Raw genomic sequence first — 55648 nt, forward strand, 5'->3', positions numbered from 1 at the left:
GGTCGAAATCACTACGTCTATCCCAGGATCCGCAATCCAGACACGCAACTGATCGGCGATCTCGCCGCGCTCATCGCGGATGATGCTGCGATCAGCGACCCTGTGCCCTGCCCCTTCGATACGATCAACAAGTGTCTGGCCGGATTTGTCCTCGTCCAGCGACCGCGTGTCCGAGACGGTCAGCACGGCGATACGGACCGGAATGAAGTCTTTGGTCTCATCAATGCGCGACATGTTTCCTCAGGCCCTTTCCAAGATGGCAAGCCGGATCGCGAGGGCTGCGAAAATCCCTCCTGTCACCCAGCCCATGATGCGCGAAGCGCGCGGGTTCGCGATTAGCATCCGCCCCGCACCACCGGCAAAAATTCCCACTAGCCCGTTCACCACAAATCCGCCCAACGCAATGATGGACCCGAAAATCAGGAACTGCAGCAGGATCGAACCCGCCGCCGGATTCACGAACTGCGGAATAAAAGCCAGAACAAACAGAATTACTTTGGGGTTGGTCAGGTTCACCACCAGCCCGTCCCGGAATGCCAATTGGGTGGGACCGGAGGGAGTATCCGCAGAAACCGCCCCATTCCGAAACGCCCCCCAGGCGAGATACAGCAGATAAGCAACGCCCATCCAGCGGATCACATCGAACAGCCAGGGCATCGTCGCCACGGCCGCTCCTAGACCGAGACCCGCTACCAGAACGTGAACCATCGATCCGGCGGAAATACCTGCGCTGGCGGCGATTGCAGGCCGCGCCCCGGACCGCAGCCCCTGCCCAAAGCAGAACATCATGTCCGCCCCGGGGGTCAGATTCAGGGCAATTGCCGCCGGGATAAACGCCAGCAGCGTAACTGTTTCAATCACGTGGTGACCTCGAACCAATTTACTGTGGGGCCAAGATTGGCGATCTGCGTCACGCCGATTGCGCCTCGGTAGCCCCAACTGTCATGGATATGGCCACAAAGGGCAAATTGCGGCTGCAACCGCTCAATTGCATCACGGACTGCCACCGAACCCACCGCATCACCCGTCGATGTAAGATCGCCGTGACCCTTGGGCGGAGAATGCGCGATCAGGATGTCAGCTCCTTCGCAACGATCCAGCAACTCAGCCGCTTCAGGGTCCGACAGATCGCAGGACCACTCACCGAATGGCGTCACTGGCACGCCGTAACCAAGGCCAAACAGACGCAGCCCATCCACGGTCATGCCTGTCCCGTGTAAAACATGCACGCCTTCCGGCGCAGCGTCGGTCAGTTCACCTGCACTTTCGGCATTGCCCGGAACCAGAACCAGCGGCGCATTGACGCCGCACAGCATCGCCATCGCGTCATCCAGCCCTTGCCGCATGTTGCAATAATCTCCGGCTCCGATAACCAGATCGGCCTCATCGCTGGCTGCAACAACGTCTGCGGCACGGTTGCGCGCCATATGAAGGTCCGAGAATGCGAGGATTTTCATGCCTTGCCCTCCAGCCTTGCTTTGAGTTCCAGCAAATCGGCCCATGCCTGCCGCTTCATCTGTGGCTGTCGCAGCAGATATGCTGGATGGAACATCGGGATAACCGGCAAGTCCATCGCCTGACCCCACTGACCCCGAAGCCGTGTGATCCCCCGTTTGCCCAGAACAGCCTGACAGCTGATATTGCCCATCACCACCAAAACCTCGGGTTTGGCCAAGGCCACGTGCCGTTCGAGTAACGGCTTCAACATGCCAATCTCTTCGGGCTTGGGATCCCGGTTCTGCGGCGGACGCCAAGGCAGGACGTTGGTGATATAGACGTTTTCGGTTCGGTTTAGATCAATTGCCGCCAGCATCCGGTCCAACAACTGACCGGCGCGTCCGACAAAGGGCTTGCCCTCGCGGTCTTCATCGCGCCCCGGAGCCTCTCCGATAATCATCACCCTCGCACCCGGGGTGCCGTCGGCAAAGACCAACTGCCGCGCACCGCGCTTCAACTCGCAATGATCAAACGCGTCCATAGCCGCCTGCAACTGATCGAGCGTCCCTGCAGCCTGTGCCGCAGATTTCGCAACCGCAACCGGATCAAGCTGCTTGGGTTTTTCTGGTGCGGACTGGGCCTTTGCGGGTTTCTTGGCTTTGGGCGCGGAATCCGGCAACGCATAGCGATCCACCGGTGCATCACCGATCGCATCCGTCGCACCCAGTTCGATCTGCCATTCCAGCAGGGCGCGGGCAGTATGATAGTCCAAAGCCGATTCCATAACCCTCAATCTAACCACCTTTTGAAGGAGGGAAAGCGAATAGGCCTTGATTGGTCGGTCCGTCGCACCGACCATTGGCGTATTCATGTTGTTTGTATTGCGATTCTTTCTCATCAGTTTGCTGCTGACCATGCTCAGTGGCCCGGCCTCTGCGCAGTTTCAGGACCGATACGGGCAGTGCCGTGCCGGTCAGTTCAAATGCGGCAGTACCTGCTGTTCGGGCGGCCAAAGATGCAGCTTTGACGGGAACTGCATTCCGCTGGGCGGCACCTATTGCGGTGGCGGCAGAACCTGCGGCCCATTCGAGCGCTGCGTGGCGGGCGGCACCCGGTGCGCCCCAGCCGGGCAAAATAAGTGCAGATCGCGTCTGGATTGCCCCGGCGGTAGCATCTGCAACGCGCGCGGGGAATGCGAGAAGATAACGCCCGACATTCAGGAACTGCCTTCTCTAACGTGTGACGACGGTCGCATTTGCGGATCCGGATCGTCTTGCCTGCCGGGTGGCGGATGTACACGCCCTGGCTGGTATCTTTGCGAAAAAACCGGGTCTCAGTGCCGTCAGGGATTCAAATGTTCAAAAAACCAGGGATGTGTTCCTGTTAAGGCCATCGACTGCGGATACGGCAAGTGGTGCAAGCCCGGCGAACAGTGTCTGCCCGAAGGCGGGTGCGAGAAACTGCCAGAAGGATCTGATCCTTAGGTTGCCTTGGGCTGCGTGGCTTCTTATAAGCGGCGCGATTGTCAGACAGGAGCCCGCCAATGCGTTTCGCCCATCGTCACCTTCTTGGCATCGAACACCTGTCGCAATCCGATATCACTGCCATTCTCGATCTGGCCGAGAAATATGTCGACATGAACCGCCAGTCGACCAAGCATTCCGACGTGCTGTCAGGGCTGACGCAAATCAACATGTTCTTCGAGAACTCAACCCGCACGCAGGCCAGTTTCGAAATCGCAGGCAAGCGGCTGGGTGCGGACGTGATGAATATGGCGATGCAGGCCAGCTCGATCAAAAAGGGCGAGACGCTGATCGACACAGCGATGACGCTGAATGCGATGCACCCCGATTTGTTGGTGGTGCGCCATCCGCATTCCGGCGCGGTTGACCTGCTGGCGCAGAAGGTGAATTGCGCGGTGCTGAATGCCGGCGATGGCAAGCACGAACACCCGACGCAAGCTCTGCTGGACGCGCTGACCATTCGCCGCGCCAAGGGTCGCCTGCACCGGCTGAACATTGCGATCTGCGGCGATGTCGCTCATTCCCGCGTTGCCCGGTCAAACCTGATCCTGCTGGGCAAAATGGAAAACCGCATTCGCCTGATCGGGCCGCCGACATTGGTTCCGTCGCAATTCGCAGATTTTGGGGCCGAAATTTACGACGACATGAATGAAGGTCTAAAGGACGTCGACGTCGTCATGATGCTGCGCCTCCAGAAAGAGCGGATGGACGGCGGCTTTATCCCGTCGGAGCGGGAATACTACCACCGCTATGGCCTCGACGCTGCGAAACTGGCACAGGCCAAACCCGACGCCATCGTCATGCACCCCGGTCCGATGAATCGCGGGGTCGAGATTGACGGAACACTGGCAGACGACATCAACCGGTCCGTTATTCAGGAACAGGTCGAAATGGGCGTCGCCGTTCGTATGGCCGCAATGGAACTGCTGGCCCGCAACCTTGGTGAGGCCGCATGAGTGATCTGAACGTCGCCCCACATGAACACGGCGTCCTGCGCTTATTTCAACTCGGCATGCGCCCGGAAGAGGCAAAGTTCCTGCACGAACCCGGGGCGGCAGACCAGATTCTGGGTGTCGAGGGTCTGGATCTGACCCAGATCGACGTATTTCCTGTCTCGGACCTCGAGGAACTGGGTCTTTTTGGCTATCTCAACGAAGGGTGCGGCGTCCCTAAAGATCAGCTGGACCGGGCAGCGCTGGAAAGCATTGAAGGCTGGGTCATGGTCGTGCGCAGTGCTGCGTTTCAGGGACGTGCCGCCACTTTGCGACCGGACCCCAAAGTGCACCTGATTGGCCTTTACACTGAAGAGGCGACAAACTGGACCGGTGGAGCAATTAAAGCAGAAAGCGCGAAACCGTTCTCGGCCCCGCAAACCCCGCCAAAGGAAGACAAACCCGGCCGTATTGGGTCGGCCATGCTGGCAGTGGTGGCGCTGGTGGTCATCGGAGGCATCCTGTGGCTGATCCTGTGACCTTCACCCCCGACAAAGGCGCTTATATCCGCACGAATACATGGCTGGCCGCCGGGGCCATGGCTGTCGCGATGATCGTGCTGTGGCTGGTCGGCAACCCCTACGTCTGGACCGGGGCGCCCGCGGGTCTTGCTGCGGTCGCCTTTCGCGCATGGTACCTGGCCTCAGAAGAACTGACCACCACATGGCAGATGACGAAAACCTCCCTAACCGGCCCCGGCCCGCGCAATGTGGCGCTGAACCAGATAGAGGCGGTCAACCTCATGGGCAGTTTTGTCCAGATCGTCACCAAGGGTGGCGACAAGCATCTGATCAAGTATCAGGCTGACCCCGCAGCCACCAAAGCCGCCATCGAAAGGGCAATGGGATGAACAACACTATTTTCACCAACGCCCGCCTGATCGACCCGGAAACCGGCACCGACAGCCCTGGCTGGCTACATGTAACCGATGGTAGGATTACTGCGCGCGGCGAAGGGGTTGCTCCGGCGTCTGCGGCGCAGGTCGTCGATTGTGGTGGGCAATGCCTTGCCCCCGGTATCGTCGATATCGGCGTCAAGGTCTGTGAACCGGGTGAGCGGCACAAGGAAAGCTATAAGTCCGCCGGTCTGGCCGCCGCCGCCGGTGGCGTGACCACGATCGTGACGCGCCCCGATACCAGCCCTGCCATCGACACGCCGGAAAGTCTGGAGTTCGTCACACGCCGGGCTCAGGCCGACACGCCGGTCAACGTCCTTCCAATGGCCGCGTTGACCAAAGGTCGCGAAGGGCGCGAGATGACTGAGGTCGGGTTCCTGCAGGATGCGGGTGCCGTGGCCTTCACCGATTGTGATCATTTGATCGCAAACACCAAGGTGTTTTCCCGCGCCCTGACCTATGCCCGGGCCTGCGGAGTGCTTGTCATCGCTCACCCGCAAGAGCCCATCCTCAGCAATGGTGCCGCAGCCACCAGTGGTAAATTCGCCGTGTTACGCGGCCTGCCCGCTGTTTCGCCAATGGCCGAGCGGATGGGACTGGACCGCGACATCGCCTTGCTTGAGATGACCGGGGCCACCTATCACGCTGACCAAATCACCACTGCCCGCGCCCTGCCCGCGCTTGAGCGCGCAAAACGCAACGGTCTGGACATCACCGCAGGTACGTCAATCCACCACCTGACCCTGAATGAGCTGGACGTGGCCGACTATCGCACCTTCTTCAAGGTCAAACCGCCGCTGCGCTCCGAGGATGACCGGCAAGCGGTGATCGAAGCGGTGCGGACCGGCCTGATTGATACGATCAGCTCCATGCACACGCCTCAGGATGAGGAAAGCAAACGCCTGCCGTTTGAAGAGGCGGCCTCTGGCGCGGTGGCGCTGGAAACACTGCTACCCGCGGCCTTGCGTCTGTATCATGCCGGGCAGCTGGACCTGCCGACACTGTTCCGCGCAATGGCCCTGAACCCGGCAAAACGACTAGGGCTGGACAGTGGTCGTCTGTCCGAAGGCGCGCCTGCGGATCTGGTGCTGTTTGACCCGGATGTGCCCTTTGTGCTGGACCGGTTCTCGCTGAAATCGAAATCGCAGAACACACCGTTTGACGGCCAGCGGATGCAGGGTAAGGTCACCGCAACTTTCGTTGCAGGCCAAGAAGTTTACCGGAGACCCTGATGCCCGTCATTGACAGTACAACGACCCAGCTGATCCTGTGGGCGGCACTTGGATATCTGATGGGGTCGATCCCGTTTGGCATGGTCCTGGCCAAGGTGATGGGCTTGGGCAATCTGCGCAACATCGGTTCGGGCAATATCGGCGCAACCAATGTTTTGCGGACAGGCAACAAGACCGCCGCTGCCCTGACCCTGATCTTCGACGCCGCAAAAGGCGGGGTTGCCGTTCTGGTGGCGCGCGCACTGGCGGGCGAGGATGCTGCGCAGATTGCCGCGCTGGCAGCACTTTTGGGCCATTGCTTTCCGGTTTGGCTGGGATTTAAGGGCGGCAAAGGGGTCGCCACGTTTCTGGGGATCTGGCTGGCGTTAGACTGGCGCGTCGGTGTAGCCTGTTGTTTGACTTGGTTGGTTGCTGCTGCAATCTGGCGCATCTCATCCCTTGCGGCACTTGCAGCGGCGGCAACGTCCACTATCTGGGCCCTTCTGCTGACAGGTTCGCAAACGCTGCTACTGGCTGGCGTCCTGACCCTGTTGGTCTATTGGCGCCACAGCGCGAATATTGCCCGCATCAAATCCGGCACTGAACCAAAAATCGGGCAGTCTTGAGCGCCCCGAACGCCTTCCTGACCGCCTTTTTTGCTATCCCCAAGGGATCGTCGGCCGGGCGTGCCCATGGCAGGCGGTATATCGTCAGTCGAACGGAATTTTCAGACGGCAAGTCTCAGAAACTTGTCGCACGCGCATTGGACGGCAGCGACTACATCAGCCTGAACCTTTATCTGACCAAACGCGGATCTCTTCTTCGCCCCTGCGAAATGCCCACGGAAAAAGTCACCGAATTCGTTTTGGATCTGGCGCCCGATCCCTAAGGCCTACCCTGCATTTGTGAACAGTGCCTCTTCGCCCCTGCACATTCACAATTGATTGCTTTGAACGTGATAGGCCGCCTGCCCACTTGGGTTCCGTGACGACCAATTGCGGGTCTCACGGACAAAAAAACTCTTGGGTTGTCTGGGCGCAATTTTCTGCGTCACGTGGCGGCCCCTTCACGAAAGGTGAAAACAATGAACAAGTTCAAATCTCTAATCGGCGGCGTCGCGCTGTCTGTTGCCATCGCAAGCTCGGCTCTGGCTGCTGGTGTTGAGCTGAACGCAAGCTCGACCGGTCTGGCCATGCAGGGCTATGATCCGGTTGCCTACTTCACCGCTGGCGAGCCGACCAAAGGCGATTATCGCATCACCACACTGCACAACGACGCGATGTACCGCTTTGCCAACGAAGAAAACAAAGCAGCGTTCGAAGAAAATCCCGAGGCCTACCTGCCTGCATATGGCGGCTACTGCGCATTCGGCGCTGCGATGGGCTTCAAGTTTGACGGTGACCCGACCTATTGGAAGATCGTTGACAACAAGCTGTACCTGAACCTGTCGCAAGACATCCAGCAGCGCTGGGAAGGTGACATCCCTGGTTTTGTCGAACAAGCCAGCGCCAATTGGGAAACCATCGCGGATAAAACACCGGCGGAACTGCAGCAATAATTTGCAGACATTCCCCAATAAAAGCGGCGGCAGAGAACTCTGCCGCCGCTTTTCGTTTCAAGATCAAACACCAACGAGCCGGGTTCGGCCGGTCTTACGGCTCAAGAACCGTGCTGCCTGTGGTCTGACGCGCTTCAAGCACCCGATGCGCCTCGGCCACCTGATCCAACGGGAACCGCTGGTCGATGTGGATTTTGACCTCGCCGCCTTCAACCTTGCCGAACAGTCGCCGTGCCATTGCCTGACAGACAGAAGGGTCGGCGATATGGGTAAACAGGGTCGGGCGGGTGATTTTCAATGAACCTTTCTTGCCCAGAATTCCGATGTCCATCAACGGGACTGGCCCCGACGCATTGCCGAATGAGATCATCATTCCCAGGGGTTTCAGGCAGTCCAGCGAGCCATTGAACGTGTCCGCACCGATGGAATCCATGACCACGTCCACGCCCTTGCCGCCAGTGATTTCGGCCACACGTTCGGCAAAGTTCTCGGTACGGTAATTGATGCAATGCGCAGCCCCATTGAACTGCGCGAGGCTGCATTTTTCGTCTGTTCCGGCTGTTCCGATCAGAGTGATGCCCTCGGACTTGGCCCATTGGCAGGCAATCAGACCAACGCCACCGGCGGCCGCGTGAAACAGAACCGTGTCACCCCGTTTCAAAGGCGTTGTCCGGTGAAACAGATACTCGACCGTCATCCCCTTGAGCATCATCGCCGCAGCCGCGTCAAAAGAAATCCCTTCGGACAACGGACACACCTGCGCCGCTGGCATTACGCGCGCCTCGCAATAGGCCCCGGCGGGAGCTGCGGCATAGGCCGCGCGCTGGCCCGGTTTCAGATGGGTAACACCTTCGCCAACGGCTTCAATCACACCTGCCGCTTCCATGCCCAGCGCGTGCGGTAAATCCATCGGGTACAACCCGGTGCGCTGATAGACATCAATGAAGTTCAACCCACAGGCCCGGTGGCGGATGCGAACCTCGCCGGGTCCGGGATCGCCCAAGGGCCGATCTTCGATCTTTAGAACTTCGGGGCCGCCGTGTTCGTGAATGACGACGGTTCTTGCCGTTTGCTGCATGCTGACCTCCTGTTGCCTGACGCCAAGCTAACACGCCTGCGAAACAGGGCAATTGGAAGGTTTTTGCCGCCACGCAACCACAGCGCGAAAAACTGTGCTATACTGGGGTCTGAGCGTTGCCGGCTGGTCCGGCCAAAGGCAACCACCGCCGGATTCAACCCGTTGCGCACTGGCAAAGGGAGGGGATCAAGATGGCCAAAACAATAGGAAATCCGATCAGTTGGGCCGCCCGAAACATCGGCGCGACCGGCGATCATATTACCGAAAGCGTGCACCACATCGGCAGCGCGGACACCCGGCATCTGCCGCAGGTGCAAACACTGACGATGCAGGACCTGAAGGCCTGTTTGCAGGCCGGGTACAATGATTTTCTGGAAACACGGGCGGATGCCATTTTCATCATACTGGTTTACCCGATTGCAGGTCTGCTGATGTTCGGGTTTGGCCTTAATCGCAACATGGTGCCCCTTCTGGCACCGCTGATCATGGGTTTCGCACTAGTCGGTCCGATAGCAGCCGTGGGCCTTTACGAAATCAGCCGCAAACGCGAGCAAGGCGGCGAGGTGCATTGGCTGGACGCCTTGGGCGTCTTCCGGTCCCCGTCCTTCGGAGCAATTCTGGCCTTGGGGTTCTATCTGGTCATGCTGCTGCTGATTTGGCTGATGGTCGCGCAGAGCATCTATGTGCATACGCTTGGGCCTGATCTGCCCACCTCACTCGGGGCTTTCGTGACTCAGGTGTTCACCACGGGCGCAGGCTGGTCCATGATCATTTTCGGCAATGCGATCGGGTTTCTATTCGCGCTCGTTGCATTGGCCATGAGCGTCGTCAGCTTTCCATTGCTGTTGGACCGTCCTGTCGGACTGCCGGTGGCGGTCGTGACGTCGGTCCGGGTGTTGCGGCATAACCCCGGTGTCATTTTGGCATGGGGTTTCATCGTAGCGGCCCTGTTGATCATCGGAGCCATCCCGATGCTGCTGGGGCTGATCGTTGTCATGCCAGTCCTGGGCCACGCAACCTGGCATCTTTACCGCCGCGCAGTGGTCTGATCGGAAAAAGCGCGGGATCTACCCGCGCCAGGGTTTTAACCAGCAACCTTGAGGACAATCTTGCCGATGTGGCCCGAGCTTTCCATCCGCGCATGGGCGGCTGCCGCCTCCGCCAAATCGAACTCACTGTCCATGACGGGGGCTACCTTCCCAGCTTCCAGAAATGGCCAGACAGCCTCGCGCAAATCCTGCGCAATCTTCGCCTTTGCCAGATCACTTTGAGGGCGCAAAGTACTGCCAGTCAGGGTCAGGCGTTTGACCATCATCATCGCAAAGTTCAACTCGATCTTCGGACCTTGCAGGAAAGCGATCTGAACCAGACGCCCATCCTCGGCCAGAGCTTTGACGTTGCGCGGGATATAGTCGCCGCCAACCATGTCGAGGATCAGGTTCGCCCCACCCTCAGCCCGCATGACGCCCACGAAGTCCTCATCTCGGTAATTGATCGCCTTCTCGGCCCCGAGCTTCACACAGGCCTCGCATTTCTCAGCAGACCCGGCCGTTGCAAATACCCGCGCGCCGAACGCATTCGCCAGCTGGATCGCTGTTGTGCCAATGCCGCTGGATCCGCCATGCACCAGAAAACGCTCACCTGCCTTCAGACCGCCGCGCGTGAAAACGTTGGACCACACAGTAAAGAAGGTTTCGGGCAGGCACGCGGCCTCTTTCATCCCCATTCCCGAAGGAACTGGCAGACAGTGCGCAGCGGGTGTGGCCACATATTCCGCATATCCGCCACCGGGCAGCAAAGCACAGACCTGATCGCCGATGGCCAGACCCTCGACCCCGGCACCAACGGCAACAACCTCGCCCGATGCCTCAAGCCCCGGCAAATCGCTGGCACCCTGAGGCGGATCATAGGCCCCGGCACGCTGCAGCGCATCCGGGCGGTTCACACCCGCATAGGCCACTTTCAGGATCACCTGCCCGGCTTGTGGTTTGGGAACCGGGCGTTCCGTCAGTTGCAGAACATCCGGGCCACCGGGTTTGGTGATTTCGACAGCGCGCATCATCTGGGTCATGGGCAAATCTCCTTTGCCCAATGCCTAGCAGGCAATTTCTGGAAGGCCCAGACGCTTACTTGCGCGGGTTCAGCATCCCCGGCAAATCGGCCCGCATTTTCATGGGCGGCTTCACCTGACCGGCCAGCCAGTTTGGAACCGCCAGAAACGGCTTGAACAGCGGGTTACCATTCACCTGCGCTTTGATCTTTTCGATCTGCATGACGTTGTCTATCCGCCGATCCAGAAACTCCCATGTTTTCTGGTGATCGGGGGAATCGTCGCCCAGCCAGAACAGCAGGGTCGAGGAATAGACACCCGACAATGTCGCCCGTTTGGTGTACCAGTTCACATCGTCCGATGTATCTCCCAGCGTGTCCCAGATCAGATCACAGGTTTGCCACAGCGCTTTTGCCCCATCGGCTGCATGCGTGGGCAGGGAAAACAACGTCATGCCCCGTCGTACCAGTTCCTTGTCCGGAACGGCCTCAAGCCGGAAGCGAACCGCGGCAGCGATTCGGTCTCGGAACTTCAGCTCGCTCAGGTCCGTGGATTTAAGGCGGTCTTCCATCGCCGCGTCACCGCGCGCATGGAACGCAAGCGCCAGATCAACTGCGCCGCGGGGGCAGATCGCGCGCGCCAGAGTGTCATCCATATCGCAATCCAATATAGCCGCGCGAAAGCTGGCTTCGGACCAGCCGTCAAACGGCACATGGATCAAGACTGCGTCCAAAAGCTGCTGTTTTGCATCTTCAAAAGTGGTGGTCATGGCGGTTCTCCGGTTCTCAGAGCCAGTACTAGACAAGATAGAGGCGCTTTGCTATACGGCCAACTCCTGCAATTTCCTTGCAACTCTATCTAGAAAGGTGGTGACAACCACATGCAGGTTAGTGTTCGCGACAATAACGTCGATCAGGCGCTTCGTGCCCTGAAGAAAAAGCTGCAGCGCGAAGGCGTGTTCCGTGAAATGAAGCTTAAGCAACATTTCGAGAAACCGTCCGAGAAAAAAGCGCGCGAGAAGGCTGAAGCGATCCGTCGTGCCCGTAAACTGGCACGTAAGAAAGCACAGCGCGAAGGTTTGCTCTAAAACCTCGCTCGTCCAGCTTTGGATGACACTATTTGACGACCCCCGAGGCATCGCCCGGGGGTTTGTCGTTTCTAGGGTCGGATGATTTACGCCGACTCGGACCGCCCACGCGCGACAAGCTGCCATTTCCCTCTCAGCAACATTTTGCCCGGCATTTTGCAGCGCAGCGAATCCCGTGGCGGTAGCACTGACCTGCCAAAACTCGCCTCTGAACACGCCATCCCTGTCAACGCAGCATCGAGCCTTTGTAACTGGCGCCGTCTACCACGACAAAAAACCAATCGGAGGCAAAAATGTCGACTGCAAGTAGTATCGAACAAGAAATGCTGGCGCTGATTAACCAAGAGCGCACATCCCGCGGGCTGGACCCCCTACAGCTTGAAACGCGCCTGAACGACTCGTCCGAGGATCACAGTGAATGGATGCTGGAAACGGACAGGTTCAGCCACACCGGCTCGGGTGGTTCCAGCGCCACACAGCGGATGGAAATGGCCGGTTTCGATTTCTCGGGCAACTGGCGGTCAGGTGAAAACATCGCCTGGCAATCAGAACGCGGCGCACCTGGTATCAGCGATGATGTCGCGCAGCTTCATCAGAACCTGATGAACAGCCCCGGTCACCGTGCGAACATTCTGAACCCCGACTTCAAATACATCGGGATCGGCATTGAAACCGGCGACATGCAGGGTTTCGACGCTGTGATGGTGACGCAGAACTTTGCTGCCACCCAGGGTGAGGTCATGCTGGACAACGGATCCACTACGCCGCCGGCTCCGACACCACCGGTTGAAGAAACCCCGCAGCCCGAAAAGCCCGTGGCCGAAGTACCTGATCCCGAGGTTGCCGAGCCAGAGGAACCCGTAGCCGAAGTACCTGACCCCGAAGTTACAGAGCCCGAGGAACCGGTGGCCGAAGTACCTGATCCCGAAGTCACCGAGCCCGAGGAACCGGTGGCCGAGGTACCTGACCCCGAAGTCACCGAGCCCGAGGAACCGGTGGCCGAGGTACCTGACCCCGAAGTCACCGAGCCAGAGGAACCGGTGGCCGAGGTACCTGATCCCGAAGTCACCGAGCCAGAGGAACCGGTGGCCGAGGTACCGGAGCCAGAAGTCACCGAGCCCGAGGAACCGGTGGCCGAGGTACCGGAGCCAGAAACGCCCGGAACGGAAGAACCCGAAGAATTTGCATGTTTCGATGTGCAGGAGTTCCTGGCCGAGATCCGGGCATTCGTCCAATCGATTCAGGCGCAGTTCGACCAGTTTGATTGGAACGAAACGGACTATGCCGATGCGGAACCCGAAACCGACGATTTCGATATGGTGATGACCGGCGGTGACGATCCTGCGGACGATGTTGAGACATGCTCTGACATGACCGGAGACAATTCAGGTGATGTCTTTGTGTTCAACTATTATGATTTCGACTGCATGATGGACGCCGCTTAACGGGTCCCAGGGTGCGGGGCGGGGGCGACCCTGCCTCGCACCAATTTCTACTTCAATAGTTCAATAAATCTTTGGGACATACAGATCGTCCGGCAGAACCCGGCGTTCGTATTCCGGGTTGTACTTTCGATCCGGCAGGTCGACTTTTTCCTGCGGCACATCCGAATACGGGATCTTGGTCAGCAGGTGTTCGATACAATTCAGGCGTTCGCGCTTTTTGTCATTGCCTTCGACGATGTACCAGGGCGCTTCGGGTATGTTCGTGCGGAACAACATATCCTCTTTGGCCTTGGTGTAGGATTCCCACCGAATGCGCGATTCCAGATCCATCGGCGACAGCTTCCACTGCTTCATCGGATCGTGAATGCGCATCAGGAATCGCAACTGCTGTTCCTCGTCGGTGATCGAGAACCAATATTTCAGCAGGATGATCCCCGACCGTACCAGCATCCGTTCGAATTCGGGAACGTCCTGAAAGAACTGTTCGACCTGATCTTCGCTGGCAAAACCCATGACCCGTTCGACACCGGCCCTGTTATACCAGGACCGGTCGAACAGAACGATTTCGCCAGCTGCGGGCAGGTGCGGCACGTAGCGTTGGAAATACCACTGGCTTTGTTCCCTGCGACTCGGTGCAGGCAACGCAACCACACGCGCAACACGCGGGTTCAGGCGCTGGGTAATCCGCTTGATTACCCCCCCTTTACCGGCACTGTCGCGACCTTCGAACAGGATGCACACTTTGGCGCCGGTATGTTGAACCCAATCCTGAACCCTGATCAGTTCGGCCTGCAATCGCAGCAGGTTCTGGAAATAGACCTTGCGGTCCAACATGTCGGGATGCTGTTCCTTATAGATCTTGCGAACTTCCATCGACAGCATCGGTTCGCTGAATTCAATCTCGAAATCTTCATCCAGCGTGTCTTCGAGCTCGGCTTCCAGCCAGTCTTTTGGGGCGTCATTGTGTTGGTAAGCCAAGATCTGCTCCTTATCAGTCAACGGGTTCCGACCATACCCAGAGAGTGTGACCGCCTGATGTCATCAGAAATAATTGATGAACGCCCCGCGCCGGTTCAATACCAAGTTGGTGCGGGGCCGTAAAACAGGCAGATGTACGGTCATCCCTATAATTGAACCGACCTGCGCCTGGATACAAGCGTCTGATTTGACGTAACGCCAGCAGTTAGGCACAGTCTGACCCTTGCACGGCCTTGCCATTTGGGGGTGTTCGACGGCATCAATACGCACCTGAATACATGAGAGAGCCGTGGCATACTTTGTATCTCTTCTGCCATTGATATGGCCCTGGTTCATTCTGATCGCCGGCATGGTCAGTGCGGCCTCGGGCCGGCGGCAACTTGGCCTGACGCTGCTGTTGGTGTTTGGTCTTGCCGCCCTCGCCATGGGGCTGGTCACGCCTTTGGCTGTTGGAGTTGTTGCAGCCGGATTGCTGGGTGCTGCGGCCCTGAACCATCTCACAGGCACCGGCGCGGCGGTTGGCCACGTCATGTTGATTGGCTGGTGTCTTGGATTGGGGGCGCATCTGGTGCCCGGATTTCAAAACCTGCTGGTACTGGACCGGGTCTATGCCGGACCGGACAGTTCGGCGTTTTCAATGTACCTGAATCTGGACAAGCCAATGGTGCTGTTCGCGGTTCTGTTGGCGTGGCCGGGACTGACCAATTCAGCGAGACCTGTCCGGAGAACACCGTTGCTGGTGGGCCTTGCGGCCTTAGCCGCCCTCTTCGCCGTTGGGCTGGCCGCGCAGGCCATCCGGCCAGAGGTCAGCCTGCCGCCTTGGTGGATTGTGTTCGCACTCTCGAATCTGTTTCTGACCTGCTTGACGGAAGAGGCCTTTTTCCGTGGGTATCTGCAGTCGCTTTTTGCGTCCAAACTAGGTGCAGCACTTGGTGTGACTCTGGCCAGCCTTCTGTTTGGTTTGGCGCATTTTGCCGGGGGTCCGGCCCTAGTCGCTTATGCCGCGATTCTTGGCGCGGCCTGTGGTTTGGGATTTTATGCGACCGGTCGGTTGTGGGTGCCCGTCATAATGCATTTCGGCTTCAATGCCATGCATCTGATCCTGTTCACCTACCCGGCCCCAGCCTGACGGTCACACCGGCAAGGCCGTCGTCTTGAACACAGTACGCAAAGCAAATGAGCTTTGCATTTGCGCCACGCCGGGCAAGCGCGAAAGGTACTGACGATGAATTCGGGCGAAATCCTCGGTGTTCTCGGCGACAACCTTCAGAATATAGTCCGCCGTCCCCGCCATGAGATGACACTCCAGAACGTCGGGAATACGCGCCACTGCTTTTTCGAACGCATCCAAAAGCTCTTCGGCCTGGCCCTGCAAGGTGATCTCGACAAACACGGTGGTCGGGACGTTCATCTTGCGTGCATCCAGCAACGCCACATAGTTTCGAATGTACCCGTCGGCTTCAAGCCGTTGGACCCGCCGGTGACACGCCGACGGCGACAGATTCACCTGGTCTGACAGCTCGGCATTCGACATCCTACCGTTTCTCTGCAGGGCGGCCAGAATCTTTCTATCGGTCGTATCGAGGCTCATACGCGCAAATCCTTTGCAAGATATTCCAATAGTACCGAAGATTCTCGCAAAGAAAACCAAAATGACGGGCAGAGTTTCACAGAAATTGCATCCCAAATTGCACATAATTTGGGCAGTTTATGAATGGAGGAGCGAGAAATGAAAATCGGTTGCCCCAAGGAAATCAAACCCCAGGAATTCCGTGTTGGCATGACCCCCAACGCTGCGCAAGAAGCTGTTGCGCGCGGCCACGAGGTCATCATTGAAACCAATGCCGGCATGGGTTCCGGCTTTGACAACGACTCTTATGTCGCTGCAGGCGCTCGCATTGTCGACACCGCCGAAGAAGTTTTTGCGACCGCGGACATGATCGTAAAGGTCAAGGAACCTCAGGCGGTTGAGCGCAAGATGCTGCGTGAAGGCCAGCTGCTGTTCACCTACCTGCACCTGGCACCTGATCCCGACCAGACCCACGACCTGCTAGCGTCGGGCTGCACCGCGATTGCCTATGAAACCGTAACTGACCGCAACGGCGGCCTGCCGCTGCTGGCGCCGATGTCCGAAGTTGCCGGTCGTCTGGCACCTCAGGTCGGTTCGTGGACCCTGCAAAAGGCCAATGGCGGCCGCGGTGTTCTGATGGGCGGCGTTCCCGGTGTTGGCCCAGCCAAAGTCATCGTGATCGGCGGCGGCGTTGTTGGCACGCACGCAGCCAAGATCGCGGCCGGCATGGGCGCTGATGTCACCGTTCTGGACCGGTCTCTGCCACGCCTGCGTTACCTCGACGACGTCTTCGGCAGCACGTTCAAAAGCCAGTACTCGACAGCCGGCGCAACGGCCGAGCTGATCCAGGATGCCGACATGGTTATCGGCGCGGTCCTGATCCCGGGCGCTGCGGCACCCAAACTGATCTCGCGCGCGCAGTTGTCCACCATGAAACCCGGCGCGGTTCTGGTTGACGTTGCCATCGACCAGGGCGGCTGCTTTGAAACCTCCAAGGCGACCACCCATGCGGATCCGATCTATGAAGTGGACGGCGTCATGCACTACTGCGTGGCCAACATGCCGGGCGCAGTTGCGCGCACCTCGACCATCGCACTGGGCAACGCGACAATGCCGTTCCTGCTGGCGCTGGCGGGTAAAGGCTGGAAGAAAGCATGTCAGGACGATCCGCATTTGCTGGCAGGTCTGAACGTCCATGCCGGTCAGCTGACTTACGAAGCTGTTGGCACGGCGCTGGGTCTGGATGTTGTCTCGCCTGAGGCAATCGTCAACGCCTGAAGCACTCTCGCCCCTGAAAGGAGCCGCTAAAGCGGCTGCTTTGCAGCGTTGGGCATGGCGGCGCGCCTTTGGCGCGCCGCTTTTCTTTTGATCGAACGACTTTTGCACCAACAAAAAAACGCCGCGCTAAAAAGCGCGGCGCCGGGCCCAACCGGAGGAGGGCATTTCCAATGCCCGCGCGACGGGCGGGAGCATTTACCCTTCTTTGTGAATTTCCACCGAATGCGGGTAGGGAATCGAAACACCTTTGGCGTCAAACGCTTCCTTCACGGCTTTGGTAGTCTCGAACTTCACATCCCAATAATCCGCGGCCGCGCACCACAGCCGCGCCGTCAGATCGACCGAGCTGTCGCCCAGATTTGTCACGCGCACCCAAGGTTCCGGATCACTGTGGATACGGTCATCGGCCTTTGCCACATCCAGAATGATCTTCATCGCCTCATCAGCGCTATCGCCATAGTCGATGCCGAACACCAGATCGACACGCCGCGTGTCATGCGCCGAGTAGTTCGTGATGATTGATCCCCAGGATTGCCCGTTCGGAACGATGATCTGCACGTTATCCGGCGTCACCAGCTCGGTCGTGAACAGGTTCAGATCCTTAACAGTGCCTGCGGTGCCGCCGATATCGACATACTGACCCAGCTTGTAAGGGCGGAAGACAACCAGCATAACGCCTGCAGCGAGATCGCTCAGCGTTCCCTGAAGGGCCAAACCAATGGCCAACGATGCGGCACCCAAAATGGCGACGATGCTTGTCGCCTGAATGCCAAAGATGCCCAGCACTGAAACCAGTACCATGGCCAGTATGACCCATTTCACCAGACTGGCGACGAAATTCCCAAGCGTCTGATCAATATGCGGTGTCGCATTGATCCGGCGCCGGACTACACCGGCAATGGCGCCAGCAATGATCCATCCAAGGATCAGTACGAACAGCGCCTTGACCGCGCTTATGATCAGCGGGGCATAGGCACCCACCTGTGTTACGACCTCATCCACGCGCATCTCCTTTCGATTCACGGCAAACCCGCGTCTCTCAGCGCGGGATTGGCGGAATAGTGGTCCATAAGCGCGCTTCGGTCTAGGTGTGAGATACGCAGGTTTTCCCCGTTGTTCTCACGTACACAGTCCCTGACCTTGTATGCACAGCCCGGATACTGGCAAGACCGGGCCGTTGTACCTACCTATTGCAGGCAACCCATGACAGGAGCACCCCATGCTGGACACCGCCTCTCACCCGATCACGGCCCGCTGGCCTGCGCAGTTTCCCGACAGGATTCAGCTCTATTCTTTCCCCACGCCGAACGGCGTAAAAGCGTCAATCATGCTGGAAGAAACCGGCCTGCCCTATGAAGCCCATCGGATTACCTTGTCAGACTCGGATGTCAAAAGCCCCGAATTCCTGTCATTGAACCCCAACAACAAAATCCCGGCGATCATCGACCCGAATGGTCCGGACGGAGAACCCATTGGTCTGTTCGAAAGCGGAGCGATCCTGATTTATCTCGCCGAGAAAAGCGGCAAGTTTCTGGGTCAGACCAAAGCCGACAAATATCGCGTGATCCAATGGGTGATGTTCCAGATGGGTGGCATTGGTCCGATGTTCGGGCAATTAGGCTATTTCCACAAATTCGCAGGCAGCGAGATCGAAGACCCCCGCCCGCGCGAACGATACGTGAACGAGGCCAAGCGACTGCTAAATGTCCTGAACCAACAGCTTGAAGGTCAGGATTGGATTGCCGGAGACTATTCGATTGCCGATATCGCAATCGCGCCATGGTTGCGCGGGCTCGAATTCTACAACGCCCACGACCTTGTCGGCTGGGAAGACCACGCCAATCTGGTGGCCTATCTCGACCGGTTTCTGGAACGACCCGCGGTCCAAAAAGGCTTGGTTACGCCGCCTCGGGCCTGATTGCTTCGGCGATCTTTTCGGCAATCATGATAGTGGGCGCATTGGTATTGCCGCCGACCAGCGTCGGCATAACCGATGCATCCACCACCCGCAGCCCCTCGACCCCATGAACCCGGCCTTCGGTATCGACAACGGCCATATCGTCGACCCCCATCTTGCAGGTGCCCACCGGATGATAAATCGTGTCGGCACGGCGGCGGATATCGGCCTCTAGTGCCTGATCGCTTCCATCATGGGCATAGAGCCGCTTTTTGCGCCAGGGTTCCAGCGGTTCGGATTCGAGAATTGACTCCATGATATGTGCCCCGCGCTTCAACAGATCCAGATCGCGGTCATCGCTGAGGTAAGCCGGATCAATTCGCGGCGGCTCTCCGGCTCGGTCCGAGGTTAGCCCAACGCTGCCCCTGCTGAACGGGCGCAACACACAGACATGGCACGAATACCCGTGCGGCAAGTGAATCTTGCGCATGTGGTCATCAACAATTCCGACAACAAAGTGCAGCTGAAGATCCGGTTTGGAAACGGTTGGATCGGATTTGAAGAACGCGCCGCCTTCGGCAAAGGGGGTCGCAAACAGCCCCTCTCCGGTACGGCGCCAGTCCAACCCGGCTTTGGCCAGGTTCCACACCCCGCCCGGGGTCAACCCGATGACATCCTTACGTTTCGAATGATAGCTGAGGACATAGTCCAGATGGTCCTGCAGGTTCTGACCAACACCGGGCAAGTCGTGCAAAACAGGAATACCGTGCTGTTTCAACTCGGCCTCGGGCCCGATACCGGACAACATCAGCAATTGTGGCGAACCAAATGCACCCCCCGAAAGGATGACTTCCCGGCGGGCGCGAACCTCGACGGCCTTACCTTTCTGACGCAGCAACACCCCGGTCGCGCGCTTTTCGTCAATCAGGATTTTCTGGGCTTCTGCCCCTGTCATGATTGTCAGGTTCGGCCGCGATTTGACGCCCCGCAAATAGGCCGCAGCTGCCGAGCAACGTTCACCCTTATGCGCCCCGTCGTGGAACTGCGTGACCTGATACAGGCCTGCACCTTCCTGCTCCGGCCCGTTGAAATCGTTTGTCGCGCGAATTTGTTGCTGGCCGCAGGCCTCGACAAACGCATGAGAGATTGCCCGTGGCTCAGACTGATCCGACACGTGCAAGGGGCCGTCACCGCCATGGAAATCATCCGCACCGCGCACATTGCCCTCGGCCTTGCGAAAGTAAGGCAGGACATTCTTCCAATCCCAACCTTCGCACCCCAGATCCGCCCATTCATTATAGTCCGTGGGGTGTCCGCGCACATACAGCATCGCATTGATCGCCGACGATCCGCCCATTGCCTTTCCCCGTGGCTGAAACCCCTTCCGACCATTCAACCCGGCCTGTGGCACGGTTTGAAAAGCCCAGTTGTTTAGCTTGGGCCGCCCCGAAACCATGGCTGCCACCAGCGCCGGAGCCCGGATCACCAAATCTTCACCAGCGCCACCCGCTTCAAGCAGGCAAACGCTTGTGTCTGGATCTTCGCTCAGCCGCGCGGCCATAACACATCCGGCGGACCCACCGCCCACGATGACATAGTCGAATTCCATGAATGTCTCCCCGTACTGCCCAAACAGACGGTAGAAAGCACCCTGATTTCCCGCAAGGAAAACGTCGCGTGAGTTATTTTGGCAGCGCGCCCGTCAGAACATAGCGCAGTGCATCAACGACTTGGCCCGGTTGCTCGGCCACGGCCAGTGCCGCCGCATCCACCTCTTTCAACGCGTGTTGGTGATCAGGGCCGTGCAGCACAATCAGTGATTTCCCCAGCGCCGCAGCGTAACCCGCGTCAAATGCAGCGTTCCACTGTTTGTATTTTTCACCGAAGCGGACCACGACCACATCGGCATCCGCGATGCCTTTGCGCGTGCGGATCGCGTTGACCATTGCGCCTTTGTGGTCGTGCCAATACTTGTTTGGCTCGGCCCCCAGAATGGCCACACCACAGTCATCGCTGGCCGCGTGATCAGTCACAGGACTGTTGAACGTGATGTCCAGACCCTGAGCGCCTTCGATGATCTGTTCCCGCCAATCGGTATGGATTTCGCCGGATAGGTAAACGTTCAGCATCATTTGCTCCTCCGCAAAAACAGAAAGGGCGCCACCGCCCCTTCATCTTTTCAAAAACTCCAGCCGGAGGCGGCCAGGCATCACCCGCGCAGAACGCCGCCAGTCGCCTTGGTGACCTTGGCGATGATTTTCTCAGCCACCGCTTCGATGTCTTTTTCCTTTAGAGTCGCATCCGTCGGCTGGAGGCGAACAGTGATGGCCAGAGATTTCTTACCCTCACCCAGACTACCGCCGATAAACTCGTCAAAGACCCGGACGTCCTCGATCAGCACCTTGTCAGCACCCGCTGCGGCGTTCACCAGTGTCAGCGCTTCGACGCCCTCGTCGACGACAAAGGCAAAGTCACGCTCGACCGCCTGAAGATCGCGCAATTCCAGCGCCGCTCGGGTGGCACCGGACTTACGTGGCAGAGGCACCTCTTCCGGCCAGATGGTGAAAGCCATCGCAGGGCCTTTGATATCCATCGCCTGCAACACGCGCGGGTGCAGCTCACCAAAGACGCCCAACACCTTTTTCGGGCCAAGACAGATCTTGCCATGACGGCCAGGATGCCACCAGGCATCACCATCGCGCAGGACCTGCACTTTAGCGGGCGCACCGATTGCGGCCAGCACAGCCTCGGCATCTGCTTTGGCGTCGAACACATCGACAGGGCGCGAAGCACCGTGCACATCCTTGGGACCGCTGCGTCCAACCAAAAGGCCAGTGATCTGGGTTTTCTGATCGCCAGGCTCACCATCGTGAAACACCGGACCAACCTCGAACAGCGCGACATCGGTATAGCCACGCGCTTGATTTCGTGCCGCAGCCTGCAACAGGCCGGGCAGCAAATCGGGGCGCATATGGCTCATCTCGGACGAGATCGGGTTTTCAAGCTGCGTCGCCTCATCCCCACCACCGAACAACGCGGCCGAGGCCTGATCGATGAAGGTATAGCTCACACATTCATTGTACCCCAGCGCCGCGCAAGTGCGACGTGCCATCGACTGACGCCGCTGCGACGGGGTCATCACCGCCTTGGGAATACCATCCGTAATACGCGGCAGCGGCTTGCCCTGCAGTTTGGTCAGGGATGCAATGCGTGCGACCTCTTCCACCAAATCGGCCTCACCCATGACATCGGGACGCCAACTGGGAACGTGAGCCATCTCACCTTCCAGGCGGAAGCCCAGACGGGTCAGGGTTTGACGTTGCTCGGCCTCAGGAATGTCCATGCCGACCAGCGACTGCACACGCTCGGCATCCAGCTTGTAGGCCCGTGCGTGGTTCGGTGCTTTGCCCGCTTCGACCACCTTGGACACTTCGCCGCCGCAGATATCCAGGATCATCTGTGTGGCGTGTTCCAGCCCTTCCAGCGTGTATTCCGGGTCCACGCCACGTTCGAACCGATAGCGCGCGTCCGAGTTGATCTTAAGCGCACGGCCGGTCAACGCGATCTGCACATGATCCCAAAACGCGCTTTCAAGGAACACATTCACGGTGTCCTCGGTACAACCAGTTTCCTCACCGCCCATGATCCCGCCAATCGACTCCGGGCCCTTATCGTCCGAAATCACCATCATACCGGGCTGCAGGGTGTATTCTTTCTCGTCCAGCGCAACCAGCTTTTCACCGCCTTTGGCACGGTGAACGCGCAGGTTGCCCTGCACCTTGTCGGCGTCGAACACGTGCAGCGGACGGTTCTGGTCGAACGTCATATAGTTGGTGATATCGACCAACGCCGAGATCGGACGCAGGCCGATTGCCTTCAACTGATCCTGCAGCCATTGCGGGCTGGGGCCGTTTTTGACGCCCTTGATCAGACGACCGGTGAAATGCGGCGCGCCGTCCAGCGTATCCTCATCAATTGTCACCTTGATCGGGCTTTCGAAGTCACCCGGCACCGGCACATAATCACGCTCTTTTAGCGTGCCAACACCGCGCGCAGCCAGATCACGGGCGATCCCGGCCACGCCCAGCGCATCAGGGCGGTTCGGCGTGATCGCGATTTCGATCATCGGATCGACCTTCGCGGGTTCGTTTTCGGCCAGCCAGTCGACGAACTTGTCGCCGACGTCACCCGAAGGCAGTTCGATGATGCCGTCATGCTCGTCCGAAAGCTCCAGCTCCCGCTCGGAGGCCATCATGCCAAAGCTTTCAACACCGCGGATCTTGCCGACGCTGATGGTCAGGTCCAGACCGGGGATATACATGCCGGGTTTGCAGACAACGACAGTGATCCCTTCGCGCGCATTCGGCGCGCCGCAGATGATCTGCAGATCGCCCTCGTCGGTCGCGACCGTGCACACACGCAGCTTGTCGGCATCAGGATGTTTTTCCGCGTGCTTCACATAGCCCAGCGTAAAGCCTGCCAGACGGTCCGCAGGGTTCACGATCTCTTCGACTTCCAGTCCAAGATCGGTCAGCGTCTCTGCAATCTCATCTACCGACGCATCGGTGTCGAGGTGGTCTTTCAGCCAGGAAAGAGTGAATTTCATCGGTCGGTATCCGCCAGTAAATCTAGGGTCAGACCGCGTTTAACGGATATTGCGGACAGGGGAAAGAGGGTGCAGGGGGCTTGGGCGCCTACTCTTCCGCGACCGTGTTGGAAACGCCCTCTGCACCGACAAACACAGCCAGAATCCGCGCGATATCTTCGCCTGAATTCACGCCTGCATGAGGTGAACGGAACGCCTCGACCAGCGCATCACCGGTTTTGTAGGTTTTGGTCCCGGCATCCCCGTAATCCACGTTGATTTCACCCTCTAGCATGTAAGCCGCCAATGGGGCCTCGTGCCGGTGCCAGCCGGTTTTTTGGCCGGGCTGCATGGTCACGATGGCCATTGTTATCTGCGCCTTGCCTTCGGGGTATTCCAGTGGTTCGCCAATCACGGATTTATCGGTCTGCAACAGAACCTCAACCGGTGGATAGGTGTCTCGCGCCAGAACAGGTGTGGCGACAAGGATCAGGGCGCTTAGCAGCATGGTTTTCATCTGGCAGTTCCATTTTCGGATCATTCCGGGCAACCAAGCTGGAATTACCCGTCCAAGTCAAATGATCAGGGGTATGTCGGTTCACGCCCCAGCAGCTCATCCAACTGCCGCCCAATCCAGCCGTGCGGGATGAAATGTCCACCGGGATGTGTGTCCAGCACCACCTGTCCCTGCACACAATCGGTCCATTCCACCCGGCTGAGTGTCAGGATCGGCACAACACTCCAATCCCCGCGCGGCGTCGCTGTTTCACACCCGAACTTCTGCCGCCACAGCGCCACTGGATAAGTCGTGTCCGCGCCCGGCCCAAAGGGGAAATCCATTACGGTGTCGCTGGTCCCGTGCACATGGCGCACCTCGGCCGGGGCTTGCGGGCAGTGCTCGGTCTGACGGATCGACCCCGCGACCGCCAGCAAGGCAGCCGTGTCATTGCCTGACTGGCACACATAGCGCCACGCCATCGCACCACCAAAGGAATAGCCCGATACATAGATGCGGTCCGGGTCAATTGGATAGCGTTGGGCCACATCTTCAAGCACCCGGTCGGCAAAGGGGACATCGCCGGTGTCCGAGGTCCAGAAATCCCAGCTTTTGCCCAACCCGTTTGGCGCCACCAGCAGAACACCGCGCAGCTTTGTGGCTCCGGCGATGCGTTCGTGTTTCACCACCACGGTTCCCTGCCGCGCCCAGCCGTGGAAATGCAGCAACACCGGCAGAGGCGTTTCGCCGTCCCAGCCGTCGGGTTCCAGTACATGATAAGAGCGGTCGCCGACCTGACAGGCAGTATCGCCGTGGCATCTATCCACAGCAGCGGCTTGCGTGGCGGTCAGCAGGAGAAGGCAAAGCAGTCGGTAAATCATCTGCCGAACCCTAGCGAGCCTGCGCCCGCTGTCACGTCACAACCCCGTGGGAGATTGTGACAAGCCGCGCTGTCGTCAGACCGCGGGGTGGCGATCTTCAGGTTGTAGTGGGCGGTTTATGCTGGTCAAGTCCGTGTATCGCTCAAACCGGGTACCTGCGGAGACAAATCGCCAGCCCGTGCGGGCGGTCTAGCGATAGCGCGGCGGCCTATCGGCCTTTGCTCCTCACTTGGAAAACTACGTTCAGCCCACTTTAGTGTTTAGATAAATCGGAACGCATTTCCTTTGTTATCTGGAACCGATCTTTTGCAAAGATTCGATCCTCCAAAGTGAGTGCGAGAGCTTGCGATACAAGACTTCCCGCTTTCTCTGAAATATCTTCGGGTGCGTAAAGCTGAAGTACAAACAAAGCTGTCATAGCTTCTTCTGTAACTTCGCGATCAAGCGTTCTTTCCTGCTTACTTGCTTTCAGCAGTGAGTTCATTCCAAGCTGTTGAAGGCACCTAAGAAAATCTCTGTATGCGTGCCGTTTTTCAACATGGAGTTGTTCTCGTCTGTCCGTCTTTTTTTGATGGGAATAGAAGAACGTTCCCAACACAACCGGAACAGAAGCGCCAAGGATCGCGCTAACGAAAGGCAACCAAATTGAAATTTGCATCTAGCCTACTCAGACAACTCAACGCGACAAACCACCATGCAGGTTCGGCATATCCAGCGCCGCGAACCCATAATGACGCAGCCAGCGAAGGTCGGAATCAAAGAACGCCCGCAGATCCGGAATACCGTATTTCAGCATCGCCAGACGGTCGATCCCGATGCCGAACGCAAAGCCCTGATAGACTTCGGGGTCGATACCACCGGCAGCGATCACCTTGGGGTGGACCATGCCCGAGCCCAGAATCTCCATCCAGTCGTCACCCTCGCCGATCTTCAGCTGGCCGTTGTCCCAGGAACAGCGGATATCGACCTCGGCCGACGGTTCGGTGAACGGGAAGTGCGAGGCGCGGAAGCGCAGTTCGACATCGTCGACCTCGAAGAACGCCTTCACGAACTCTTCCAGAACCCATTTCAGGTTCGCCATCGAGATGTCCTTGTCGATGGCCAAACCTTCGACCTGATGGAACATCGGGGTGTGGGTCTGGTCATAGTCGGCACGATACACGCCGCCCGGACAAATGATGCGGATCGGCGCGCCCTGTTTCTCCATCGAGCGGATCTGGACCGGCGACGTATGGGTGCGCAGCACGTGCGGCGGGCGATTGTCGCCCTCGGCGCGATGCATGTAGAACGTGTCCATCTCGGCCCGCGCGGGGTGGTGGCCGGGGATGTTCAGCGCGTCGAAATTATGCCAGTCGGTCTCAATCCGCGGCCCTTCAGCCACCGAGAAACCCAGTTCGGCAAAGATCGCGGTCAGCTCCTCAGTCGCTTGGCTAACCGGGTGGATCGAGCCCTGACGGCGCGCGCGGGTCGGCAGGGTCACATCCAGCCATTCTGTGCGCAGGCGTTCGTCTAGCGCGGCATCGGCCAAAGCGGCTTTCTTGGCGGACAGGGCCGAGTTGATCTCATCCTTCAGGGCATTCAGCGCGGGGCCAGCGACCTGACGTTCCTCGGGCGTCATCTTGCCCAATTCGCGCATCTTCAGCGCGACTTCGCCCTTTTTGCCGACAGCCGCGACACGGATCGCTTCGAGCGCGTTTTCGTCGCCTGCATCGGCGATCTGACCCAGATATTTTCCCTTAAGATCGTCCATGACGGTTCCCTGAATGCTGTTGAAGCTCTGCTATCACAGCAGTCTGCGAAAGCAAGAGGGGCGGATCAGATCGCCCGCAGCATTGCCACTTGTGGGCCGCACCGGACCGGACGAACGGTCGGGCCATAAGTTTGCGGCTGATCCATAAGCTCGGGGAACAGGGCGAACAGCTCGTCCGCGGCTTCGCGATCAAGACTCGACAGGCCCTGCGCCCCAGGAAAGAAGCTTTCCGAGATCAGACCAGAGGTCGACACCAGTTGATGCCGGTCAAAGAACAGGTGGACATAGTGGACAAGGTCGCAAGGCGCGGATGTGATGGCCGTGTCATTGACCATTGATTTGGCCGCGACAAGAACCTCATCTTCTCCGAACAGCAGCTGCGCCTGCCAACCTGAGACCAGCAGGCGGTGTTGCGGCGAGACGTAAATGTCCCTTTCCGCCCCCAACGCGCCGGAACGGATACGAACGGGTGCAAATCGACCCCGTCCTGAAACAGTGCGGCCACCGGCCCAGCGAATGATGCAAGCACCATCGTCCTGTGTCAGCACCAAGTCACCCGGCCCCAGAGTTTCAACCCTACGCGGACCATCCGGCGTGTCGACCAACGTGCCAGCCGCGAAACACGGTGCGCCTGAATCGCCGGGCGAGAGCGGCGCATGCACCAGTGTGTCCGGGTTGGGCTGATTGAACTGCAGGGTTGTCGTGGTTTGGTTCGGCCCAACAAGAACCGGCAGATTTTCCGAAGTTTCCCCGGCGGCCAACCCGTTTTGCGCTACGATATTGGTGGTTCCGCCGCCGATATCGTAGAAATCAATGACCTCGCCCGTCGATGTATTGGTCAGCGCATAGGCTTCATAGTTGTTCGGACCCCCGCCATTGGGGTCTGTCAGCAGGATCGGAAAGAAATCTGCCGAAATTACAAAGACCTGTTCATTGTTGTCAGGGTCGATGGAAACCTGAACCGATGGGTGGGTCAGCGGAATCTCGATCCCGACCTGACCATTCGCCTGATAGAAGGACACAGTGAAATTGGCCGGATCCTCATCGGATCTCAGCGCAACCTCTAGGAACTCGGAAACGCCGCTTTGGGCGGCATAGGCATTGGAATAATGCAGTTCGCTGATACGGGCCATGACGTCATCACGCTCGGGGATATCTTGCCAAGCATAGTCGGTTGACCCCGCCACATGGCAAGGTCACATCACGTTAATTGGCAAATACTCTCCTAAAGGCAACAGACCTAAAAGACGGTCAGTAGCTGAAATCGGGATAAATCCGGGTCAGATCGCCGTTCCAGTCGCCGTTATAGTGATCCAGCAACTCGTCCGCCGGAACCTTGCCAGTTTCGATACTGTCCTTGAGCGCATTCAGGAAATGCGTTTCATCCGGTACCAACCCACCTGCACCGGGAAAGGCGCGGGATTTCAAGCCGGCTTGGGCGATCGAAACCACCTCGCCAGCCAGATCGTGCATGTTGATGTCGCCGACCTGCGCCTGCAGGCCGTCCCGGGCGGCGGCAACCCGAAGCTCTTCGCGCGTCTCGGCATCCCAGCCTTTGACCAGATCCCAGGCCGCATCCAGCGCGCCTTGATCATAGGTCAAACCGACCCAGAATGCGGGCAAGGCACACAGGCGCCGCCAGGGACCACCATCGGCCCCGCGCATCTCCATGAACTTCTTGATCCGCGCCTCGGGGAATGCTGTGGTCAGGTGATCCGCCCAGTCAGACAACGTTGGCGTTTCGCCCGGCAATGCAGGCAGTTTGCCTTGCAGAAAGTCACGGAAGGACTGACCCAGCGCGTCGATATACTTGCCGTCGCGATAGACGAAATACATCGGCACATCCAAGGCGTACTCGACCCAAGCCTCGAACCCGAACCCGTCTTCGAACACAAAGGGCAGCATACCGGTGCGCGCATCATCCAGATGACGCCAGATATAGCTGCGCCAGCTTTTTTGGCCGTTTGGCTTACCCTCAAAGAACGGGGAATTGGCAAACAGTGCCGTTGCCACAGGCTGCAACGCCAGCGCGACGCGCAGTTTCTGCACCATGTCGGCCTCGGATCCAAAGTCGATATTGACCTGAACCGTACACGTCCGGCGCATCATCGACCGGCCCATGGTGCCGACTTTTTCCATGTAGTCATTCATCAGCCGGTAACGCCCCTTGGGCATCAGCGGCATTTCCTCGTGGGTCCAGATCGGGGCGGCCCCAAGGCCGATGAAACCGACACCGATCTTGTCCGCGATATCCTTCACATCGCGCAGATGCGCGTTCACCTCGTCACAGGTTTCATGAATGGTCTCAAGCGGCGCGCCTGACAATTCCAACTGCCCGCCGGGTTCCAGCGATACATTGGCGCCGTCTTTTTCCAGCCCGATCAGCTTGCCGGCCTCTTCCACCGGGGCCCAGCCATGCAAATCACGCAAACCCTGCAGGACGGCAAGAATGGAACGCTCACCCTCAAAGGGCAGCGGTTTCAGCGTGTCTTTGCAATAACCGAACTTCTCATGTTCGGTTCCGATGCGCCAATCCTGTTTGGGCTTGCAGCCCGATTCCAGATATTCGGCCAGTTGCTCATGGCGTTCGATCGGTCCGCCGCCGGACTGGGGAATGGACATGAACCGTGCTCCGATCCTGATGTGTCTGTCGTTTGGTCAGTCGTGGTCTTAAACCGCGCCAGTGTCAATGCAGCCTCAAATGGGCCGGACGCAGAGGCGTGCGTTCCCAAATAACCACAGGATGCGTCGCGCCACCGTTCAGTTCCAACAGCATTTGTTCGGTTTTCAAACCCGGAAGGGCCGAGAACACATCAAACAGCGCTTCGGCACCTTCCGCATTCACAGGAATGTGAAGCGTCGGCTGCCCCTGCTGATCCAAAATCCAATGTGCCGGGGACGATGTCGGGTCCAGCACAAGGCGCTCGATTTCACGTGTCGCAACGATGCCGCCTGTCAGCGGTCCCAGATAAGTGATCTGACCTTCATCGATTGTCACCAGACCGGGGCCACCTGCACCGGTACGGAACCGGGCGCGTTGAATGCCAATAACGGCCAGCGCCACCGAGACCGCGATCAGTACCCAGCCCAGCCAACCCAGCAATCCACCGGGTCCGCCGATCCAGCTGAGGCCGACCAACAAGACGACCCCTGCCACCAGCACTTCGCGCCAGCGCCACAGGGCCAGTTTGGCTTCGGGTCGGATGAAACTCATGCCGTGTCCTCAGGGTTTTTGAACAAAATCAGGGAATAATGGCCTGCTGGCCGGAACCCTATTGCTATATAGGCACGCGCGGCGGCATCGCTAGCGGCAAACAGAACAGCGCGGGTTGCGCCGTTGCTGTGCGCCTCGCGTAGATGTAGCGCCACTGCTAGTCGCGCGTATCCATGCCCCCGAAGATCGGGCGGCGTATAAACACCGCCAATCTGGACAACCTCTGGCAAACGCGAGTTGAACCCGGTCATTCCTACTGGCCGACCATCAATCAGCAAGGCCCGATGGGAATCGCGTTCGATATAGGCAGCGATATCTTTTTGTGCCTGAGGTTGCGCGCGTTCGGGGTCAAAGCCCATTGCTTCGATCAGATAGTCTTGCCGCCATCCCACTGTTATGGATCGGTCCAGTTCATCCAGCGGCACCAGTTTCGCGCTGGTGGCGTCCGGCATGACAAGTTGATTCAGCTCCAGCGAGAACCCCGGCTCGTCACTGTTTAGGGTTGCAGGGCGGTCTTCCCATCCCGCAAGCTGCATGATCCGACGTGCTTGAGTGGCCTCAGCCGCCAGACCGAACAACCTGCGCCCCCGGATCAGGCGAATCGCCTGGGCCAATTCGTCATCCGAGCATTCGGGGCATTGCGGCAGGACCATACCTTCATTTGTGATTCCAAATATCGCCCTCGGATCATCACCCAATGTCCACAAGTTCAAGGCGCGCGGGTCTGAGCCGCGCAAGCCGAAGTCCCGCAGGTTCGCCAGAAGGAACATGGACGTCTGGATATGTTCAAACAGGAACCTGTCGATCTTTGGAACCTCTGCGCCTTGCGCTTCTTGCCAGTTCATACCCAGTCTCCCAGCGCCTGCTGCCACATCGTCAGCGCCGCTACGGCAGCCGTATCCGCGCGCAGGATGCGCGGGCCAAGGCTGACCACATGCGAAAAGGGCAGCGCAGCCAGCCGCGCGCGCTCACGCTCGGAAAAGCCACCTTCGGGGCCGATGAGAATAGCCCAGGGTTGGTCCGTTTCATTGCCAGCCAGCCGTAGAGCCGAGCCTACCTCAGCCTCATCGCAGAACATCAGTTGCCGCCCTTCGGGCCAGCTTTCCAATACGCGATCCAATCGCTGCAGATCAGCCACCTCGGGCACAAATGTTCCACCGCATTGCTCGGTCGCCTCAACGGCGTGCGCCTGCAAGCGGTCCTGACGAATGCGTTCCGAGTTGGTGAATTCCGTCTGCACCGGCATGATCCGCGCCGCGCCCATTTCGGCTGCTTTTTCAACGATAAAGTCAGTGCGCGTTTTTTTGATCGGCGCAAACAGAAACCATAGATCGGGCGGCAGCTGCAGCGGTTTGGATTGCTCAACGCAGGACAAGACGCCGCCCCGCTTGCCGGCCTCTGTTACCTCGGCCAGCCACTCTCCGTCCTGCCCATTGAACAGCGCGACCTGTCCACCGACGGACAGGCGCATGACGCCAAACAGGTAATGGGCCTGCTCGCGCGTCAAAGGAACCGATTGCCCCTGACCCAGAGGGTGCTCTACATACAGTCTGATCTTTGCACTCATGAGACCTTACATATGCAAGGCAATGCCCCAACACCAGACGGTCAGGTTGCCGACGCTGTCAGCGGCAACTGGGTCGATACATATGCGCCCGCTTTCACCCGCCCCTACCTGCGTCTGAGCCGCGCTGACCGGCCCATCGGCACGTGGTTGCTGTTGATTCCCTGCTGGTGGGGATTGGCGCTGGCTATCCTCAGCGACGGCACCCCGCGGTGGGAGGATCTGTGGATCGCCATCGGCTGCGCCTTCGGAGCCTTTCTGATGCGCGGTGCGGGCTGCACATGGAACGACATCACCGACCGCGAATTTGACGGTCAGGTGGAGCGCACCCGATCCCGCCCGATTCCATCGGGTCAGGTCAGCGTGCGGCAGGCAGTGATCTGGATGGGGCTACAATGCCTGCTGGCGCTGATGATTCTGTTGACATTCAACCAGGCCGCAATTGCGATGGGCGTACTGTCGCTGTTGCCGGTGACGATCTACCCCTTTGCCAAGCGATTCACCTGGTGGCCGCAGGTGTTTCTGGGGCTGGCCTTCAACTGGGGCATCCTGCTGGCCTGGGCTGCCCACACGGGAACCGTGGGTATACCCGCAATCACGCTGTACCTAGCCGGGATCGCATGGACGCTGTTCTACGATACGATCTATGCCCATCAGGACGCTGAGGATGACGAGCTGATCGGAATCAAATCCACAGCTCGCCTGTTTGGAACCGACACTGCGCGATGGTTGAAATATTTCCTGATCGCCACCGTGGCGCTGATGGGGCTGGCAATAATCGACGCGGCAACGACTCAAGCATCAATCATCGCCTTGGTGGTGGCACTTGGCGGGCCTTGGGCGATGGGGTGGCACATGGCATGGCAATTGCGGGGGCTTGATATCGAAGACAACGCCAAACTGCTGCAATTGTTCCGCGCCAACCGTGACACCGGCCTTATTCCGCTGATCTTCCTTTGCGTCGCCTTGTTGCTCTGATTGCACCCGGGCCTAGCCCTCTGTAAGAGTTCCGAACACTCACCCGAGGAGTCGATAGTTCGCACATGCGCCTGCCTTATGTCTTCGTCGTTGCCTTTGTCTTCCTTGTGTCCGCAGGGCTGTCTCTGTTGGCGGCAAGTTTTGCCGTGACAAAAGTCGAAGAAGCCTCGGAGTTCGCCGTGCGACGTGCGCTGGACCTGAAGGGTCACGACTGGGCCGAGGTCCAATCGGACGGGCTGCGGGTCGTTCTGACCGGTACGGCTTCGGATGAGGCCACACGATTCAACGCTCTGACAGCGGCAGGGACCGAGGTCGACACCTCGCGCGTCATTGACGAAATGGAAGTCGCGCCCACGACGCAGCTGGCCTCGCCACGCTTTTCAGCCGAGATTCTTCGCAATGACAGCGGAATATCGGTTATTGGCCTGATCCCGGCCAGCGAAGATCGTGACGCGCTGACAGAGAGATTGCGCAGACTGAATGACGGACCGGTCTCAGATTTGTTGGAAACCGCCGATTATCCAAAGCCGAAAGGCTGGGACGAAGCGATTACTTATGCGGTCGAAGCGCTGACCCGGTTGCCTCGGGCCAAAATCTCGGCCAGCCCCGGGCTTGTGAAGGTGACCGCAATTGCCGACAGTCAGCAGGAAAAGGAGCGGCTCGAACAAGAACTAACCCGCGCGGCACTGCCGAGCCTACGCATAGGCCTGTCCATCTCGGCACCTCGCCCGGTCATTACGCCCTTTACTTTGCGTTATCTGATCGACGAAAACGGCGGGCGTTTCGACGCCTGCTCAGCCCAGGATGAAAAGGCGCGGGACCGGATCGTCGCAGCCGCCCAGGATGCTGGTCTGACCGGGCCTTATTCCTGCACCATCGGTCTGGGCGAACCGTCTCCACGTTGGCCCGACGCTGCTGTGCTCAGCATTCGGGCCTTGTCAGACATCGGTCAGGGTACGGTTACTTTATCGGACGCCGACATCACTCTGGTCGCGGCTGAAGGTACAAGTACCGCGGTGTTCGACCAGGTGATCGGCGAACTGGAAAACGCACTGCCCGAGGTCTTTGCCCTGCACGCGGTTCTGCCAGAACCCGAAACGGAAAACCAATCCGGCCCGCCCGAATTTTCAGCGACACGCAGCCCCGAAGGTCTGGTGCAAATGCGCGGCCGGCTGGGGGATGAAACCCTTCGCGACATGGTCGACAGCTATGCCCGTGCCGCGTTTGGTTCCGAGCACGTTCATACGGCCACCCGCATCGCCCCTGACCTGCCTGCTGATTGGTCCATTCGCGTCCTCAGCGGGCTTGAGTCACTGTCGCAACTGCACAACGGCGCGCTGACCGTGACACCGGACGAAGTGGTTCTGAACGGCATCAGCCACGATCCCAAAACCCGGGCTTATATTTCTGGGCTGTTGTCGGAGAAACTAGGCGAGGCACAGGATTTCAGCCTGTCGATCACCTATCAAAAGCCACCCGAGCCCGCAGACAAGCTACCCGACCCGGATGTTTGCGAAGAGCGCATCGCCGAGGTTCAGGCGGGTTCGAAAATCGCCTTTGAACCGGGCTCTGCCACGGTCGCCGCCGACTCGCGCGATACGGTCAATCAGATCGCCGACATCCTGCGGGAATGCGGACCCATCCGACTGGAGATTCAGGGCCACACTGACGGCCAGGGCCGCGAAGAGATGAACCAGCAGCTCAGCCAGTCACGGGCACAATCTATCTTAAATGAGCTGCGCGCGCGGCGCGTGCCCACAGCCAGCTTTACCGCCTTGGGCTATGGTGAAACCCAGCCAATCGCCGACAATGACACCGAGGCCGGACGCGAAGAAAACAGACGCATCGAATTCCGCCTGATCCGGCCCGAATCCACCGCCGAATCTCAAACCGCGCTGGAAGCGATGGAAGACGAAACAGAGACGTCACAAGACGCAGAGCCAGAGGCCGAAGCCCCGGAAACGGATGCGGAAACCGACTCGGGCGCAGGGGACCAGTAAATTGAACAGAATCGAATTCATTATCGCGACCGCCGTCATATTGTTTGCCGCCTTTTGCATGGGGTGGTTCGCCAACTGGCTGGCCCATCGCCTGTCGCGCGTCCGCCAAAGCGACGTCGCCGATCTGGACCGCATGAGCCAGGAACTGCACGAGGCAGAAGAAACCCGCGATCAGGCGATCACCTATCTGCAGCAGCGCGAGGCCGAACTGACCAACCAGCTGACCCAGACCGAGGCCGAATTGGCAGCCGCCATGGACGGCCTGCGCGCGGCGCGGCAAGAGGCCGAAGAACTACGCGGGCGTATCAACAACGCGGATTGATCCCAGCCCCGGGCTTAATAGCTGACCCCGGTTGGGGCCGACTGCACCTTCGGCACAAATCAGCCGATCCGAGGCAATCGCCTTCAATTCCTACAACAAATTCAATATTAGGAATTGGTGCATTTTTACACATGCACATCACTGTTCACTATCCAGAAAATTGGAGTGTACTATGAATTTCAAATCATCATTAACTGCTGCTGCAACTCTAAGCATCTTCACCGGCGCCGCCGTCTGGGCGTCAAGTGACGTGATACCTTCAGAGAATGATACCTTCACCAACTGGGGCGAAGAATCCGGCTGGACCATCTTTGTGGATGACTCCCGCGGGTCCTGCCTGATCGAGCGTATGGACGAAAACCAGAACGTTGTTCAGATGGGTCTGACCAAAGACCACGAGATGGGCTATCTAGGTGTGTTCACGAAGAACGACATTGGCTTGAAGGGTAAGAAAGAAAAGATCTTCCTGTCACTCGACGGCAACGTCTACGAAGCTGAGGCGCACAAGAAGACTAAGCATCTCGCCGACGGATATACAGGCGGATACATCCTTGCGAACAACGCCCAGTTTGTGGATGACGTCATGAACAAATACGAAATGACCGTGTTTCCGAAGAAAGAGTTCGCATTCACCGTTAGTCTGGATGGTACTAAAAAAGCCATCGAAGCCGCACGGCAGTGTAACACCGAACAAAGCACCTAACTCGCTATAATAGACCCGGCACCAGATAATCCGGTGCCGGGCACAGAACCTACCACCGCGTCAGCGCATCTTCATCCTCATCCTTGGCTGCGACCCATTGCGCGCCGGATGTGGTGATTTCTTTTTTCCAGAAAGGCGCGCGGGATTTTAGGTAATCCATCAGGTATTCTGCCGCCTCAAACGCATCCTTGCGGTGCCGCGCGGCAGTAGCCACCATCATGATCCGGTCCCCGGGGGCAAGGCGCCCGTGGCGGTGGATCACCAGAACATCGCCCAACGACCAGCGCTGCTGTGCCTCTTTGGCTATTTTGGTTAGCGCGCGTTCGGTCATACCGGGGTAATGCTCGATCTCCATCACATCCAGATCACCGGATGCCAGATCGCGCACCACGCCGGTAAAGGTCACGATGGCGCCGTTGGCATCGTCTCCGGCAGCGAAGGTATTGGCTTCGGCCCCAAGATCAAATTCTTCTTCCTGAACCGCGATGCGCATGGTTTTAGCCGCCGGTCATTGGCGGGAAAAAAGCCACTTCGCGCACACCAGCAAGCGATGCGTCAAAATCGGACAGTTCCTGATCCAGAGCGACGCGCAGTGCGGACAGGTCCGCAAATGCGGCAGCATAGCGGTCTTCGCGCGCGCTCAGCTCGGCGACCAGATCGGATACGGTCGCGGCCTTGGTCTCGATCCGTTCTTTCGGCAGGCCGATCCGTTCACGCACCCAGGCAAAATACAGCACATCCATCCCTTAGCTCTCCTTCAGATGGGGCATGGCTTTACGTAGGTAGTCATAGCCGGTGATCAATGTCAGCGCCGCCGCAATCCACAGAAGCCACAACCCGATCCGGCCAGACCAGAACATCGCTTCGAGATGCCAGCGCATGTGATTTAGGTCTTCCAGTTGACCCGTCAGGACCAGATCCATTGTTTCGGCATCCATGCCGAATGTAGCCATCACAAAATAGTGTTCGAAAATCCCCTGCGAAAACAGAATGGCAATCGCCACCATCTGCGCGGTCGTTTTCCATTTCGCCAGCTTTGTGACCTTCAGCGTTCCGGCTGTATCGCCCAGATATTCACGCAGGCCTGAGACAAAAACTTCGCGGAACAGGATGACCGTTGCTGGCAGCACCAGCCAGGGCGTCCAGTGCTCAGCGGAGTAACCCACAAGGATCATCAGCGCGATCACCACCATCGCCTTGTCCGCAATCGGGTCCAGCATGGCGCCGATCTTGGTTTCCTGTTTCCACGCTCGCGCCAGATATCCGTCGAACCAGTCGGTAATGGCTGCCGTCAGAAACAGGATCAGCGCAAACCAGTCTGCATAGGGTCTGGTGAAATACAGAAACATTACGGCCAGACCGGGCGCGGCCAGCAGGCGCAGGACGGTCAGGATATTCGGCAGGTTCCACTTCATGAAGCAGACCCTACATCGCTGACCGGGGACAGGAAAGACGGGGCGGAAAAAAACTGTACCGATCACAGAGGCTTGGTCAAAGCGCCGCAGTCCGGCGCGGCAGCGGTTATTGGCCTTGGCCCCGGGTCGGATTGTCGTCAGAGTGCCGCCCATTAGGCCCAATGGCAAAGACGAACCGATGACCCCAAATATTGAGACCGACGCGCGCGCGAACCTTATCGGTAGCGCATGGATGATCGGCGCGATGGCATGTTTCGCACTGGAAGACGCGCTGCTGAAAGCGGCGGCGGTTGCCTTGCCCGTCTGGCAAATTCTTGTCCTGTTCGGATTGGGTGGCGCGGTGATCTTTGCCTGTGTCGCGATGGCACGCGGCACGCGGCTGTTGCAACCGGATGTTCTGTCGCCCGCGATGAAAATCCGCGCGGTGTTCGAAATTCTCGGACGGCTGTTCTACGTCCTGGCTATCACACTGACGCCCTTGTCATCTGCAACCGTTATCCTGCAGGCCACCCCGCTTGTGGTCGTCGCCTGTGCCGCGCTGCTATTCGGAGAGACCGTTGGTTGGCGGCGGTGGAGCGCCATTCTCGTTGGCCTGATCGGCGTTGTGATCATCATCCAACCAACTGGTGACAGTTTCACCATCCTGTCCCTGCTGGCCGTGCTGGGGATGTTGGGATTTGCAGGTCGCGATCTGGCCAGCCGGGTCGCACCCGCCAGCCTTGGAACCGAAGTTTTAGGGTTCTACGGCTTTGTCAGCGTGATTGTCGCCGGGTTTGCCTACAGCTTTTGGGAACAGGCCCCGATTGCGCCAGTGCCGTTGCTCACAAGCCTGCATATCGCCGGAGCCGTAGGCCTTGGCGCAATCGCATACGGTTCCTTGATGAAAGCCATGCGGACGGGAGAAGTATCCGCTGTCACGCCCTTCCGCTATTCCCGCCTGCTGTTTGGTGTCGCCCTGGGTGTGGTCTTCTTTGGCGAGGATCTCGACCAGACGATGTGGATCGGCAGTTCGCTGATCGTCGCCTCGGGCCTGTACATATTGTGGCGCGGGCGCAAGGCCTAGCCTTTGTCGTGGAAGAAGTCGTAGACCTTTTGCGCCAACCCGGCTGAGATCCCCTCGACCGCTTTCAAATCCGCCAGATTGGCCCGGCTGACCGCCTTGGCACTGCCAAAATGCGCCAGCAATGCACGCTTACGCGCGGCACCAACTCCGGGGATTTCGTCCAACGGCGTCGCGCCGACCGCTTTGGCCCGTTTGGCACGGTGAGTGCCGATTGCAAACCGGTGCGCCTCATCCCGCAGGCGCTGAATAAAATATAGCACCGGGTCGTTGCGTTTTAATGCAAAGGGGCGCTGACCGGTACGGTGGAACTCTTCTTTACCGTGATCACGATCAACCCCCTTTGCAACACCGACCATAGGGATATCTTCGACCCCATGCTCGACCATGATTTCGCGCACAGCACTCACCTGCCCCGCGCCGCCGTCGATTAGCAACAGGTCGGGCCACAATCCCTTGTCACGATCCGGATCCTCTTTTTGCAAGCGGGTAAAGCGGCGGGTCAGAACCTCTTTCATCATCCCGAAATCGTCACCAGGGGTCAGGTCGTCGCCCCGAATGTTGAACTTTCGATAGGCATTTTTCATGAACCCTTCTGGGCCTGCCACGATCATCCCACCAACAGCGTTGGTGCCTTGGATATGAGAGTTATCGTAAACCTCGATCCGGTTCGGCGGGCTGTCCAGATCAAACGCTTCGGCCACGCCACGCAACAGCTTGGCCTGCGTGGCGCTTTCCGACATCCGACGGGCCAAGGATTCCCGCGCGTTGCGCAAGGCCCCTGCAATCAGTTCCTGTTTCTCACCCCGTTGAGGCACCAAAATTTCGACCTTGCGTCCCGCCTTCTCGCTTAGTGCTTCTTGCATCAGGTCAGCGTTTTCGACGGCATCCGAAAGGATCAGTTGCCGCGGCGGTTCCTTGTTGTCGTAGAACTGGCCAAGGAAAGCCTCCATCACCTCAGCCGCGGACACATCCGCACCGACACGAGGATAGAAATCCTTGTTTCCCCAGTTTTGATTGGCGCGGATAAAGAACACCTGAACACAAGCCTGCCCGCTGTCCATATAAAGGCCAATCACATCCGCCTCAGCCACACCGCGCGGATTGATGCCCTGCGAAGTCTGCACCTGCGTCAGCGCCCGAATGCGATCTCGCAGCCCGGCGGCACGTTCGAACTCCATCGCCTCGGACGCGGCCATCATCTGTTCGGCCAGCTCCTCTTGCACTTTGGTCGACCGCCCCGACAGGAACCGCTCGGCATCTTTGACGCTTTCGCCGTATTCGTCATCCGAGATCAGACCAACGCATGGCCCCGAGCACCGCTTGATCTGATAAAGCAGACAGGGCCGCGTGCGGCCGTCAAACATGGAATCCGAGCAATTGCGCAACAGAAACGCCTTTTGCAGCTGGTTCAACGTCCGATTGACCGCGCCTGCACTGGCGAAGGGGCCGAAATAGGTCCCCTTCTCTTTCTTCGCGCCACGGTGCTTTTTGATCTGCGGAAAGGCATGGTCCTTGGCGACCAGAATATTGGGAAAGCTTTTGTCGTCGCGCAGCAGCACGTTGTACTTGGGCTTGAGCTGCTTGATCAGGTTCTGTTCCAGCAACAGCGCCTCGGTCTCAGTCCTTGTGGTCAGGAACATCATCGAGGCTGTCGCCGCGATCATCCGCTCAATCCGCCCCGAATGCCCCGGCCGCGCATAGTTCGACACACGCGCCTTGAGATTACGCGCTTTGCCCACGTACAGAACCCGGCTGTCCGCATCCAACATGCGATACACACCGGGGGAACTGTCCAGCGTTTTCAGATACCGCTGAATGCACGCATAGCCGGTCATTTGAGTGTCTTGGGTCGGGTCGCTGTCTGTCGTCATTTGCCTGAGATATGATTCTCTGACCATGGCTGCAATCTTGTGGCCTTCAGATCAAGAGAAAACAAATCCACGGTTTCTGTGGATAAGTGTGAAGATAAGTTTCTGAGCTTGGCAAATTTCCCTTGTTTCATTAAGGAATCCTTGATTTGCACAAAAAATAAGCAAATATTTAACCTATTGTTTTTATTGTAAATATTTTCATTCACAAGGCAAGTGTATGAAAAAAAAGACATTTTTGTAACGAGTAGGTAACAGAAATGAGAGCGGTGCAAAACTTACAGCAGTTTTACTTATTCAAGGCCCAGAACGTCCGGCGTTTTCCACCCCAGATGCTGCCCACCGTCGACGCATAAAAGCTGCCCCGTGACCGCGTGCGCATCTAGGAAATAGCCCAAGGCGGCAGTGATATCTGACGGGTTCGACCCGCGTTCCAGAACCGTGTTTGCGCGCTGCGCCTGAAAGTGTTCTTCGCTTTGCCGGTGGCCCTGCATCGTTGGTCCTGGCCCGATCGCATTGACGCGGATCGCTGGCGTGAGCGCCTGCGCCGAGGTTCGGGTCAAGGCCCACAGACCCATTTTGGCAATCGTATAGGTCATGAACTCTGGCGTGAGCTTGCGCACCCGCATATCGACCATGTTGACGATCAGGCCGGTGGCAACAGGTTCGCCCGCCTCGTCCGTGCCCGGCTTCAGCCCCTGCGCAGCCATGGCCTGCGTCAGAACGAATGGCGCGCGCAGGTTGCTGTCGAGATGCCGGTCCCAGCTTTGCCGCGTGGCGGTTTGAAGGCCGTCGTATTCAAAAATCGATGCGTTGTTCACCAGACAGGTGATTGGTCCACCCAACGCCTCTGCCGCACGGGGCAGCAAGGTCAGGACCTGCGCCTCATCCAGCAGATCGGCGTGCAAGGCGACCGCCTTGCGCCCAAGCGCCTGCACCTCGGCTACGGTCTCGGCGGCAGGTTGTTCAGACGTCGCATAGTGCACGGCGACGTCATATCCCCGCTTTGCCAGATACAGGGCCATTGCCCGACCAAGACGAATACCTGCACCGGTCACTAATGCTCGGGCCATGGATTTCCCCCTATCTTCAGGTCACGCCAACAGCGAGACGATGTAGACGGCATACAGCAGCGTCAACACCAGACCCCAGCCGCGTGTGATATCTTGTTTCAAGAACACGAACGGGATCAACAGAAGCGATGCGCCCAGCATGACCCACAGATCGAAACGCAGGAATTCCGGGTCCACAGGGATACGTCCAAACAAAGTGGCGATACCGACGATGGCCAAAAGGTTGAACATGTTCGACCCGATCACGTTGCCCAAGGCGACATCCGCCTGTCTGCGCAAGGCCGCCATGACGGTCGTGGCCAGTTCCGGCAAGGATGTCCCAACTGCGATCAGCGTCAGTCCGATAATCGTTTCGCTGACGCCATATGTGCGGGCAATGATCGTGGCGTTGTCGACCAGAAGATGTGCACCCATCGGCAGGCCGATCAGGCCCAGGACCAGATAGATCGATAGCTTCCAATAGGGCATGTCCGGATCGGCCTCTTCCAGACCTTCCAACTCATCCTCTTCCCCGCAGGCTTCACCGCAGGCTCTGCGATGCGCGCGCGCATCGCGGAATGCGTTGAACAGGACCAAACCCAAAGCAGCTAGCAAAATTGCGCCGCTAGCCAAATTGAATACACCGCAGAATGCCAGACCGATGAACAGCACCGTGGCCAGTAACATGAACACATAGTTTCTTCTGGTGTTGCATTCACTGGTGTGAAGCGTGGCAAGCAAGGCTGGCAGACCCAGAACCAGCAAGATGTTCGCCGTATTCGACCCGACCACGTTACCCAGCGCAATCCCCGGCGCGTTTTCCTTGATCGCGCTGATCGCGATCAACAGCTCGGGGGCCGAGGTGCCAAAGGCCACAATGGTCAGGCTGACGATCAGGGCTGGTACACCCAGGCGCAGGCTCAGGTTCACTGCACCACGGACCAGAGCATCACCTGCCAGCAGCAAGATCAGCAAGCCGAGGCCGGATAACAGCCATGCCGTCATGTACGGCCTCCTTTTTCGCAGGAGCAAGGCCCCTTACCGATACTGAACCGTCCACAGCGCGGACATCTTGCAGACTGCAACTTCTTCTGCCCCGGAAAGCGCAACTTGCCGAACATCGCCAGGACACCCATGGCAATCAGGAAAAGGGTGACAACCTTGACGATCACGTCACAAACCAAAGCGCGCGTAGGCCGCCCGCTCCTCAATTCCGGTTATGGCGTCCTGGGCAAGTGTGGTCCCGAACCGCGACCAGAACGGTTTGCGCAGACCATAGCGGCGGAACTTCACCTTGTCGCCGAACCGCTCCTGCATTTTTGGCCTCAGGTGTGCAACGCCGTCAATCAGGCCCAGTTCTTGCGCACGCCTGGCAAGCCAGACCTCGCCCGTGAACAGATCCGCACTTTGATCCAGCTTGTCACCGCGGCGGGCTTTGACATGGTCGATGAAGTTCGCGTGGATATCACCCAGCAAGCCCTGAAGTCGCGCGACATCTTCTTCTTTTTCCGGCGAAAACGGGTCGAGCATTGACTTTGATTTGCCCGCCGTATGTACGCGCCGCTCGATGCCTTGCCGCGCCAGAAGGACATGCGCGCCAAACCCGGCCGAAATCACACCGATCGACCCCAGGACCGAGCTGTCATCGGCCCAGATTTCGTCGGCGGCAGCGGCCAGCCAGTAGCCGCCAGACGCTGCAACGTCTTCGACGAAGGCAATAACGGGGATCTCAAGCTCTTCCGACAGCCGCCGGATTCGCGACCCGATCAGAGAGCTTTGCACCGGCGATCCACCGGGCGAGTTGATCTCAAGCGCCACGGCCGCAGGTTTACCTTTGCGAAACGCCTTTTCCAGAACGGGGGCCAGCGCGGTATCGTTCAACGATCCACGCCCCGCCATTCCGATGGCGCCGGATAGGCGAACCACGGCCACGAGGGGCTGCTTTTTGACAAATGGCAGGCTGAGCTTCATGGGTGCCGATGTAGAGTGCGGCTGAGCCCTAAACAAGGGACCGTTCGAGCCTTAGACGTGACGTGAACCAAATTCACACACATGGCGGGCAAAAATGCAACGCCCTAGCTGCGAATACGCCAACCGGTTTTGAAGATCCAGCCGATCACAGCCAGACAAGTCCCCGTGAAGACCAGAATCGCCAGCAGGCTGAATCCGATCGGGACATCGGCCAACCCGTAAAACGACCAGCGGAACCCGGAAATCAGGTAAACAACCGGATTGAACAGGGTGATCGTCTGCCACACCGGCGGCAGCATCGAGATCGAATAGAACGTGCCGCCCAGAAAGATCAGTGGCGTGATAACCAGTTGAGGCACCAAAGATATTTGTTCAAAGTTGCTGGCCCATATCCCCACGATAAAGCCCAACAGCGAAAAACTGAGGCAGGACAGGATCAGGAACGCTGCCATCGCAAAGGGATGTTCGATACGTATGTCCACGAAGAATGTCGCTGTCACCAAGATTACCAACCCGACAAACAACGACTTGGTGGCGGCGGCCCCGACGTAACCTATTACGATCTCAATAAAATTTACTGGCGCCGACAACAGTTCGTAGATCGTACCAAGGAATTTCGGGAAGTAGATCCCGAAAGACGCGTTCGAGATTGCCAGCATCACAACGGACAACATGATAAGCCCCGGCACGATAAACGCGCCATAAGATACACCCTCGACCTCTTGGATGCGGCTGCCGATCGCAGTGCCGAAGACCACAAAATACAATGAGGTCGACAGGACCGGCGACAGAAAGCTCTGTGCCAGAGTGCGGAAGAATCGGGCCATTTCGAACCGGTAGATTGCTGCGATGGCAGACCAGTTCATGCGGGTTCTCCGGATACCAGGTTCACGAAAATCTCTTCCAGGCTCGACTGCCGGGTCTGCACGTCGCGCAGAACAAGCCCCGCCTGCGCCACGTCGTTCAGCAAAGTGGTGATCCCAGTGCGGTCCGCGTGGGTGTCATAGGTATAGACCAGCGCGTCGCCATTGCCGTTCAACGTCAGGTTATGCACAGCCAGACTGTCGGGAATGGCCTGGATAGGATCGGCCAGCATAACCTCGATCTGTTTCTTGCCCATCTGGGCCATCAGGGTGTTCTTGTCCTGGACCAGCCGCAGCTCACCCTTGTCGATCACACCTACCCTGTCGGCGATGGCTTCGGCCTCTTCGATGTAATGTGTCGTCAGGATGATGGTTACCCCGGCCTTTTTCAGCTCGGCCACGATCTCCCACATATCCTTGCGCAGTTCGACATCTACGCCGGCGGTCGGCTCATCCAGGAACAGCACGCGCGGCTCATGTGCCAGGGCCTTGGCAATCAGCACGCGGCGCTTCATGCCGCCGGACAGTTCCTTGATCGCGTTTTTACGCTTGTCCCACAAAGACAGCTTGCGCAGGATCTCTTCGATCCGGGCGTTGTCGCTGCCATATCCGAACAGGCCGCGAGAGAACCGGACCGTGTTCCAAACTTTCTCAAACGGCTCAAGCGCGATTTCCTGCGGCACCAGCCCGATCATCCGCCGCGCTGCACGAAATTCGGTCTGGATGTCATGCCCACCTACAGTAACGGTGCCAGAAGTCGGAGTGGTTATGCCGCACACGGTGGAAATTAGGGTCGTCTTGCCAGCCCCATTCGGGCCCAGCAACGCCAGAATTTCGCCCTGCTCGATATCCAAGGACACCCCTTTGAGCGCCTCGAATCCGTCGGCATAGGACTTACGCAAATCCCTGATGGACAGAATAGTTGTCATGCACATTCCCTGTTCTGGCGGGGACACTACCCCGACGGCCCGGCACAGAACAGGTCAATTCCGCACATTGTTCTGCGCTTTTTTGTGGGCGCGCGGCTGTGTCAGGTCTGCGGCACCGCCGCCATTCGGTAGTCCGCTTGTGTACATGCTCAATTAGCAAACACGCATCAGGCAAACGCGCATAATGTTGTCCTTGCCGATAGGCTGCGGGCACCGTGCGGTTCAATTGCGGCCAACATCAAACGCTGCGGCGGATGCAGGCGCACTATCACAGTCAGTTGAATCTGGTCTTGCAATCCCTGGGCATCCCCGAAAACTTGCGCCAAAAGGAGAAGGCCCATGCTCAGCGGAATACGGATCATTGAAGTTGAAGGTTTGGGGCCAGGTCCTTTTGCAGCCATGTTACTGGCCGATCTGGGGGCGGACGTCATCACGATCCACCGCAAGGGCCAGCCTGCCGGACCTGGTATGCCCGAGCAATCCGTCCTGGATCGCGGCAAACGCTCGATTGATCTGAATTTGAAGGATACAGCCGATCTGGACATCGCAAGACGCCTGATGGCCTCGGCCGACGCGCTGATCGAAGGGTTTCGCCCAGGTGTGATGGAAAAGCTGGGGCTTGGCCCCGACGCTTTTCAGGAAACCAACCCCAAACTGGTCTATGGTCGCATGACCGGATGGGGTCAGGACAGCCCGCTCTCCGCAACTGCCGGGCACGATCTGAACTATATCTCTCTGTCCGGGGCATTGTGGTACGCCTCGGCCGCGGGCCAGCCCCCGCAGACCCCTGCGACTCTGGTCGGGGATATTGGCGGCGGTGCCATGTATCTTGTCACCGGAATTCTAGCCGGGATTCTCAACGCGCAGCGGACCGGACAGGGCACCGTGGTTGATGCGGCCATCTATGACGGCTCAGCCCACATGATGAACCTGTTGATGAGCATGCGCCAATCCGGAAATCTGTCTGAGACGCGTGGTCACAGCCTGTTGGACGGCCCGCATTGGAGCCGCACCTACGCGTGTCTGGACGGGGGGTTCATGACCGTCCAGTGTCTTGAACCCAAGTTCTACGCCGAATTCCTGCAAAAACTGGGGCTCTCAGGCGATCCCGAATTCAAAAACCAATATGTTCCGGCACTTTGGCCCAAACTCACACAGCGACTCTCAGAAATTTTTGCCAGCAAACCCCGCGCCCACTGGGCCGATATGTTCCAGGGATCCGACGCCTGCGTCGCGCCCGTACTCGACCCGGTCGAGGCGCAAGCCCATCCCATGAACGCCGCGCGCCAAACCTGGATCGACCATGACGGCGCATTGCAGGCCGCGGCCGCACCCCGCTTTTCGACCGAGACATGGCAGCCCAAACCCAGCCCCCGCCGAGGCGAACACAGGCAGGACATTCTGGATCAGCTGTCTATCGACGCGCCTCCTGACCCCTCACCTGGCTAAAAATCTCCCTGGGTGAGTTGGCCAAAATCCAAGTGGGGCTGGCCCCTCTACGCGTCCCGCCACGACCGCACCGTGTCGATCATCAGCTGAACATTATCGGGATCGGCATCGGGTGTGATCCCGTGGCCCAGATTAAAGATATGCGGTCCTTTCGAGAACGCCTCGACGATCTGACGCGTCTCATCCACCAGCGCCTGTCCGCCGGTCACCATGTGTGACGAGGCCAGATTGCCCTGAACGCAGCCATCCACCTGCACATGCTCGACCGCCCAATCCGGCGACACAGAGTTGTCCAGCGCGACGCAATCCACGCCGGTGGTCTTGGCAAAACCTTTGTAACCATCACCTGCTTCGCGCGGGAAGCCGATCACCGGGATACCGGGATGGCGCGCTTTGATGGCCTGTGTAATCACGCGGCAAGGCTCGACCGCGTATTTCTGAAACGCGGTGCCCTTCAACGACCCCGCCCAGCTGTCAAAGATCTTGACCACCTCCGCTCCGGCCTCGATCTGGGCCGAGAGATACTCGATCGTTGCCAGTGTGATCCGGTCCAGCAACGCCTCGAACAAGGCCGTGTTCTCTTCACGCAACGCGTGGGCCGGTCCTTGGTCCGGTGTACCCCGCCCGGCAATCATGTAGGTCGCCACAGTCCACGGCGCGCCTGCAAAACCAATCAGCGTTGTCTGGGAGGGCAATTCGCGGGACAGGATGCGTACGGTGTCATATACGGGCGACAGCGTCTCATGGATATCCGACACAGGCTTTAGCGCGTCGAAATCAGATTGCCGGGTGATCGTCGACAGCCTTGGTCCCTCGCCAGTGACAAACCACAGGTCCGCACCCAGCGCTTGTGGCACCAGCAGGATATCCGCAAACAGGATCGCTGCGTCGAACCTGTAGCGGCGGATCGGTTGCAATGTCACCTCGGCGGCCAGTTCGGGGTTATAGCACAAAGACAGAAAATCCCCGGCCTGTGCCCGAGTCGCGCGATATTCGGGCAGATACCGCCCGGCCTGCCGCATCATCCAGATCGGCGGCACGTCCTGCACCTCACCCGCCAGCGCCCGCAGCAGTTTCTTTGTCTCGGCCATCTTTGTCCCCAATCGTCAGGTTTGTCGCAACGGGTCGTGCCTCAGTGGCAATTTGTCAAGCTCTGCCCCCATTGTCAGGGCAATGTGACGCGACTAAAGCTGTGCCCATGACTTTGACCCTGCCAACCCCCGCATCACCGCTCAAGATCGGCACTCGTGGCTCACCGCTGGCGCTGGCACAAGCCTATGAAACCCGGCAACGGCTGGGCAAAGCCTTTGATCTGCCCGAAGACGCGTTCGAGATTGTGGTGATCAAGACCACTGGTGACAACCGCGCCATGATTGATGCGGACCGCCCACTGAAAGAGATTGGCAACAAGGGCCTGTTCACCAAGGAAATCGAAGAGGCGATGCTGCGCGGAGATATCGACATCGCGGTGCATTCCACCAAGGACATGCCGGTTGAACAGCCAAAAGGTCTGGTCCTGGACACGTTTCTGCCGCGCGAAGATGTGCGAGACGCCTTTATCTCACCCAGCCTGAGCTCGATTCGTGACCTCGCGCAGGGTGCAGTTGTGGGCACCTCATCGCTGCGGCGGCGGGCACAATTGTTGAACCGTCGCCCGGACCTGAATGTGGTCGAGTTCCGGGGCAATGTTCAAACGCGCCTCAAGAAGCTGGCAGATGGTGTAGCCGATTGCACGTTTCTTGCCATGGCGGGCATCCGGCGTCTGAATATGGAGGAGGTTCCCGCAACCGCCATCGCCGCCGAAGACATGCTGCCCGCCATTGCCCAGGGCACGATCGGCATCGAGCGCCGTATCGACGATTCCCGTGCGGCTGAAATGCTCGAGGCCATCCACCACGCTGAGACCGGGCAGCGTTTGGCGGCGGAACGCGCATTGCTGACCGCTTTGGACGGCTCTTGCGAAACGCCGATCGCGGGTTTGGCAGAAATAAAAGGTGATCAACTACGCCTGCGCGGTGAGGTTTTGCGCCCCGACGGATCCGAATCCATATCCGAGGACACCACTGGGTCGGTCGCAGATGGCCCTGAAATAGGTCGCGCCATGGCAGAATCCCTGCTGAAACAGGCAGGCCCAGGCTTTTTTGATTGGAAAAAAAAAAGTTTATGAAAAGTGAACTACTTCACTGAAACAGTGCCGTCGATGGTGCATAAAGTATTCATACCGGTTGTGAAGTCGGGTCGGTCTCGAAATAGTCGAAAGTTTTTTTAGTCCGTTCTCTTTTAAGTGGTATTCGAGGGGGCGAGACCAGACCCTGAAATCCAACCAGTTAGGGCCGCTGTCAGAAATGACGGCGGCCCGCTTATTTTTATGACCTTGTGACCTCTATTCTGCGCTGATCGCCTGAACCGCTTTCTCAACGGCCATCCGCGTCTGATCCAGGTCTGCTTGGGTCACGGCCAAAGACGGATAGAGTTTGCCGGGGGCTTTGAAAATCCCATGCGCGCGCAGCGAATCGTTGTAGACAGCGTTTCGTCGGGGGTCATCATGTTTGGCGCTGCGGTAGTCGCGACAGTCCGCATCGGTGAAATAGATGTCGAACAGCGTTTCGTCCCCGCAGATCTGATGCGGGATGCCAGCCCCGGTCAGCGCATCCATCTGCATCTGTTGAAGCTGGGCACCGATTTCACGCAGATGGTCATACATGCCGTCGCGCCGCAAAACCTCCATTGTCTTCAACCCGGCAGCCGATGCGACGGGGTTACCCGACAGCGTGCCCAATTGCATCAGCCAGCCTACCTCGCCTACTTTCGCTTTGTCGAAATGCTGCATGATCTCGGTGCTTGCGCCCAGCGCCGCCAAAGGGAAGCCGCCGCCGATGATTTTGCCCAAGGTGCAGATATCAGGCGTCACGCCATATTTCTCTTGCGCACCGCCATAGGCCAAACGGAATCCGGTGACGATTTCATCGAAAATCAGCAAAACACTGTGCTTGTCGCAAAGATCGCGCAACCCCTGAAGGTATCCGGGTGCCGGAGGAACAATTCGTTGCAACGGCTCAACCATGATAGCGGCAACGTCATCATGCTCGGCCAGTAGATTGGCCACCGCATCAAGATCATTGAAGGGCGCGATCAGCATCTGCTCGGCCACACTGTCGGGAATGCCCGCGCTGTCCGGGACAGCTTGGGGGAAGTTGACGTGGCGGCTGGGGGCCAGGCTCATCTGTGCCTCGGCGCTCATCCCATGATAGCCGCCTTCGAACTTCAGGATCTTGCTACGGCCAGTATAGGCACGGGCCAGACGGATGGCGTACATATCCGCCTCACCACCCGCAGCGACAAAGCGGACCTGCTCGCAACACGGCACCGCGTCAACAATCGCTTCGGCCAGTTCGATACCCCGCGCGTTGTTGGCAAAGAAGGTCATGCCCTTGGGCAGTTGTTCCAGCACGGCTTCCATGACCTCGGGATGACCATGGCCCAGCAACATCGGACCGGAACCGATCAGGTAGTCCACATATTCATTGCCATCCTCATCCCAGACCCGGCTGCCTTCGCCGCGCGCGATGACGATACCGGGGTCGAAATTACCAAACCCACCGGCGGGCAGTACCTCATTCGCGCGGGCGATCCATTCGGTTTGGGTGTTGATTTTCAGCATCTCAAACGATCTCCAATACTGGCGGGCCAAGAACCTCCGGGTTCGGCACAACACCTAACCCCGGTCCTTCGGGCGGGGCAATCCGGCCGTTTTCACGGTTTGGTGCGTCGGGGCAAATGCGAGGCGCAACATAAGATGACAGGTCGCAAGTGTTCATCAGTGACCCGTGCGGGGTCGAGGCCGCAAAATGCAGCGATGCAGCTGTGACAATATCCGAGCCCCAGGTACATTCGGCGCAGATTTCGGCCCCGAAATGCACGATCAGATCGCGCGCCCGGCGCATGGCCGACAACCCGCCGAACTTTGACAGTTTCAAAGCGACGGCATCCATGCAGCCCAGCTCATATGCACGCCGCAGCGACGCCAGATCATGGGCGTTCTCGTCTATCTTCATAGGTAAGCCAGTGGCCCGTCGAACCGCGGCACAGTCCTCAAGTGTTTTGCAGGGCTGTTCCAGCATCACATCCAAGTGCGCCACCGCCCGGCCCGTTCGCGTGGCGTGCAGGCGTGATGCACCGCAATTCCAGTCACCATAGACCAGAGGCCCCGGTCCCACGGCCTCACGCACTTTGGTCAAACGCTCGGCGTCGGCCTGCCAGTCGCCTTCGACCCCCAGCTTGACCTGAAACTGGCGAATGCCGGTCTGGTAAGCCGTCTTAGCGATCCGCGCCATGTCATCTGGCGCGATGCAGGTGATCGAGTGATACAGCGGCATGTCCTTCCGCGTCCGCCCACCCAGCAACGCATAGACCGGCTGGCCCGTTGCCTGCCCGAACAAATCCCAAAGCGCGATGTCGACTATGGACTTGGCATAGCGATGTCCCTGCAGGAAACCTTCCAGCTTACGCATTGGCGCGTCCACCCCGTAAGGGGATATGCCCAAGATCTCGGGACCCATCTCAGCAATCGCGCTTGGCACTCCGCCCGCAAAAGCTGGCAGGTAATGCGGGATCGGACAGACCTCGCCCCAACCCTGTAGGCCCGTATCCGTCTCAAGGCTCAGGATATGAGAGATCACGGTCGCACAGGTCTTACCCTCGGCCATATGATAGGTCTCGTGGCTGGTAAGGTCGACGGACCAAAGGGTTATCTTGGTGATCTTCACTGGTATACCCCGACAGGATCGCCCAACGCATTCTCGTCAGGTTGCACGCCAAGTCCCGGCGTTTCCGGCAAGTGCAGGTGGCCGTCGATATTGCGGGGGCCTCGCCCGCCAGCGACATCGACGGTGATCATGTCCTGGCACGCCCAGACGGCGTGGCAATTTTCATCCGGAATTGTCGCAGCCAGATGCAGCGCCTCGGTATCGGCCAGAACCGAACCACCGGTGGCCATCACGAACATGTCGATTCCATGCGCCAACGCGATGTCCCGGATACGTGCAGCCTTGGTCAGGCCGCCGACGCGGTTCAGTTTTATTCCGAACACCTCAGCCAACCCTTCGCGGGCAATGCGGGCGGCGTCTTGCAGGGTCACAAGACTTTCATCCACTGAAACGGGTGAGGCGTGGCGGCCCGAGATCGCGGCGATATCGTCCAGCGACTCGCAGGGTTGTTCAAACATCACATTCAGGTCCTCACAGGCGCTCATCACCCGCAGGGCTTGCTGCCGCGTCCAGCCACGGTTGACGTCATAAAGGACGATCTCACCGGGGCGTCGGATGCTTTCGACATCGCGGACGCGCGCAATGTCGCGTTCTACATCCCCACCGATTTTAACCGAATGCGCAACGTAGCCGCGGCTGCGATAGCGCTCCATCACTTCGCGCGTTTCTTCGACGGTCTTCGCACCGACCGACGAGGCAATCGGGCGCGGCGTGCGAGACCCGCCGCCCATCAGATCGGCAATTGGCAGACCGGCGGCCTGACCCGCAATATCCCAGCATGCCATATCAATGGGGCTTTTGGCATAAAGATGGCCTGGCAGAGCGATATCCATCGCCCGTTCGACATCCAGCACCCGTCGCGGATCAAGGCCAAGAATGAATGGCGCCATCGTCTCAATCCCGGCGCGAATACCCGGCCCGTGTGCCGGGACATATGTGTGGCCCCACGGAGTACCCTCGCCCCAACCGGTCAGACCTGAATCGGTTTCGATCTTTACAATCGTTGCGTCGAGCGTTTCAAACTTCAACCGGCCACCAGACAGCCAATACGGATGCTCAAGCGGTAGGTCGACATGGTAGACTGAAAGACGAGTGATTTTCATTTCAGTTCCACTTCAACAAAGGTCATCGGCGCGTCCCCGGCATTGATCACGTTGTGTTCGACACCCTCGTCGCGGCGATAAGTTACTCCCGCAGCAACCGTTACGTCGTTGACCGAACCATCGGGCAGTTCCAGCCGCATATGGCAATCGGTTACGGCGGTGATGACGTAATCCATTGCGTGACGATGCCATCCCGTTTCGGCCCCCGGTGCAAAGTCAAATCGCGTCACACGCACGCGGGCGTCATCAATCATCTGAGTGGCTTCGGCTTGCGGTCTCATAAACGGAACTCCTCAATCGGCATACTGGGCCATTTCCCAACACAGGCATGCCCACATTGGGATGGCCAGATAGGTATCGGAATGGTTTTCATGCCGCATCCATTTGTGGCAAATCGTTCAATCCTTGTCCTCGCCACAGAACGAAAGCCAGAATTGGCTCGTCGGTTGTTGTCATGGCGTGGCTTTGCCAGCTGCAGTGATGTCGTGTCTGATTGAGGCCGACGTAAGTCTCGTCTTCTTCGACGCGGAACATCGCCCCACCGCCTACGATCAGATAGAGTTCTTCGGCCTGATGGCTGTGCCAATCATAATTCAGGCCCGCCCCCCAGTAGGCGACGTAGCCCCGCATTTGGGTCGAATGGAAATGCCCGGTCGGACCGAATAGCTCGTAATAGCCATAGCGACTAAGGAAATCGGCGCCGACCTCTTCCTCCGTATAGGTGTGTTTCCACTGCGCCAGATGTGCGGTTGCCCTGATCGCGTCTGAAAGGGATCGCGTTGCGTGCCCGGTCGCGAAGTCAGTTTGCTGAATCAATTCAACGGCTGGGATTTGGTATGGCTCCAAATCGGCCGGCGTCAGGTCATCAGGCCAAGCGCCGAATTCTGAAAGCTCAGGATGTGATTGATGCATCTGTCGGGCAGCTTCGAGAACGTCGTCCATCGTCATGGGATCACCACGATGTTCCCGGTGTGCTGCTTGGCAATGAATGCGGCTTGCGCCTCGCGCAACTCTTCCAGGGGAAATGTCGCGGCCAGGGCGGGCTTAATCTCACCAGCCTCGATATACTGAACGATGTTATGCATCACCTGGGGGTCAATCACGGTAGAGCCGGTGAGGGTCAGGTCACGCAGGTAGAATGTGCGCAGGTCAAATTCGACCATGGGCCCGGCAATCGCGCCCGAGCATGTATAGCGCCCCCCACGTTCCAGAATGTCGATCAGGTTGGGCCAGTAGGGGCCACCAACCACGTCGGCTACAACGGTGACCTTTTCATTGCCAAGCGCCGCACGCAGGTTTTCCGGAGCGCGTGGCAGGATCATGTCCGCGCCCAGTTTCGCCACGTCTGCGTGTTTCGCCTCTGACGCCAGTGCAATGACTCGGGCACCCCGGCGTTTGGCCAGTTGCACCAAGGCACCGCCAACCCCGCCCGAGGCTCCGGGCACCAGAACCGTGTCTGTGTCAGTTACATTCGCGCGGGTCAGCATGCCTTCGGCGGTCGAATAGGAACACGAGAACGTGGCCAGTTCGGCATCCGACAGGTCGGACCGGATCGGCACCGCGTTAACCGCCAGAGTCGTGGCGTATTCAGCAAAACCACCGTCCCGTTCCGAGCCGAAATAACCCGTTTTGTCCTTATTGCCCGGATCAGACGGGTCGCGCAGCCAGCCATCGGTGATGACGCGCTGGCCGATCAGCCCGGGATCGACACTGCCACCCACGGCGACGATTTCCCCGCAGATATCAGCCCCTTGGATTCGGGGAAAAGTGATGGGCGCGCCGCCCCATGTCGGATCCTCGTCACTGACTTCCTCGAACGCGCTGCCCGTCGTCGCATCGGTCACGGCTTTTGAGTACCAGCCGGACCGCGTATTGACGTCCGTGTTGTTTAACCCGCAGGCAGCGACTTTGATCAACACCTCGCCCGCCGCAGGTTCCGGTCGCGGCCAGTCTTTGTGCAGCACCATTTGCTCTAAGCCGCCATGGCCCATCGTGACCATGGCCTTCATTGTGTCAGGCAAGCTCATTATGCAGTCTCCAAAATAGCGTCGGTGCGGGGCAGCAGGCTTTGCGGATCATAAGCAGGTTCGCCCAGAACACGGGCCGCGCGGGGTTGGCCGTGGATCACGACCTGTAACTCGGTGCCGGGGTCGGAAGCCTCGGGCTTGATGTACGCAAAGGCCAGGATCTTGCCGACCGTGTGCCCATAGACGACCGAGGCTGTTGAACCCACTACGCGTCCGTCCAGCATCACTGCTTCTCCACCGTGGCCGTCAATTTCACCATCCGGCTCAATTTCGAGATAGGCACACACCCACGGCAAGTCAGCGTTCAGGGTTTTGTCTTTGCCCAGATACTCTTTGTCCGTACGCGCAAAGCGCAGCACATCAGCCTCGGCCAAGGTGACCTCGTTGGTCAGCTCGCCCGCGCCCTTGAACCCCTTCTCCATCCGCATCACATTCATGGCAAAGCTGCCATAGTCGGTGATGCCATGTGCCTCACCCGCGGCCCAAAGCGCGTTGTAGACGTCAAGACAGGCGGCATTGGGCATGTGAAGTTCCCATCCCAGCTCACCTGCATAGGACATGCGGAAGGCCCAGACCTTGTGGCCTGCGATGGTGATCTCCTGCGCGGACAGCCAGCGGAACCCGGCATTGGTCAGATTGGCATCGGTGCAGCGGGACAGTACGTCGCGTGACCGGGGACCGTTCAGCGACAAGGCCGACCAGTCGGTGGACAGCGCGGTAATCTGTACATCCTCACCGGCACGCTCGTGTGCCAGATGATCCAGTAGGCGCTGTTCAAAGAAGGCCGCACAGACCAGGTAGAAGCGGTTCTCGGCCTTGCGGACAATCGTCGTTTCCAATTCGATCCGCCCGCGTCGGTTCAACATATGGGTCAGCGTGATCGAGCCCACCTTTTGCGGCATCCGATTGGCGGTCAACCGGTCCAGCAGGGCGTGGGCGTCTGGGCCCGAAACCTCGACCTTGGTGAAAGCGGTGACATCCATGATGCCGACCCGTTCGCGCACCGCATTGACTTCAGCCGCGACCATGTCGTCTGCCGGTGTGCGGCGGAAGGAGTAGTGATCGTGCTGCTCAACCCCATCCCGCGCGAACCAGCGGGGGCGTTCGAACCCATAGACCTCTTCATGCACCGCGCCTTTGGAGTTCAGCAGCTCATACAGCGGCGATGGCTTGATCGGGCGGCCTTCCAGACGATTGAAATGCGGGAAAGGGATTTCATGGCGCAGGCAGTAGTCTTCCTCAGCCTTGATCACCTGCCAATCCTTGGTGGCATAAGCCCCAAACCTGCGCGGGTCGAATTCCCGCATCGAGATATCGGCTGCGCCATGTACCATCCAGCGCGCCAACTCGCGGGTCAGACCCGGCCCCCAGCCAATGCCAATTTGGGTCCCACAGCAGCACCAGTAATTCCGAACGCCCGGCGCAGGCCCAATCAGCGGGTTGCCATCGGGCGGATGCGAGATCGCCCCATGCACGTCGCGCTGAATTCCTAGATCAGCAAAGATCGGCATGCGGTTCAGGCTTTCTTCAAGCCACGGCATCACCCGGTCGTAATCCGCATCGAACAGCCAGTTCTCGTATTCCCAGGGGCAATGATCATGCCAGACCGAGTTAGGGTTTTCTTTTTCGTAAATCCCGATCAGGCCGCGC

Annotated in this window: 59 protein-coding genes (2 of these 59 cut by a window edge); 20 read left to right on the forward strand and 39 right to left on the reverse strand. The window is 58.7% G+C overall.

Annotated elements, in window-relative coordinates; all coding sequences use genetic code 11:
• The 4 genes in view from moaB to AC2FI8_RS10930 are tightly spaced (at most 6 nt apart) and all read right to left on the reverse strand, a layout consistent with a single transcriptional unit that may run on beyond the window.
• A protein-coding gene (gene moaB / locus AC2FI8_RS10915) for a molybdenum cofactor biosynthesis protein B (RefSeq protein ID WP_496778982.1) crosses the window boundary here: on the reverse strand, positions 1-234 show its start. 309 nt of this gene lie to the left of the window's left edge; the window shows 234 of its 543 coding nt (coding positions 1-234); the start codon lies at positions 232-234; the stop codon falls past the left edge of the window.
• A 6-nt stretch (positions 235-240) separates the two neighbouring features.
• Positions 241-861 carry a LysE family translocator gene (locus tag AC2FI8_RS10920; protein WP_496778984.1) on the reverse strand — a complete coding sequence of 207 codons (621 nt, stop codon included), beginning with the start codon at positions 859-861 and terminating at the stop codon, positions 241-243.
• Positions 858-1457: a metallophosphoesterase family protein gene (locus tag AC2FI8_RS10925; RefSeq protein ID WP_496778986.1), complete on the reverse strand. Its 600-nt coding sequence runs from the start codon at positions 1455-1457 to the stop codon at positions 858-860. Before AC2FI8_RS10925 ends, AC2FI8_RS10920 begins: the two co-directional genes overlap by 4 nt.
• Entirely contained in the window at positions 1454-2221 is a 768-nt protein-coding gene (locus tag AC2FI8_RS10930) for a uracil-DNA glycosylase (protein WP_496779064.1), read from the reverse strand. The genes AC2FI8_RS10925 and AC2FI8_RS10930 overlap by 4 nt, the downstream gene beginning before the upstream one ends.
• A gap of 759 nt (positions 2222-2980) precedes the next feature.
• Between AC2FI8_RS10930 and AC2FI8_RS10935 the strand changes: the two genes are divergently transcribed.
• The 7 genes from AC2FI8_RS10935 (at position 2981) to AC2FI8_RS10965 (ending at position 7616) form a co-directional block, all read left to right on the forward strand.
• The gene (locus AC2FI8_RS10935; RefSeq protein WP_170562579.1) at positions 2981-3916 is read left to right on the forward strand and encodes an aspartate carbamoyltransferase catalytic subunit; all 936 of its coding nucleotides are present in this window, start codon (positions 2981-2983) and stop codon (positions 3914-3916) included.
• Entirely contained in the window at positions 3913-4431 is a 519-nt protein-coding gene (locus AC2FI8_RS10940; RefSeq protein ID WP_496778988.1) for a hypothetical protein, read from the forward strand. The genes AC2FI8_RS10935 and AC2FI8_RS10940 overlap by 4 nt, the downstream gene beginning before the upstream one ends.
• Positions 4416-4802 carry a hypothetical protein gene (locus AC2FI8_RS10945; protein WP_496778990.1) on the forward strand — a complete coding sequence of 129 codons (387 nt, stop codon included), beginning with the start codon at positions 4416-4418 and terminating at the stop codon, positions 4800-4802. Before AC2FI8_RS10940 ends, AC2FI8_RS10945 begins: the two co-directional genes overlap by 16 nt.
• Entirely contained in the window at positions 4799-6079 is a 1281-nt protein-coding gene (gene pyrC, locus AC2FI8_RS10950; protein ID WP_496778992.1) for a dihydroorotase, read from the forward strand. The genes AC2FI8_RS10945 and pyrC overlap by 4 nt, the downstream gene beginning before the upstream one ends.
• Complete coding sequence (gene plsY / locus AC2FI8_RS10955) at positions 6079-6684, forward strand: glycerol-3-phosphate 1-O-acyltransferase PlsY (protein WP_496778994.1); 606 nt, start codon at positions 6079-6081, stop codon at positions 6682-6684. The genes pyrC and plsY overlap by 1 nt, the downstream gene beginning before the upstream one ends.
• Positions 6681-6947, forward strand: coding sequence for a hypothetical protein (locus AC2FI8_RS10960; protein ID WP_496778996.1), 267 nt, complete (start codon positions 6681-6683; stop codon positions 6945-6947). Before plsY ends, AC2FI8_RS10960 begins: the two co-directional genes overlap by 4 nt.
• A 195-nt stretch (positions 6948-7142) precedes the next feature.
• Positions 7143-7616, forward strand: a complete 474-nt coding sequence (locus tag AC2FI8_RS10965) for a YHS domain-containing (seleno)protein (RefSeq protein WP_058273690.1) — start codon at positions 7143-7145, stop codon at positions 7614-7616.
• Positions 7617-7710: 94 nt separating this feature from the next.
• Here AC2FI8_RS10965 and AC2FI8_RS10970 read toward each other — a convergent pair whose 3' ends face one another.
• On the reverse strand, positions 7711-8694 hold the full coding sequence (locus AC2FI8_RS10970) for a quinone oxidoreductase family protein (protein ID WP_113792005.1): 984 nt from the start codon (positions 8692-8694) through the stop codon (positions 7711-7713).
• Positions 8695-8885: 191 nt separating this feature from the next.
• Here AC2FI8_RS10970 and AC2FI8_RS10975 point away from each other — a divergent pair, with 191 nt between their 5' ends.
• A complete protein-coding gene (locus AC2FI8_RS10975; protein WP_109313012.1) occupies positions 8886-9743 on the forward strand; it encodes a DUF2189 domain-containing protein in 858 nt (285 codons plus the stop codon).
• Positions 9744-9778: 35 nt separating this feature from the next.
• Here the strand turns inward: AC2FI8_RS10975 and AC2FI8_RS10980 are convergent, their stop codons facing one another.
• A complete protein-coding gene (locus AC2FI8_RS10980; RefSeq protein WP_496778999.1) occupies positions 9779-10765 on the reverse strand; it encodes an NAD(P)H-quinone oxidoreductase in 987 nt (328 codons plus the stop codon).
• 55 nt (positions 10766-10820) lie between these two features.
• Entirely contained in the window at positions 10821-11513 is a 693-nt protein-coding gene (locus tag AC2FI8_RS10985) for a COQ9 family protein (RefSeq protein ID WP_496767650.1), read from the reverse strand.
• A 111-nt stretch (positions 11514-11624) separates the two neighbouring features.
• On the opposite strand from AC2FI8_RS10985, the gene rpsU reads away from it, so the two are divergent.
• Positions 11625-11831 (forward strand): 30S ribosomal protein S21, encoded by a 207-nt coding sequence (gene rpsU / locus AC2FI8_RS10990; protein WP_005614280.1) that lies wholly within the window; start codon positions 11625-11627, stop codon positions 11829-11831.
• Between the two features lie 293 nt (positions 11832-12124).
• Positions 12125-13276 (forward strand): CAP domain-containing protein, encoded by a 1152-nt coding sequence (locus AC2FI8_RS10995; RefSeq protein WP_496779001.1) that lies wholly within the window; start codon positions 12125-12127, stop codon positions 13274-13276.
• 60 nt (positions 13277-13336) lie between these two features.
• Here the strand turns inward: AC2FI8_RS10995 and ppk2 are convergent, their stop codons facing one another.
• Positions 13337-14254, reverse strand: a complete 918-nt coding sequence (gene ppk2, locus AC2FI8_RS11000) for a polyphosphate kinase 2 (RefSeq protein WP_496779003.1) — start codon at positions 14252-14254, stop codon at positions 13337-13339.
• A 289-nt stretch (positions 14255-14543) separates the two neighbouring features.
• On the opposite strand from ppk2, the gene AC2FI8_RS11005 reads away from it, so the two are divergent.
• Positions 14544-15383, forward strand: coding sequence for a CPBP family intramembrane glutamic endopeptidase (locus AC2FI8_RS11005; protein WP_496779005.1), 840 nt, complete (start codon positions 14544-14546; stop codon positions 15381-15383).
• A gap of 3 nt (positions 15384-15386) precedes the next feature.
• Here AC2FI8_RS11005 and AC2FI8_RS11010 read toward each other — a convergent pair whose 3' ends face one another.
• Complete coding sequence (locus AC2FI8_RS11010; RefSeq protein WP_496727301.1) at positions 15387-15845, reverse strand: Lrp/AsnC family transcriptional regulator; 459 nt, start codon at positions 15843-15845, stop codon at positions 15387-15389.
• Positions 15846-15983: 138 nt separating this feature from the next.
• Between AC2FI8_RS11010 and ald the strand changes: the two genes are divergently transcribed.
• The gene (gene ald / locus AC2FI8_RS11015) at positions 15984-17102 is read left to right on the forward strand and encodes an alanine dehydrogenase (protein ID WP_496779007.1); all 1119 of its coding nucleotides are present in this window, start codon (positions 15984-15986) and stop codon (positions 17100-17102) included.
• A gap of 195 nt (positions 17103-17297) precedes the next feature.
• Here ald and AC2FI8_RS11020 read toward each other — a convergent pair whose 3' ends face one another.
• The gene (locus tag AC2FI8_RS11020) at positions 17298-18104 is read right to left on the reverse strand and encodes a mechanosensitive ion channel family protein (RefSeq protein ID WP_496779009.1); all 807 of its coding nucleotides are present in this window, start codon (positions 18102-18104) and stop codon (positions 17298-17300) included.
• Positions 18105-18321: 217 nt separating this feature from the next.
• Here AC2FI8_RS11020 and AC2FI8_RS11025 point away from each other — a divergent pair, with 217 nt between their 5' ends.
• Positions 18322-19020 carry a glutathione S-transferase family protein gene (locus AC2FI8_RS11025; RefSeq protein ID WP_496738855.1) on the forward strand — a complete coding sequence of 233 codons (699 nt, stop codon included), beginning with the start codon at positions 18322-18324 and terminating at the stop codon, positions 19018-19020.
• Here AC2FI8_RS11025 and AC2FI8_RS11030 read toward each other — a convergent pair.
• From AC2FI8_RS11030 to AC2FI8_RS11085, 12 genes are all read right to left on the reverse strand, one after another.
• Entirely contained in the window at positions 19001-20608 is a 1608-nt protein-coding gene (locus AC2FI8_RS11030) for a GMC family oxidoreductase (RefSeq protein WP_496767665.1), read from the reverse strand. The genes AC2FI8_RS11025 and AC2FI8_RS11030 overlap by 20 nt on opposite strands.
• Positions 20609-20681: 73 nt before the next feature.
• Complete coding sequence (locus tag AC2FI8_RS11035) at positions 20682-21131, reverse strand: YtoQ family protein (RefSeq protein WP_496779011.1); 450 nt, start codon at positions 21129-21131, stop codon at positions 20682-20684.
• 77 nt (positions 21132-21208) lie between these two features.
• Positions 21209-23605, reverse strand: coding sequence for a phenylalanine--tRNA ligase subunit beta (pheT, locus tag AC2FI8_RS11040; RefSeq protein ID WP_496779013.1), 2397 nt, complete (start codon positions 23603-23605; stop codon positions 21209-21211).
• A gap of 88 nt (positions 23606-23693) precedes the next feature.
• The gene (locus AC2FI8_RS11045) at positions 23694-24101 is read right to left on the reverse strand and encodes a cupin domain-containing protein (protein WP_496779015.1); all 408 of its coding nucleotides are present in this window, start codon (positions 24099-24101) and stop codon (positions 23694-23696) included.
• Positions 24102-24166: 65 nt separating this feature from the next.
• Positions 24167-24961: a CE1 family esterase gene (locus tag AC2FI8_RS11050; protein WP_496779017.1), complete on the reverse strand. Its 795-nt coding sequence runs from the start codon at positions 24959-24961 to the stop codon at positions 24167-24169.
• 253 nt (positions 24962-25214) lie between these two features.
• Entirely contained in the window at positions 25215-25619 is a 405-nt protein-coding gene (locus tag AC2FI8_RS11055) for a hypothetical protein (RefSeq protein ID WP_496779019.1), read from the reverse strand.
• Between the two features lie 18 nt (positions 25620-25637).
• Positions 25638-26711, reverse strand: coding sequence for a phenylalanine--tRNA ligase subunit alpha (gene pheS, locus AC2FI8_RS11060; RefSeq protein ID WP_496779021.1), 1074 nt, complete (start codon positions 26709-26711; stop codon positions 25638-25640).
• A 65-nt stretch (positions 26712-26776) separates the two neighbouring features.
• Complete coding sequence (locus AC2FI8_RS11065; RefSeq protein ID WP_496779023.1) at positions 26777-27898, reverse strand: Hint domain-containing protein; 1122 nt, start codon at positions 27896-27898, stop codon at positions 26777-26779.
• 64 nt (positions 27899-27962) lie between these two features.
• Positions 27963-29333, reverse strand: coding sequence for a glutamate--cysteine ligase (locus AC2FI8_RS11070; RefSeq protein WP_058273615.1), 1371 nt, complete (start codon positions 29331-29333; stop codon positions 27963-27965).
• A 64-nt stretch (positions 29334-29397) separates the two neighbouring features.
• Positions 29398-29925 (reverse strand): hypothetical protein, encoded by a 528-nt coding sequence (locus AC2FI8_RS11075; RefSeq protein ID WP_496727287.1) that lies wholly within the window; start codon positions 29923-29925, stop codon positions 29398-29400.
• Positions 29922-30770 (reverse strand): GNAT family N-acetyltransferase, encoded by an 849-nt coding sequence (locus AC2FI8_RS11080; RefSeq protein WP_496767683.1) that lies wholly within the window; start codon positions 30768-30770, stop codon positions 29922-29924. Before AC2FI8_RS11080 ends, AC2FI8_RS11075 begins: the two co-directional genes overlap by 4 nt.
• Entirely contained in the window at positions 30767-31492 is a 726-nt protein-coding gene (locus AC2FI8_RS11085; RefSeq protein WP_496767685.1) for a 16S rRNA (uracil(1498)-N(3))-methyltransferase, read from the reverse strand. The genes AC2FI8_RS11080 and AC2FI8_RS11085 overlap by 4 nt, the downstream gene beginning before the upstream one ends.
• 12 nt (positions 31493-31504) lie before the next feature.
• Between AC2FI8_RS11085 and ubiA the strand changes: the two genes are divergently transcribed.
• From ubiA to AC2FI8_RS11105, 4 genes are all read left to right on the forward strand, one after another.
• Complete coding sequence (gene ubiA / locus AC2FI8_RS11090) at positions 31505-32467, forward strand: 4-hydroxybenzoate octaprenyltransferase (protein WP_496779025.1); 963 nt, start codon at positions 31505-31507, stop codon at positions 32465-32467.
• A 65-nt stretch (positions 32468-32532) separates the two neighbouring features.
• On the forward strand, positions 32533-34467 hold the full coding sequence (locus AC2FI8_RS11095) for an OmpA family protein (RefSeq protein WP_496779027.1): 1935 nt from the start codon (positions 32533-32535) through the stop codon (positions 34465-34467).
• A 1-nt stretch (position 34468) separates the two neighbouring features.
• Positions 34469-34789, forward strand: coding sequence for a hypothetical protein (locus AC2FI8_RS11100; RefSeq protein WP_058273621.1), 321 nt, complete (start codon positions 34469-34471; stop codon positions 34787-34789).
• 172 nt (positions 34790-34961) lie between these two features.
• Complete coding sequence (locus tag AC2FI8_RS11105) at positions 34962-35492, forward strand: hypothetical protein (protein ID WP_496727282.1); 531 nt, start codon at positions 34962-34964, stop codon at positions 35490-35492.
• Positions 35493-35541: 49 nt separating this feature from the next.
• Here AC2FI8_RS11105 and AC2FI8_RS11110 read toward each other — a convergent pair whose 3' ends face one another.
• Genes AC2FI8_RS11110 through pgsA form a run of 3 tightly spaced genes read right to left on the reverse strand, consistent with a single transcriptional unit; the run spans position 35542 to position 36907 of the window.
• Positions 35542-35985, reverse strand: coding sequence for a molybdenum cofactor biosynthesis protein MoaE (locus tag AC2FI8_RS11110; RefSeq protein ID WP_496727281.1), 444 nt, complete (start codon positions 35983-35985; stop codon positions 35542-35544).
• 4 nt (positions 35986-35989) lie between these two features.
• Positions 35990-36235, reverse strand: a complete 246-nt coding sequence (moaD, locus tag AC2FI8_RS11115; RefSeq protein ID WP_496727279.1) for a molybdopterin converting factor subunit 1 — start codon at positions 36233-36235, stop codon at positions 35990-35992.
• A 3-nt stretch (positions 36236-36238) separates the two neighbouring features.
• Positions 36239-36907: a CDP-diacylglycerol--glycerol-3-phosphate 3-phosphatidyltransferase gene (gene pgsA, locus AC2FI8_RS11120; protein ID WP_496727277.1), complete on the reverse strand. Its 669-nt coding sequence runs from the start codon at positions 36905-36907 to the stop codon at positions 36239-36241.
• 178 nt (positions 36908-37085) lie between these two features.
• Here pgsA and AC2FI8_RS11125 point away from each other — a divergent pair, with 178 nt between their 5' ends.
• Positions 37086-37970, forward strand: a complete 885-nt coding sequence (locus AC2FI8_RS11125; protein WP_496779029.1) for a DMT family transporter — start codon at positions 37086-37088, stop codon at positions 37968-37970.
• Here the strand turns inward: AC2FI8_RS11125 and uvrC are convergent.
• From uvrC to AC2FI8_RS11155, 6 genes are all read right to left on the reverse strand, one after another.
• Positions 37967-39805, reverse strand: a complete 1839-nt coding sequence (gene uvrC / locus AC2FI8_RS11130) for an excinuclease ABC subunit UvrC (protein ID WP_496779031.1) — start codon at positions 39803-39805, stop codon at positions 37967-37969. The genes AC2FI8_RS11125 and uvrC overlap by 4 nt on opposite strands.
• A gap of 326 nt (positions 39806-40131) precedes the next feature.
• Complete coding sequence (locus AC2FI8_RS11135; protein ID WP_496779033.1) at positions 40132-40911, reverse strand: SDR family oxidoreductase; 780 nt, start codon at positions 40909-40911, stop codon at positions 40132-40134.
• A 21-nt stretch (positions 40912-40932) separates the two neighbouring features.
• The gene (locus tag AC2FI8_RS11140; protein ID WP_496779035.1) at positions 40933-41895 is read right to left on the reverse strand and encodes a calcium/sodium antiporter; all 963 of its coding nucleotides are present in this window, start codon (positions 41893-41895) and stop codon (positions 40933-40935) included.
• A gap of 168 nt (positions 41896-42063) precedes the next feature.
• Complete coding sequence (locus tag AC2FI8_RS11145) at positions 42064-42861, reverse strand: S49 family peptidase (protein WP_496779037.1); 798 nt, start codon at positions 42859-42861, stop codon at positions 42064-42066.
• Positions 42862-42965: 104 nt separating this feature from the next.
• A complete protein-coding gene (locus tag AC2FI8_RS11150; RefSeq protein WP_496727270.1) occupies positions 42966-43727 on the reverse strand; it encodes an ABC transporter permease in 762 nt (253 codons plus the stop codon).
• Positions 43724-44653 carry an ABC transporter ATP-binding protein gene (locus AC2FI8_RS11155; RefSeq protein ID WP_058273632.1) on the reverse strand — a complete coding sequence of 310 codons (930 nt, stop codon included), beginning with the start codon at positions 44651-44653 and terminating at the stop codon, positions 43724-43726. The genes AC2FI8_RS11150 and AC2FI8_RS11155 overlap by 4 nt, the downstream gene beginning before the upstream one ends.
• A 339-nt stretch (positions 44654-44992) precedes the next feature.
• Between AC2FI8_RS11155 and AC2FI8_RS11160 the strand changes: the two genes are divergently transcribed.
• Positions 44993-46102: a CaiB/BaiF CoA transferase family protein gene (locus AC2FI8_RS11160; protein WP_496779040.1), complete on the forward strand. Its 1110-nt coding sequence runs from the start codon at positions 44993-44995 to the stop codon at positions 46100-46102.
• A gap of 47 nt (positions 46103-46149) precedes the next feature.
• Here the strand turns inward: AC2FI8_RS11160 and hemE are convergent, their stop codons facing one another.
• The gene (gene hemE / locus AC2FI8_RS11165; protein ID WP_496779041.1) at positions 46150-47193 is read right to left on the reverse strand and encodes a uroporphyrinogen decarboxylase; all 1044 of its coding nucleotides are present in this window, start codon (positions 47191-47193) and stop codon (positions 46150-46152) included.
• 107 nt (positions 47194-47300) lie between these two features.
• Here hemE and hemC point away from each other — a divergent pair, with 107 nt between their 5' ends.
• Positions 47301-48269, forward strand: coding sequence for a hydroxymethylbilane synthase (hemC, locus tag AC2FI8_RS11170; RefSeq protein ID WP_496779042.1), 969 nt, complete (start codon positions 47301-47303; stop codon positions 48267-48269).
• Positions 48270-48485: 216 nt separating this feature from the next.
• On the opposite strand, the gene AC2FI8_RS11175 is transcribed toward hemC, so the two are convergent.
• The 7 genes from AC2FI8_RS11175 to AC2FI8_RS11205 all read right to left on the reverse strand — a co-directional run.
• Positions 48486-49763 carry an aspartate aminotransferase family protein gene (locus tag AC2FI8_RS11175; protein WP_496779044.1) on the reverse strand — a complete coding sequence of 426 codons (1278 nt, stop codon included), beginning with the start codon at positions 49761-49763 and terminating at the stop codon, positions 48486-48488.
• A gap of 1 nt (position 49764) precedes the next feature.
• Positions 49765-50868, reverse strand: a complete 1104-nt coding sequence (locus AC2FI8_RS11180) for a mandelate racemase/muconate lactonizing enzyme family protein (protein ID WP_496779046.1) — start codon at positions 50866-50868, stop codon at positions 49765-49767.
• Complete coding sequence (locus AC2FI8_RS11185; RefSeq protein ID WP_496779048.1) at positions 50865-51971, reverse strand: mandelate racemase/muconate lactonizing enzyme family protein; 1107 nt, start codon at positions 51969-51971, stop codon at positions 50865-50867. The genes AC2FI8_RS11180 and AC2FI8_RS11185 overlap by 4 nt, the downstream gene beginning before the upstream one ends.
• Positions 51968-52252: a cupin domain-containing protein gene (locus AC2FI8_RS11190; protein WP_496734228.1), complete on the reverse strand. Its 285-nt coding sequence runs from the start codon at positions 52250-52252 to the stop codon at positions 51968-51970. Before AC2FI8_RS11190 ends, AC2FI8_RS11185 begins: the two co-directional genes overlap by 4 nt.
• Positions 52253-52340: 88 nt before the next feature.
• Complete coding sequence (locus tag AC2FI8_RS11195) at positions 52341-52919, reverse strand: dimethylsulfonioproprionate lyase family protein (RefSeq protein ID WP_496734226.1); 579 nt, start codon at positions 52917-52919, stop codon at positions 52341-52343.
• A complete protein-coding gene (locus tag AC2FI8_RS11200; protein ID WP_496779050.1) occupies positions 52916-53998 on the reverse strand; it encodes an alcohol dehydrogenase family protein in 1083 nt (360 codons plus the stop codon). Before AC2FI8_RS11200 ends, AC2FI8_RS11195 begins: the two co-directional genes overlap by 4 nt.
• Positions 53998-55648: the 3' portion of an FAD-dependent oxidoreductase gene (locus AC2FI8_RS11205; protein ID WP_496779052.1), read on the reverse strand. It continues 803 nt past the right edge of the window; the window shows 1651 of its 2454 coding nt (coding positions 804-2454); the start codon falls outside the window, past its right edge; it ends in the stop codon at positions 53998-54000. Before AC2FI8_RS11205 ends, AC2FI8_RS11200 begins: the two co-directional genes overlap by 1 nt.

The sequence above is a fragment of the Ruegeria sp. CDSB029 genome (assembly GCF_059611125.1).

What these genes read in the sequence shown, in the direction of transcription:
- AC2FI8_RS11070 (WP_058273615.1), bottom strand. Translation starts at nt 29,333, where the DNA reads ATGTCCATTCCCCAGTCCGGCGGCGGACCGATCGAACGCCATGAGCAA.
- AC2FI8_RS11145 (WP_496779037.1), bottom strand. Translation starts at nt 42,861, where the DNA reads ATGAAGCTCAGCCTGCCATTTGTCAAAAAGCAGCCCCTCGTGGCCGTG.
- AC2FI8_RS11110 (WP_496727281.1), bottom strand. Translation starts at nt 35,985, where the DNA reads ATGCGCATCGCGGTTCAGGAAGAAGAATTTGATCTTGGGGCCGAAGCC.
- ald (WP_496779007.1), top strand. Translation starts at nt 15,984, where the DNA reads ATGAAAATCGGTTGCCCCAAGGAAATCAAACCCCAGGAATTCCGTGTT.
- pheS (WP_496779021.1), bottom strand. Translation starts at nt 26,711, where the DNA reads ATGGACGATCTTAAGGGAAAATATCTGGGTCAGATCGCCGATGCAGGC.
- AC2FI8_RS10930 (WP_496779064.1), bottom strand. Translation starts at nt 2,221, where the DNA reads ATGGAATCGGCTTTGGACTATCATACTGCCCGCGCCCTGCTGGAATGG.
- AC2FI8_RS11175 (WP_496779044.1), bottom strand. Translation starts at nt 49,763, where the DNA reads ATGCTGAAAATCAACACCCAAACCGAATGGATCGCCCGCGCGAATGAG.
- AC2FI8_RS11030 (WP_496767665.1), bottom strand. Translation starts at nt 20,608, where the DNA reads ATGGAATTCGACTATGTCATCGTGGGCGGTGGGTCCGCCGGATGTGTT.
- AC2FI8_RS10935 (WP_170562579.1), top strand. Translation starts at nt 2,981, where the DNA reads ATGCGTTTCGCCCATCGTCACCTTCTTGGCATCGAACACCTGTCGCAA.
- AC2FI8_RS11140 (WP_496779035.1), bottom strand. Translation starts at nt 41,895, where the DNA reads ATGACGGCATGGCTGTTATCCGGCCTCGGCTTGCTGATCTTGCTGCTG.
- uvrC (WP_496779031.1), bottom strand. Translation starts at nt 39,805, where the DNA reads ATGACCGGCTATGCGTGCATTCAGCGGTATCTGAAAACGCTGGACAGT.
- AC2FI8_RS11050 (WP_496779017.1), bottom strand. Translation starts at nt 24,961, where the DNA reads ATGATTTACCGACTGCTTTGCCTTCTCCTGCTGACCGCCACGCAAGCC.
- hemE (WP_496779041.1), bottom strand. Translation starts at nt 47,193, where the DNA reads ATGGCCGAGACAAAGAAACTGCTGCGGGCGCTGGCGGGTGAGGTGCAG.
- AC2FI8_RS10995 (WP_496779001.1), top strand. Translation starts at nt 12,125, where the DNA reads ATGTCGACTGCAAGTAGTATCGAACAAGAAATGCTGGCGCTGATTAAC.
- AC2FI8_RS10940 (WP_496778988.1), top strand. Translation starts at nt 3,913, where the DNA reads ATGAGTGATCTGAACGTCGCCCCACATGAACACGGCGTCCTGCGCTTA.
- AC2FI8_RS11190 (WP_496734228.1), bottom strand. Translation starts at nt 52,252, where the DNA reads ATGAGACCGCAAGCCGAAGCCACTCAGATGATTGATGACGCCCGCGTG.
- AC2FI8_RS11135 (WP_496779033.1), bottom strand. Translation starts at nt 40,911, where the DNA reads ATGGCCCGAGCATTAGTGACCGGTGCAGGTATTCGTCTTGGTCGGGCA.
- rpsU (WP_005614280.1), top strand. Translation starts at nt 11,625, where the DNA reads ATGCAGGTTAGTGTTCGCGACAATAACGTCGATCAGGCGCTTCGTGCC.
- AC2FI8_RS10985 (WP_496767650.1), bottom strand. Translation starts at nt 11,513, where the DNA reads ATGACCACCACTTTTGAAGATGCAAAACAGCAGCTTTTGGACGCAGTC.
- AC2FI8_RS11160 (WP_496779040.1), top strand. Translation starts at nt 44,993, where the DNA reads ATGCTCAGCGGAATACGGATCATTGAAGTTGAAGGTTTGGGGCCAGGT.
- AC2FI8_RS10925 (WP_496778986.1), bottom strand. Translation starts at nt 1,457, where the DNA reads ATGAAAATCCTCGCATTCTCGGACCTTCATATGGCGCGCAACCGTGCC.
- pgsA (WP_496727277.1), bottom strand. Translation starts at nt 36,907, where the DNA reads ATGAAGTGGAACCTGCCGAATATCCTGACCGTCCTGCGCCTGCTGGCC.
- AC2FI8_RS10975 (WP_109313012.1), top strand. Translation starts at nt 8,886, where the DNA reads ATGGCCAAAACAATAGGAAATCCGATCAGTTGGGCCGCCCGAAACATC.
- AC2FI8_RS11195 (WP_496734226.1), bottom strand. Translation starts at nt 52,919, where the DNA reads ATGACGATGGACGACGTTCTCGAAGCTGCCCGACAGATGCATCAATCA.
- AC2FI8_RS11055 (WP_496779019.1), bottom strand. Translation starts at nt 25,619, where the DNA reads ATGCAAATTTCAATTTGGTTGCCTTTCGTTAGCGCGATCCTTGGCGCT.
- pyrC (WP_496778992.1), top strand. Translation starts at nt 4,799, where the DNA reads ATGAACAACACTATTTTCACCAACGCCCGCCTGATCGACCCGGAAACC.
- AC2FI8_RS11080 (WP_496767683.1), bottom strand. Translation starts at nt 30,770, where the DNA reads ATGAACTGGCAAGAAGCGCAAGGCGCAGAGGTTCCAAAGATCGACAGG.
- AC2FI8_RS11010 (WP_496727301.1), bottom strand. Translation starts at nt 15,845, where the DNA reads ATGAGCCTCGATACGACCGATAGAAAGATTCTGGCCGCCCTGCAGAGA.
- AC2FI8_RS11155 (WP_058273632.1), bottom strand. Translation starts at nt 44,653, where the DNA reads ATGACAACTATTCTGTCCATCAGGGATTTGCGTAAGTCCTATGCCGAC.
- AC2FI8_RS11185 (WP_496779048.1), bottom strand. Translation starts at nt 51,971, where the DNA reads ATGAAAATCACTCGTCTTTCAGTCTACCATGTCGACCTACCGCTTGAG.
- AC2FI8_RS11035 (WP_496779011.1), bottom strand. Translation starts at nt 21,131, where the DNA reads ATGATGCTGAACGTTTACCTATCCGGCGAAATCCATACCGATTGGCGG.
- AC2FI8_RS11200 (WP_496779050.1), bottom strand. Translation starts at nt 53,998, where the DNA reads ATGAGCTTGCCTGACACAATGAAGGCCATGGTCACGATGGGCCATGGC.
- AC2FI8_RS11150 (WP_496727270.1), bottom strand. Translation starts at nt 43,727, where the DNA reads ATGAACTGGTCTGCCATCGCAGCAATCTACCGGTTCGAAATGGCCCGA.
- AC2FI8_RS11045 (WP_496779015.1), bottom strand. Translation starts at nt 24,101, where the DNA reads ATGAAAACCATGCTGCTAAGCGCCCTGATCCTTGTCGCCACACCTGTT.
- AC2FI8_RS11095 (WP_496779027.1), top strand. Translation starts at nt 32,533, where the DNA reads ATGCGCCTGCCTTATGTCTTCGTCGTTGCCTTTGTCTTCCTTGTGTCC.
- pheT (WP_496779013.1), bottom strand. Translation starts at nt 23,605, where the DNA reads ATGAAATTCACTCTTTCCTGGCTGAAAGACCACCTCGACACCGATGCG.
- AC2FI8_RS11075 (WP_496727287.1), bottom strand. Translation starts at nt 29,925, where the DNA reads ATGAGTTTCATCCGACCCGAAGCCAAACTGGCCCTGTGGCGCTGGCGC.
- hemC (WP_496779042.1), top strand. Translation starts at nt 47,301, where the DNA reads ATGACTTTGACCCTGCCAACCCCCGCATCACCGCTCAAGATCGGCACT.
- AC2FI8_RS11025 (WP_496738855.1), top strand. Translation starts at nt 18,322, where the DNA reads ATGCTGGACACCGCCTCTCACCCGATCACGGCCCGCTGGCCTGCGCAG.
- AC2FI8_RS11105 (WP_496727282.1), top strand. Translation starts at nt 34,962, where the DNA reads ATGAATTTCAAATCATCATTAACTGCTGCTGCAACTCTAAGCATCTTC.
- moaD (WP_496727279.1), bottom strand. Translation starts at nt 36,235, where the DNA reads ATGGATGTGCTGTATTTTGCCTGGGTGCGTGAACGGATCGGCCTGCCG.
- AC2FI8_RS10970 (WP_113792005.1), bottom strand. Translation starts at nt 8,694, where the DNA reads ATGCAGCAAACGGCAAGAACCGTCGTCATTCACGAACACGGCGGCCCC.
- AC2FI8_RS11085 (WP_496767685.1), bottom strand. Translation starts at nt 31,492, where the DNA reads ATGAGTGCAAAGATCAGACTGTATGTAGAGCACCCTCTGGGTCAGGGG.
- ubiA (WP_496779025.1), top strand. Translation starts at nt 31,505, where the DNA reads ATGCAAGGCAATGCCCCAACACCAGACGGTCAGGTTGCCGACGCTGTC.
- AC2FI8_RS11125 (WP_496779029.1), top strand. Translation starts at nt 37,086, where the DNA reads ATGACCCCAAATATTGAGACCGACGCGCGCGCGAACCTTATCGGTAGC.
- AC2FI8_RS10980 (WP_496778999.1), bottom strand. Translation starts at nt 10,765, where the DNA reads ATGACCCAGATGATGCGCGCTGTCGAAATCACCAAACCCGGTGGCCCG.
- AC2FI8_RS10965 (WP_058273690.1), top strand. Translation starts at nt 7,143, where the DNA reads ATGAACAAGTTCAAATCTCTAATCGGCGGCGTCGCGCTGTCTGTTGCC.
- plsY (WP_496778994.1), top strand. Translation starts at nt 6,079, where the DNA reads ATGCCCGTCATTGACAGTACAACGACCCAGCTGATCCTGTGGGCGGCA.